This window comes from Kordiimonas laminariae (genome assembly GCF_023008165.1).
Lineage (GTDB): Bacteria > Pseudomonadota > Alphaproteobacteria > Sphingomonadales > Kordiimonadaceae > Kordiimonas > Kordiimonas laminariae.
Window position 1 is genome coordinate 1 of the sequence record NZ_JAKQZA010000009.1, and the last position, 57,671, is coordinate 57,671.

The 57,671-nt window shown below is 45.4% G+C and carries 46 protein-coding genes (1 of these 46 running past the window's edge); 26 read left to right on the forward strand and 20 right to left on the reverse strand.

Features of this window, described 5'->3' with window-relative positions; translation table 11 throughout:
- Positions 1-3,131 (forward strand): VCBS domain-containing protein (locus MF542_RS15550; protein ID WP_247021128.1); only part of this gene is annotated, 3,131 nt, incomplete at its 5' end.
- A gap of 428 nt (positions 3,132-3,559) precedes the next feature.
- On the opposite strand, the gene MF542_RS15555 is transcribed toward MF542_RS15550, so the two are convergent.
- The 9 genes from MF542_RS15555 to MF542_RS15595 form a co-directional block, all read right to left on the reverse strand.
- Positions 3,560-6,847: a S41 family peptidase gene (locus MF542_RS15555; protein WP_247021130.1), complete on the reverse strand. Its 3,288-nt coding sequence runs from the start codon at positions 6,845-6,847 to the stop codon at positions 3,560-3,562.
- 361 nt (positions 6,848-7,208) lie between these two features.
- Complete coding sequence (locus tag MF542_RS15560) at positions 7,209-8,102, reverse strand: TolB-like translocation protein (protein ID WP_247021132.1); 894 nt, start codon at positions 8,100-8,102, stop codon at positions 7,209-7,211.
- Positions 8,103-8,112: 10 nt separating this feature from the next.
- Complete coding sequence (locus tag MF542_RS15565; protein ID WP_247021133.1) at positions 8,113-9,306, reverse strand: serine hydrolase domain-containing protein; 1,194 nt, start codon at positions 9,304-9,306, stop codon at positions 8,113-8,115.
- Between the two features lie 77 nt (positions 9,307-9,383).
- Positions 9,384-10,253 carry a hypothetical protein gene (locus tag MF542_RS15570; RefSeq protein ID WP_247021135.1) on the reverse strand — a complete coding sequence of 290 codons (870 nt, stop codon included), beginning with the start codon at positions 10,251-10,253 and terminating at the stop codon, positions 9,384-9,386.
- A gap of 24 nt (positions 10,254-10,277) precedes the next feature.
- Complete coding sequence (locus MF542_RS15575; RefSeq protein WP_247021137.1) at positions 10,278-11,126, reverse strand: alpha/beta hydrolase; 849 nt, start codon at positions 11,124-11,126, stop codon at positions 10,278-10,280.
- A 142-nt stretch (positions 11,127-11,268) separates the two neighbouring features.
- Positions 11,269-11,991 carry a CPBP family intramembrane glutamic endopeptidase gene (locus tag MF542_RS15580; protein WP_247021139.1) on the reverse strand — a complete coding sequence of 241 codons (723 nt, stop codon included), beginning with the start codon at positions 11,989-11,991 and terminating at the stop codon, positions 11,269-11,271.
- Between the two features lie 42 nt (positions 11,992-12,033).
- Positions 12,034-12,531 carry a MarR family winged helix-turn-helix transcriptional regulator gene (locus MF542_RS17845; RefSeq protein WP_343264946.1) on the reverse strand — a complete coding sequence of 166 codons (498 nt, stop codon included), beginning with the start codon at positions 12,529-12,531 and terminating at the stop codon, positions 12,034-12,036.
- 95 nt (positions 12,532-12,626) lie between these two features.
- A complete protein-coding gene (locus MF542_RS15590) occupies positions 12,627-13,289 on the reverse strand; it encodes a ChrR family anti-sigma-E factor (RefSeq protein WP_247021143.1) in 663 nt (220 codons plus the stop codon).
- Positions 13,289-13,993 (reverse strand): sigma-70 family RNA polymerase sigma factor, encoded by a 705-nt coding sequence (locus MF542_RS15595; RefSeq protein ID WP_247021145.1) that lies wholly within the window; start codon positions 13,991-13,993, stop codon positions 13,289-13,291. The genes MF542_RS15590 and MF542_RS15595 overlap by 1 nt, the downstream gene beginning before the upstream one ends.
- A 133-nt stretch (positions 13,994-14,126) precedes the next feature.
- Here MF542_RS15595 and MF542_RS15600 point away from each other — a divergent pair, with 133 nt between their 5' ends.
- From MF542_RS15600 to MF542_RS15620, 5 genes are read left to right on the forward strand one after another with little or no spacing between them, the layout of a single operon-like run.
- Positions 14,127-15,494: an NAD(P)/FAD-dependent oxidoreductase gene (locus MF542_RS15600; protein WP_247021147.1), complete on the forward strand. Its 1,368-nt coding sequence runs from the start codon at positions 14,127-14,129 to the stop codon at positions 15,492-15,494.
- The gene (locus MF542_RS15605; RefSeq protein ID WP_247021148.1) at positions 15,494-16,282 is read left to right on the forward strand and encodes a DUF1365 domain-containing protein; all 789 of its coding nucleotides are present in this window, start codon (positions 15,494-15,496) and stop codon (positions 16,280-16,282) included. The genes MF542_RS15600 and MF542_RS15605 overlap by 1 nt, the downstream gene beginning before the upstream one ends.
- 14 nt (positions 16,283-16,296) lie before the next feature.
- Positions 16,297-17,514, forward strand: a complete 1,218-nt coding sequence (locus MF542_RS15610; protein ID WP_247021151.1) for an SAM-dependent methyltransferase — start codon at positions 16,297-16,299, stop codon at positions 17,512-17,514.
- Between the two features lie 4 nt (positions 17,515-17,518).
- The gene (locus MF542_RS15615) at positions 17,519-18,796 is read left to right on the forward strand and encodes an MFS transporter (RefSeq protein ID WP_247021153.1); all 1,278 of its coding nucleotides are present in this window, start codon (positions 17,519-17,521) and stop codon (positions 18,794-18,796) included.
- A 41-nt stretch (positions 18,797-18,837) separates the two neighbouring features.
- Positions 18,838-19,437, forward strand: a complete 600-nt coding sequence (locus MF542_RS15620; protein ID WP_281501740.1) for a DUF3833 domain-containing protein — start codon at positions 18,838-18,840, stop codon at positions 19,435-19,437.
- Here the strand turns inward: MF542_RS15620 and MF542_RS15625 are convergent.
- Together MF542_RS15625 and MF542_RS15630 are read right to left on the reverse strand one after the other, a co-directional pair.
- Positions 19,378-20,124 (reverse strand): SDR family NAD(P)-dependent oxidoreductase, encoded by a 747-nt coding sequence (locus tag MF542_RS15625; protein ID WP_247021157.1) that lies wholly within the window; start codon positions 20,122-20,124, stop codon positions 19,378-19,380. The two genes, MF542_RS15620 and MF542_RS15625, sit on opposite strands and share 60 nt — an antisense overlap.
- Positions 20,121-20,798, reverse strand: a complete 678-nt coding sequence (locus tag MF542_RS15630; protein ID WP_247021159.1) for a DUF6134 family protein — start codon at positions 20,796-20,798, stop codon at positions 20,121-20,123. The genes MF542_RS15625 and MF542_RS15630 overlap by 4 nt, the downstream gene beginning before the upstream one ends.
- A gap of 304 nt (positions 20,799-21,102) precedes the next feature.
- On the opposite strand from MF542_RS15630, the gene MF542_RS15635 reads away from it, so the two are divergent.
- The 4 genes from MF542_RS15635 to MF542_RS15650 all read left to right on the forward strand — a co-directional run bounded on the left by MF542_RS15635 (position 21,103) and on the right by MF542_RS15650 (position 26,877).
- The gene (locus tag MF542_RS15635; RefSeq protein ID WP_247021161.1) at positions 21,103-23,880 is read left to right on the forward strand and encodes a bifunctional aconitate hydratase 2/2-methylisocitrate dehydratase; all 2,778 of its coding nucleotides are present in this window, start codon (positions 21,103-21,105) and stop codon (positions 23,878-23,880) included.
- A gap of 357 nt (positions 23,881-24,237) precedes the next feature.
- A complete protein-coding gene (locus MF542_RS15640) occupies positions 24,238-24,849 on the forward strand; it encodes a cytochrome P460 family protein (protein ID WP_247021163.1) in 612 nt (203 codons plus the stop codon).
- A gap of 132 nt (positions 24,850-24,981) precedes the next feature.
- Entirely contained in the window at positions 24,982-25,866 is an 885-nt protein-coding gene (locus MF542_RS15645) for a cytochrome P460 family protein (protein WP_281501744.1), read from the forward strand.
- 108 nt (positions 25,867-25,974) lie between these two features.
- Positions 25,975-26,877 (forward strand): LysR family transcriptional regulator, encoded by a 903-nt coding sequence (locus tag MF542_RS15650; protein WP_247021167.1) that lies wholly within the window; start codon positions 25,975-25,977, stop codon positions 26,875-26,877.
- Positions 26,878-26,879: 2 nt separating this feature from the next.
- Here MF542_RS15650 and MF542_RS15655 read toward each other — a convergent pair whose 3' ends face one another.
- Positions 26,880-27,818 (reverse strand): hydrogen peroxide-inducible genes activator, encoded by a 939-nt coding sequence (locus tag MF542_RS15655; protein ID WP_247021169.1) that lies wholly within the window; start codon positions 27,816-27,818, stop codon positions 26,880-26,882.
- Between the two features lie 162 nt (positions 27,819-27,980).
- Between MF542_RS15655 and MF542_RS15660 the strand changes: the two genes are divergently transcribed.
- Together MF542_RS15660 and MF542_RS15665 are read left to right on the forward strand one after the other, a co-directional pair.
- Positions 27,981-28,619 carry a carbonic anhydrase gene (locus MF542_RS15660; protein ID WP_247021171.1) on the forward strand — a complete coding sequence of 213 codons (639 nt, stop codon included), beginning with the start codon at positions 27,981-27,983 and terminating at the stop codon, positions 28,617-28,619.
- A 22-nt stretch (positions 28,620-28,641) separates the two neighbouring features.
- The gene (locus MF542_RS15665; protein ID WP_247021173.1) at positions 28,642-30,291 is read left to right on the forward strand and encodes a SulP family inorganic anion transporter; all 1,650 of its coding nucleotides are present in this window, start codon (positions 28,642-28,644) and stop codon (positions 30,289-30,291) included.
- 59 nt (positions 30,292-30,350) lie between these two features.
- On the opposite strand, the gene MF542_RS15670 is transcribed toward MF542_RS15665, so the two are convergent.
- Positions 30,351-31,811, reverse strand: a complete 1,461-nt coding sequence (locus MF542_RS15670; RefSeq protein WP_247021175.1) for an ATP-grasp domain-containing protein — start codon at positions 31,809-31,811, stop codon at positions 30,351-30,353.
- 707 nt (positions 31,812-32,518) lie between these two features.
- Here MF542_RS15670 and MF542_RS15675 point away from each other — a divergent pair.
- Positions 32,519-33,763, forward strand: coding sequence for an outer membrane beta-barrel protein (locus tag MF542_RS15675; protein ID WP_247021176.1), 1,245 nt, complete (start codon positions 32,519-32,521; stop codon positions 33,761-33,763).
- Between the two features lie 38 nt (positions 33,764-33,801).
- Here the strand turns inward: MF542_RS15675 and MF542_RS15680 are convergent, their stop codons facing one another.
- Together MF542_RS15680 and MF542_RS15685 are read right to left on the reverse strand one after the other, a co-directional pair.
- Positions 33,802-35,865, reverse strand: a complete 2,064-nt coding sequence (locus MF542_RS15680) for a phytase (RefSeq protein ID WP_247021178.1) — start codon at positions 35,863-35,865, stop codon at positions 33,802-33,804.
- A 166-nt stretch (positions 35,866-36,031) separates the two neighbouring features.
- Positions 36,032-36,739, reverse strand: coding sequence for a DUF481 domain-containing protein (locus MF542_RS15685; protein ID WP_247021180.1), 708 nt, complete (start codon positions 36,737-36,739; stop codon positions 36,032-36,034).
- Positions 36,740-37,167: 428 nt separating this feature from the next.
- On the opposite strand from MF542_RS15685, the gene MF542_RS15690 reads away from it, so the two are divergent.
- The 5 genes from MF542_RS15690 (at position 37,168) to egtD (ending at position 41,729) form a co-directional block, all read left to right on the forward strand.
- A complete protein-coding gene (locus MF542_RS15690; protein ID WP_247021182.1) occupies positions 37,168-37,707 on the forward strand; it encodes a PAS domain-containing protein in 540 nt (179 codons plus the stop codon).
- Positions 37,700-38,932: a methyl-accepting chemotaxis protein gene (locus MF542_RS17710; protein WP_281501741.1), complete on the forward strand. Its 1,233-nt coding sequence runs from the start codon at positions 37,700-37,702 to the stop codon at positions 38,930-38,932. Before MF542_RS15690 ends, MF542_RS17710 begins: the two co-directional genes overlap by 8 nt.
- Before the next feature lie 146 nt (positions 38,933-39,078).
- Positions 39,079-39,474 carry a DUF427 domain-containing protein gene (locus MF542_RS15700; RefSeq protein WP_247021184.1) on the forward strand — a complete coding sequence of 132 codons (396 nt, stop codon included), beginning with the start codon at positions 39,079-39,081 and terminating at the stop codon, positions 39,472-39,474.
- A 23-nt stretch (positions 39,475-39,497) separates the two neighbouring features.
- Positions 39,498-40,775, forward strand: a complete 1,278-nt coding sequence (gene egtB / locus MF542_RS15705) for an ergothioneine biosynthesis protein EgtB (RefSeq protein ID WP_247021186.1) — start codon at positions 39,498-39,500, stop codon at positions 40,773-40,775.
- Positions 40,776-41,729 (forward strand): L-histidine N(alpha)-methyltransferase, encoded by a 954-nt coding sequence (gene egtD / locus MF542_RS15710; protein ID WP_247021188.1) that lies wholly within the window; start codon positions 40,776-40,778, stop codon positions 41,727-41,729. It begins immediately after the preceding gene.
- A 52-nt stretch (positions 41,730-41,781) separates the two neighbouring features.
- Here egtD and MF542_RS15715 read toward each other — a convergent pair whose 3' ends face one another.
- Both MF542_RS15715 and MF542_RS15720 read right to left on the reverse strand, forming a co-directional pair.
- Positions 41,782-42,876 (reverse strand): acyl-CoA dehydrogenase family protein, encoded by a 1,095-nt coding sequence (locus MF542_RS15715; RefSeq protein WP_247021190.1) that lies wholly within the window; start codon positions 42,874-42,876, stop codon positions 41,782-41,784.
- 29 nt (positions 42,877-42,905) lie between these two features.
- Positions 42,906-44,105 (reverse strand): acyl-CoA dehydrogenase family protein, encoded by a 1,200-nt coding sequence (locus MF542_RS15720; protein WP_247021192.1) that lies wholly within the window; start codon positions 44,103-44,105, stop codon positions 42,906-42,908.
- Positions 44,106-44,325: 220 nt separating this feature from the next.
- Between MF542_RS15720 and MF542_RS15725 the strand changes: the two genes are divergently transcribed.
- Both MF542_RS15725 and MF542_RS15730 read left to right on the forward strand, forming a co-directional pair.
- Positions 44,326-44,784 carry a (2Fe-2S)-binding protein gene (locus MF542_RS15725; protein WP_247021194.1) on the forward strand — a complete coding sequence of 153 codons (459 nt, stop codon included), beginning with the start codon at positions 44,326-44,328 and terminating at the stop codon, positions 44,782-44,784.
- Positions 44,777-47,020, forward strand: a complete 2,244-nt coding sequence (locus MF542_RS15730; RefSeq protein ID WP_247021196.1) for a xanthine dehydrogenase family protein molybdopterin-binding subunit — start codon at positions 44,777-44,779, stop codon at positions 47,018-47,020. Before MF542_RS15725 ends, MF542_RS15730 begins: the two co-directional genes overlap by 8 nt.
- 89 nt (positions 47,021-47,109) lie before the next feature.
- On the opposite strand, the gene MF542_RS15735 is transcribed toward MF542_RS15730, so the two are convergent.
- Positions 47,110-49,197, reverse strand: coding sequence for a TonB-dependent hemoglobin/transferrin/lactoferrin family receptor (locus tag MF542_RS15735; protein ID WP_247021198.1), 2,088 nt, complete (start codon positions 49,195-49,197; stop codon positions 47,110-47,112).
- 176 nt (positions 49,198-49,373) lie between these two features.
- Positions 49,374-50,522, reverse strand: coding sequence for an acyl-CoA dehydrogenase family protein (locus MF542_RS15740; protein ID WP_247021200.1), 1,149 nt, complete (start codon positions 50,520-50,522; stop codon positions 49,374-49,376).
- A 112-nt stretch (positions 50,523-50,634) separates the two neighbouring features.
- On the opposite strand from MF542_RS15740, the gene pcaF reads away from it, so the two are divergent.
- From pcaF to MF542_RS15770, 6 genes are all read left to right on the forward strand, one after another.
- The gene (gene pcaF, locus MF542_RS15745; protein ID WP_247021202.1) at positions 50,635-51,840 is read left to right on the forward strand and encodes a 3-oxoadipyl-CoA thiolase; all 1,206 of its coding nucleotides are present in this window, start codon (positions 50,635-50,637) and stop codon (positions 51,838-51,840) included.
- Positions 51,841-51,877: 37 nt separating this feature from the next.
- Positions 51,878-52,444, forward strand: coding sequence for a TetR/AcrR family transcriptional regulator (locus MF542_RS15750; protein ID WP_247021204.1), 567 nt, complete (start codon positions 51,878-51,880; stop codon positions 52,442-52,444).
- A gap of 126 nt (positions 52,445-52,570) precedes the next feature.
- On the forward strand, positions 52,571-53,032 hold the full coding sequence (locus MF542_RS15755; RefSeq protein WP_247021206.1) for a YHS domain-containing (seleno)protein: 462 nt from the start codon (positions 52,571-52,573) through the stop codon (positions 53,030-53,032).
- A 156-nt stretch (positions 53,033-53,188) separates the two neighbouring features.
- Positions 53,189-54,346, forward strand: coding sequence for a glycosyltransferase family protein (locus tag MF542_RS15760; RefSeq protein WP_247021208.1), 1,158 nt, complete (start codon positions 53,189-53,191; stop codon positions 54,344-54,346).
- A gap of 110 nt (positions 54,347-54,456) precedes the next feature.
- Positions 54,457-56,553 carry a 3-hydroxyacyl-CoA dehydrogenase NAD-binding domain-containing protein gene (locus tag MF542_RS15765; RefSeq protein ID WP_247021209.1) on the forward strand — a complete coding sequence of 699 codons (2,097 nt, stop codon included), beginning with the start codon at positions 54,457-54,459 and terminating at the stop codon, positions 56,551-56,553.
- A gap of 17 nt (positions 56,554-56,570) precedes the next feature.
- Positions 56,571-57,356 carry an SDR family NAD(P)-dependent oxidoreductase gene (locus tag MF542_RS15770; protein WP_247021211.1) on the forward strand — a complete coding sequence of 262 codons (786 nt, stop codon included), beginning with the start codon at positions 56,571-56,573 and terminating at the stop codon, positions 57,354-57,356.
- Positions 57,357-57,466: 110 nt separating this feature from the next.
- On the opposite strand, the gene MF542_RS15775 is transcribed toward MF542_RS15770, so the two are convergent.
- On the reverse strand, positions 57,467-57,671 hold the end of the coding sequence (locus MF542_RS15775) for a TonB-dependent receptor (RefSeq protein WP_247021213.1). The gene runs 1,976 nt beyond the window's last position; the window shows 205 of its 2,181 coding nt (coding positions 1,977-2,181); its start codon lies beyond the right edge, outside the window; its stop codon occupies positions 57,467-57,469.

A 57,671-nucleotide genomic window follows, 5' to 3' on the forward strand; every position in this document is an offset into this window, starting at 1 on the left:
TTGATGCAGATGTTAATGTTGCCGGTGATGTTGTTGTTAGTTATCAGTCAGATACAGGTGATGGTAATGGCTTTGATATACAGCTAAGAGTGTTGTCGTTTAACGCTGCTCCTGAAATCATTAATACTGGTATTCCGTTGAATCTGGATTCTACGGAAGAAGATACATCGATAGTCCTGACTCCCGACGTTTTCATAGCTGGGGTGACAGACCCTGATGGCGACGATCTTTCCGTGACATCAGTGTCAATTGATCCGGCCTTTGGCAGTATTACCGATAATGGCGATGGTACTTTTACATATACACCGTCCGCAGATTTTCACGGGGATGATATTGACCTCACTTTTACCGTGGAAGATGGTAACGGCGGTACAGTAACCGGTGAAGCAACGATAGATGTTACATCAGTGACTGATGCTGTTGAGGATACTGCGACGACTGATGAGAATACAGCCGTGAGTGTGAATGTTCTGGATAATGATACCTTCTCTGGTACAACAACGCTTTCCTCAGCTACTCTTCAGGACCCATCACAAGGAACACTCAGTTTTGATGCTGATGGTACTGTGAGTTTCACGCCAGCAGGTGAGCTTGCTGCCGATGAAAGTATCACAGTTGTAGTTGATACGGTAATTGCCAATGGTGGGGCTGACGAAACATCAACTGTGACTATCACAGTGAACGGGTTTAATGATGTCGCTGTTATTGGTGGAGACCAGACGGGAGCAGTGACAGAGGATGATGATCCTGATAGTGACGGTCTTCTTGAGGTCAGCGGCCAGCTTACTGTTTCTGATGTAGATGGAACGGCTGAAGAAAGCTTTGTGTCGGGTACATTCTCGGGAGCATATGGCGAGTTAAGCCTTGATGCTGCAGGTAACTGGATCTATGTGGCTAATAATGCCCAATCTACTATCCAGAACTTGGATGACGGGGAAAGTCTTACAGATATCATTGCCGTAAGCTCAGTTGATGGAACACAGCAGGATATCTCAGTAACAATTGCGGGTGTAGATGACCCGAACCAAAATCCCACGGCAAACAATGTGTCGGTTGCAACCGATGAAGATGGTGCAGTTAGTGGTAATCTAAGTGCCTCGGATCCAGATGGAGACCCTCTAATCTATTCGCTTGTAGGTGGGGCATCTGTTGGAAGCCTAAATATTGCTAATGATGGCAGTTTCACTTTTGATCCAGGAAATGATCTTCAACAGTTTAGCCATGGGGCAACTGCTACGGTGAGTTTCACTTACCAAGTGAGTGATGGGCGTGGTGGTGTTGATCAGGCTACACTGTCTATCAGGGTTACTGGCGTTAATGATGCCGCTATTATTAGTGGAGACCAGACGGGAGAGGTCACTGAAGATAGTGATCCTGATGGTGATGGCCTTCTGGAGACCGGTGGACAACTGACTATTTCAGATATAGATGGAGACAATGAAGAAAGCTTTACACTGGGTACATTCTCGGGAACATATGGTAGCCTTAGTCTTGATGCTGCTGGTAACTGGAGTTATGCAGCCAGCAATGGTCAATCTGCTATCCAGAACCTGGATAGCGGTGAAAGCCTCACCGACTCTATTAGCGTAAGATCAGTTGATGGAACCCAGCAAACCATTAACGTGACGATTGCTGGTGTGGATGAACCTATTCTACCGCCGCCTGCACCTGGAACACCTGATTTGCTCGCTTCTTCAGACAGAGGGGTTAGTTCCAGCGATAACATCACTAACGATGCTACTCCTACTTTTAGTATCAATGTATCAGGCCAGGAAGTTGGTACCGTGATTGAACTGAGAGAAGGAAGTACCGTGCTTGCTAGTCGGGCGTTGACCTTAGGGGATGTTGCAAATGGTTCGATTAACCTCACTAGTAGTGGGCTGACCGGGAATAACATCAATGGTATTGATCACCAGATCAGAGCTGTTGCCAGTGATAACGGGCTATCTACAAGTTCAGGCTCTATTACGGTGACAGTCGATACGGTCGCACCAGTGGTGACGATAGACGATAGTATATCCGGTATAGCAGATGGCTCCGTAACCTTTACCTTTAGCTTCAACGAGCAAGAGTTTGGGTTTGCTTCGAATGATGTATCTGTATCTGGAGGAGCGACAAGTGGTTTTGATGGGGCTAGCGTTGTTGTGACACCCCCAGTGGATGCTTCAGGTGTTATCAGCGTGTCGGTCGCTAACGGTAGCTTTACTGATAGGGCTGGTAATGGAGGTGTTGGTGATGCTCATAACCAAGGCTTTAATACAGAGTTACCAAATAATGCACCGACACTCGTAAACCTTGATGTGACGACCGAGGCTTTGAGGGGAGGTCGCACAGTTAGTGACGTGACGATTGCCAGAATTGACGCGAATGATCTGGATGGTGATTTTCTACTGTTCACACTTAATAATGTTTTTACCACTCCTTCCGAAACCAATACGTCATTTACTTTTGTTCAGCTTGATGATGACTCCGCTGTCATCAGGGCATCAGGTGAACCAGTAACTGCTGGCTTCTATAGTATTGAATATACAGTTTCAGATGGAAATGGTGGTTCCTTTGATGGAAGTATTGACTTCCAGGTTCAGGGCGAGATTTTTGACGGTGGTTTTTTCCCTATTGTTCTTGATCTCGATGGAGACGGTATTGAACTTATAGATAATCATTCATTCGATGTAGACGGTGATGGTGAGCTGGAGCTTACAGGCTTTGTTGGCCCGGATGACGGCTTACTTGCGCTTGACCGAGATGGTAACGGTATCATTGATAGAGGAGCTGAAATTTCCTTCATTGATGACTTGCCAGGAGCTGAAACAGATCTGGAGGGGCTCCGTGCCTTTGATACTAATGGAGACGGTATTCTCGACAGCAGCGATGATCAGTTTGATGAATTCCTTGTCTTCCAGGATCTTAATGATGACGGCATTGGTGAGGCAGATGAACTCTCTGGTTTGACTGAATTAGGTATTACATCAATTGATCTTACCGGTACACCAACGGGTGAGGTGCTTGATACGTCTATTGCTACCGGTGCAATATTGAACACCACAACCTTTACCAGAGCAGATGGTACTGTTGGGGAGGTGGGAGACGTTGTGTTTGCTACTTTTGATCTGACGATTGAGCTGCTTTAACTCTATGGGTTCAACTCGCAAGGCAGCAGTACAATGTGTGGCGCCTGTAAGCGGTAGTTCATGCTCACAAGGCAAATTTAAGGGCCGTTCATCATTAGGTGGGCGGCTCTTAAACTTCGTTACGACGAGAAAGGACATAGTCCTAAGGAAGCTGTCTCTACGAGGGGAACCAAATAAATCCCACCCGTTCAGGCAAAAAAAACTGCTGGCCCAAAGCACCAGCACAAGCGATAGCAAATGATGGTATGAACGTTCATCACAAAGAACGAAGCTAAACGGCGACGGAAGACAAGGCCTCACGAGGCCAGAATAATCTTAAATATTATCAGGCTCTTAATAGTTATATACCGTAGCTGTTGAGGGAATTTTAGTATGAAGTCGGCATAAGCAGGGCCGTTTTTAGCCCTGCTTAAGTGAATGTTTCCTATTTACTTGCCAAAGTAATTTGGGAATTGAGGTGTTTTAGGCTCTTTGGCTGGATTTTTCTTAAGCTCGCTGAGGAGATACTCAACAGTAGCCTCAAGCTGTGGGTCTCGACCTTTACGCCATAAAGCAGGATCCCATTCAACTTCTACATCAGGGCCAGTTCCATAGTTTTCTATTTCCCATTCGCCCTCGTTACCGAAGATTGCAAAGTCCGGCGCTCTAACGGTACCACCGTCCATCAAAGGAGGAAGGCCTTGTGCAGCGACAAGCCCGCCCCAGGTACGTTTGCCAAATAGCTTACCCGCACCACTCTTCTTGAAGAACCACGGCATGGCATCTCCACCTGAACCAGCCATCTCATTGATGATCATGGCCTTTGGGCCGTATATAGCGCCAGCAGGCACTGGAACATTGATATCACCATGACGGTAGAACATGTTTGCGAGCCGTTCTTTTTTGAATACTTGGGTTACATAATCAGCGAGCAAGCCACCACCATTGAAGCGTTCATCTAAAACCGCGCCTTTTTTATCGGTTTGCGCATAGAAATAGCGGTTAAAGCTTCTAAAACCCGGCCCTGCGGTGTTTGGCATATATATATAAGCAAGCTTGCCGCCACTGAGTTCGCCAACTTTTCTACGGTTTCCTTCCACCCAATCTATGTTTCTGATGCCTCTTTCATTGTTAATTGGTTTTACCGTGATTTCACGCGCATCAGTGCCATCGGGATTCGGGCTGATTTTAACGCGGGTTTGCTTGCCGCTTGTTGCTTCAAAAGCGTGGAAGATATTTTGCTCAGATGTGAGGTCACGGCCATTAACAGCCAGAATATAATCGCCAACTTTTACATTGAGGCCTGGTTCATTCAGTGGTGCCACCAGACGAGGTGACCAGTTTTCGCCGTTATAAATTTTGGTGATACGGTACCTGCCATTTTCAATTTCATAGTCAGCACCGAGAAGTCCGCCAGCGACACGGGCTGCTCGAACCTGATCACCACCACCAATAAACATATGGCCGATGGTAAGTTGGCCCAGCATCTCTGTGAATAGATAGCTTAAATCACTTCTATGGCGCACATTATCTAAATACGGTTTGTAAGTAGATACAGCCCAATCCAGATCTAGGCCATGCAGGTTTTTATCATAGAAGAAGTCTCTTTCGCCGCGCCAAACTTCATGGAACATTTGTTTCCATTCAACTTCTGGCTCAACAAACACTTCCATTTGCGATGTTTTGATAGGTTTCCCTGGTTTTGCAAGGGCGGCTGTTGCGACAATACTCCAATTTGATCTACCTCGGCGAACAAGTGCCTTTTTACCGTTGCTTGATACATCAAACGATGTAAGGCCACCTGTAACCTTGCTGAACTTTTTGCTTTTTCCATCAAATTTATAGAGAGAAAGTGTAGGTGGGCCAGCTCTGCCTGTATTGGATTCAAGCGCAAATACCTCACCTTTTGCACCAGAGACTAAGCCAACCCATGTTGTATCAGCTGCGGGCAGGGCAATAATGCGGTTTTGAATGTCTTCCAGATCAATTTTTAAAGCCTTTTTGGGCTTTTCTTTTGGTTTGTCAGCCTCTTTTTCATCGCCCTTATCTGCAGATTTTTCAGCCTTCGGTTTTTCTTCTTTCTTTACGGCTGGCTCATCATCACTTTCGGCAGTCAATGGTGATTTAGTATCTTTTGATAGTACTGCCGCGTAAACCGACCGTGTTGTTTGGCGACCAAGGCCAGACATATCAGCAAAGCTGATTGTTTCACCAATATTGGTGCTGGCTGTGAAGTAAAGATACTTACCGTTTTTATCAAACGTTGGGTGGCGTGCATCCGACATACCGTCAGTAATCTGGTGTGTTTCCCCACTATCAAGCGAATAGACAAAAATCGCCCGTAGAAGGTTCGGTAATTGTTTGGAATATGTGATCCAGTCGCTTTCCGGTGCCCAGCTAGGCGCCATTGTATCAGAGCTGGAGATAATATTTTTATCTACTTTCACAGCCTCAGGCGCATCCGCAGATATATCGACATACCAAAGGATATTCCCGTGATCAGTCAATGTTATTTTTTTACTGTCAGGTGACCAGATAGGAGAACGGTAGAACATAGGCGGAAGCTTGATGATACGCTCGTCTTTCTCACCTTTTTGATCACGGATATGAAGGGCATATTCACCTGTTGCTTCAGATAAGTAAGCAATTGATTGCCCATCAGGGGACCAAGCGGGATCGCGTTCCATCGCACCTGTGGTGCGGGTTATGTTCCGTACGTCGCCTTTTTTCTCAGGCACCGTTAATATTTCACCGCGTGCTTCAAAAACAGCCCGTTTACCAGACGGTGAAATATGGGCGTTTGCTATGCGATTACCAACATTCGTATATCGTGGGCGCACTGCGGTAACATCAGCGTTTAGCGTGATATCAACCTTGCTTGCTTTGCCTGTTTTTGTATCGAATAAATGGATGGTACCAAACTGTTCAAAAGCAATGATGCCGTCAGGGCCCACGCTGGCAGATTTGATATCCATCCCCTTTTGGGTAAGGGCCTGTTTAACGGATTTACGCTTTGTATCGTAAACAAACAGCCTGAAATCACCCAGTTTGCTATCTCGGTCAGAGATGAAATATACCTTGTCACCTACCCACATAGGGTTTTTGTCAACGCTTGCTTCACTTGGTACTTTTTCGGTGGAAGAGTCTGCTAATTTAGCAATCCAGATTTTATCTTGCTGGCCGCCGCGATAGCGTTTCCATGCTTGTTGCCACTGGCTGAGTGGCTCATAAGCGAGATAGTCTGAATTTGGTGAGAAAGAGCCTTTTTCTGCACTTGGTAGCGGTAGTTGTGCCGGTAGCTCGACATTCTCTGCTGATACAGTGAACAGCCTAACAAAATTGGCGTAGCTATTTCTGCCTGAGCTGAAAAGCACATCTTTACCGTCGCGTGACCAGCCACGAATAACATCGGCACCAGGGTGATATGTTAACCGCTTAGGTGTGCCCCCATTAGTATCAATCACATATACATCGGTGTTGCCGTCGTATTCGCCTGTAAAGGCTACTTTGGAACCATCAGGAGAGAAAAACGGTGTGCTTTCAATGCCAACACCAGTTGTGAGCCGTTCTGCTTCACCGCCTGTGCGGTTAACGCGCCACAAATCTCCAGCATAGGAAAACACGATATGGTCTTTGCTAACCGTTGGTTCTCTATAGAGCGTATGGCTATCTGCCAGTGCGCTTGTGCTGATGGCAGTTACCGTTAACAGACCCATTAAGGCCTTTTTATAATTCATGCGTCTCACCCCGTTTTTTCTTTGTTTGAAATATTCTAGATAAACCATAGAAGTTGGTGCGCTAAAGGCAAACTATCTGTCGGCATTGCATGATTAAATTTACAGAAAGTGATCTGTTCGGGCTTCATGTACCCTACGGTTCAGATTAGGGTGTTTTCTATCTAAAGAACACCAAGTTGAAGACAAGCCATACCAAAAGTAGATATACGACATAGCGCATTAAAAGAATTATCAATGATTTAAGCGGGACAATGATTGCACATAGCCGGAAAGCTATAAAGATACAGTGTAACACATATTTTGAAAGAAGTGCTGACCCCCATTAAGGAAGCCAGTTTTTAGCTGATACTTAGAATGAGCACTATTCCACGGGCTTTAAATCTTTGATGAATGAAGCATCAATCCAATATAGATCGGATTGACGTTCACCGCTGCCATCTGTGCGCAATACCATTCGGTTAAAGAAAAGATATTTTCCATCAGGTGTGATGCGCGGACCACCTTCTTCGGCTTCAGTGTTTACTGTTCCCCCCAAATTAATAGCTTTGCCCCAGGAGCCGTCCTTTTCTCGGAAACTTATATAAAGATCGCTGCTTCCGAAGCCGCTTTCCCTTTCGCCGTCCCACATTATATAGCTCTCGTCAGGTGCAATGAATGGGTGTGCATTCCATGTACCGGTGTTGATTGTTTTAGGTAGAGGCTTTGGATCTTCCCATTTTCCGTTGGCGCGCCTTGAATAGCGGAGTATGCCATCGCCTTCACTGCTGCCTCTTTCATCAAGAACCAAGGTTCCCTTTCGGGAAGCTGTTAAACCCATGATTTGAATTTCTTCAAAGGCTGGGCCCAGGCTTTTCATTCCTGACCAACCGTTTGCCGTGCGCTCTTGGTATTTGGCATCATAATGTAACGTTTTGCCATCTGGAGAGTGGAAAGGTCTCTGCACATCTTTGGGTACGACTACCATTTTCCAGCCATTGCCTACGCGTTTAAATGTAACATTTACTGGCTCAGGTGCTTTATTGGTATGTCGCCAGCGGCCGACATAAAACTCATTCATATCAGGTGAAAAGCTACCAGCATCTCCCCACTTTTCCGTATTAACAATACCGGGTGCAAAGGGCTTAGCTGTGGAACCTGGCGGTGTTTGCCCGAGGTATGGGCCTTTCAGTTTGGATACTTCATCTCCCGCACTGCTGCTGTTTGCGATCGCCGCTGTTGAAGCCATGAGGAGAGTTGCTGTGAACAATAATTTCATGATCTCTTCCTTATTTAATAAATGCGGGAACAACGATATTTTCTATCTGAGCCATGATTTGATCTTCTCTATCATGGCCTGTGATCACGATGGTGAGATCAAGCTCATCAATTACGATGATACGCTGTCCACCACCGCCCCAGGCGAAGGTGGCGTTGTAACTTTTCCCTTCGACTGTAAGAGGGGTTTGGTAGAAAAAGTATCCGTAGCGATAGGTATCTGGTATCCAGTCCTCGGTTGGTTTCACAAGGCCGCTCGTTGCTTTCTCTAAATACTGTGCCGGAATAAATTGTTCTTGGTTCAATTTACCATCGTTAAGCATAATACTGCCGAATTTTAACATGTCCCGTGATGCCATGCTTACGCGCCAGCCTGCTTCAGGCAAACCACTGATGTGATCCTTCCATTGGTAGTTCTTAATGCCTAATTTATCGAGAACTTCGGTTTTAATGAATTCTTGTGCTGAACCCGGCACAACTGCATCAATGACCGACATCACCAACATCGGATTGAAATTACCGTAATTATAAACCTGAGTGTCTTTTGTGATTGGAGCGCTGTGTTCTAAAAGGGACTGCACGAGACCTTGGCCCTGAAGCGGCTCAGGAGTTTTCTCGGTTTCAGTCCATTCTTCGCGATTTATACTCAGCCCTCCATGCATGGTGAGTGCTTTATGAAGCGTAATTTTTTCAGCACCTTCCGTCAGCTTTGTACGGTCCACATTCTTTAGGAAACTGATGAGAGGCTTGTCCAAATCTGCCATAGTCAGATACCCGAGTTGCATAGCGCGCCCGAGGATCAGGCTTGTGTATCCTTTAGTAGCTGATGCCTGACCGTGAGTAAGATTTATACGTCCGCGGCGAAAGTAGCTTTCAAAAACCAACTTGTCTTTATGGGTGATAAGCAAACTGTCGTAGTTGCCGTATGTGCTTTCGCCCAGTTCTTTGGCAAACTGTATCAGAGCAGCTTTCTTCTCAGCATCAATGGTTAATTTTCCAACGGGAAAACTGTCGTCCCTCAGGGCAGGAGATGTGTTTATGAAGGCTTTTTCAAGGAGAGGTATATCTCTGAATGAGAGATTGGCTTCAGCCGGGCTAGCCTCTGCTGAGTTTCTGTTTTGGTCATCAGCTATTACTGCAAAGCTACTGAAGCTGCTTAATAGAGCGACAGCCAATATACGTTTAACGTGCGAATTGATGGTCATTTAACTATCCTGCTTTTGAAAGTTTATGATAAGGCCTGATGAGCTTCGAAGGTGCTCGTTATGCTCTCGTAACAATTCTATTTTTTCGGCCTTAGTTTTTCGATTACCTTGGCATCAACCCAGAAAGTATCTGTGTTATCAGGGCCCACATTGCGATTGAAAAACAGGTATTTCCCATCGGGTGTTACTTGAGCAGCGAACTCAGAAGAACCTGTGTTAATTTCCTCGCCGAATTTGATTGCTTCACCCCATAATCCGTCTTCTTGCTTGAAGCTGATGAACAGATCAGCGTTGCGCTCGGCGTTATTTCTCTGTCCATCCCAGATAACGTAGCTTTCATCAGACGCAATAAATGGGTGTGCATTCCACTGGCCTGTGTTGATTTCCTTCGGGAAGGGAATTGGTGCCTCACGCTTGCCGTCGATAATCCGTGAATAACGAAGCATGCCGTCGCCTTCTCTCGTGGCTTCATCTATTGCAATAGTGCCTGCGTCGGAGGCGGTAACTCGCATAATGCGGATATCTTCGAAATCAGGACCTAAACGTTTGGCGTCAGACCAATTATCTCCGATGCGCTCTTTATAACTCCGCCCGAAAAACATGGTGTTGCCATCAGTAGATAGGGTAGGCGTACCGCTTCTTGGCGATATAACGCGTTCATGCCATTTGTTGTTTAGCTGTTCGTAAACAACAAACTCTTGCTTGGGGTCTGTGTCAGCATTCACTTCACGTACCCAATATAGTTCCTTCATGTTTGGCGCGAATACAACGCCGTATTCCCAGCCTTCCGTGGAAATAATACCCGGTGCAAAGGTTTTTGGTGTTAAACTGGGCGGTGTCTGCCCCAGGTAAGGGCCTTCAAGGGTAGGCTTGTTTTCATCAGGATTACTTGCGTTCACCGCGAAAGACATGAGTAGCAGTGCCGTAGAGGCTGATAGATATTTCATCTGATTTTCTCTTTATTCGGGAAGCTATTTGTTCGTGAGCTCTGACAGCCATTTTATGCTGCGCGTAAAAGTTTCCGGCACAGCAGTGCCGTGATTTGAAGCTTTGATGATTTCAAGGCCAGTGAGGCGTATGCCGTTATTGCCACTGCGATTTAAAACCGACACCAGTTCTTTGGTAGTGGATATACTGTCTGCCTCTTCCAGTTCGCCAATGGAAACAAATACATTTGCGTCTATTTTTGCTTTATCTGAAACCTTTTGAGTAGCTATCTCGTCAATGATCTTCAAACTACGCTGCCCAAGGGCTGGGCTGCCGAGAATATAGTGGTTGAAGGTATCAGGTGCTGCAAAAAGCATATAAGCGCCAAATGCCCCGCCCAGGGAATACCCCAAGTAAGCTCTTTGTCCTTCAGCCGTCCGGTATGTACCTTCCACATAAGGGATGACATTTTTCCGTATGAGTGAAAGGTGTGCTTCTCCCTGACCATAGTTGTTTTTGGCCTGTCGTTCAGGGTCGCTTGATGGATAAAGGGTGTAATCTCTGAACCTGCTCTGGTGGGCTACAGAGTCACCTGCGTTTTGTTGCCATGAAATGCCAACCAAAATTACATCAGGCATCAGGTATTCGGTGGTGCCAGACAGTAAATCCATATGCCAAACAGCATCTGTTGTGTAGATTACCGGGTATTGTTTATCGTGGGTTTCCTCATAGTTTTCCGGTAGTTTAATATAGAGTTCATACTGTTTTTGGGAATTGCCAGCAGTAATGGGAACAACTTGTGTTCTAGGCATTGCGTAAGGCGTGGTTTCGTCTGCTCCTGCATACGTGAGCGGCGGCAAAAGCAGTAAAGCTGCTATCGCGATCTTTTTCATTATAATCCCCCTGATTTAGAACAATAAGTTCGCTGTCAGAGGGATTTCGGCGGATCGGGCATGATTGTACAAGCGAAGTGCGGTAAACCGTTCACCTAAACAGATAAAATGTTAAGTTATAACAAAACTGTTTAGCTTAAGATTAGCCTGTTACACCGAAATAGAGCAAAGTAAGGCCAATTGAGTTGCTGATGCCGTGAGATAAAATGAGCGGCCATAAGTTTCTTTTAAAAACGAGATACAGCAGGCCAGATATAAAGCCAATTACACCAGTTGCCACCCAACCCGCTGCACCTTGGTAGTAATAATGCTGCTGTCCGAACAGCATAGCTTGTGCGGAAATTGCTAAAAAAGTCGTGGCCGGAATTTTTGAAAATAACATTTCAAAACGTACAAACAGTATTTTTCTGAATAGTATTTCTTCAGTAAGACCACCGATAACCCATGCGGTTATCAACCAGAAAAGATATACTGGAAAGTTCCCTGGTAGGTTTGCAAACCGGCCCTGAAATCTTTCATCAATAGCTTGTATTGCTTCACTAGGTGTTCCAATGAAACTTACGGCGAGAGATTGTGCGAGAATACCTACTGCGATTGTTACTACAAGAGCGATTACGGTGAGCGTAGCTAGGCGTTTCCAGCTAATGACTTCGTCGTTTCCATTGAGGGACCACGAAACATTCGATTGCTTTAAACACCATGTAGCAATGCCTAGAGTAAAGAGGAGAGATATAGGACCCGCGTAACTCCAAAGAGGCTCAATTTCTAGAAGGAGAGATTTCACCACAAGAAGCGTACCGATAATGAAAATACAGTCACGTAGCGCTGTCCATATCTGTTGATTAGTTTGAGTAGATGCTGTCATGATTATTTCCCTGATGGATATATTTTTGTTTGCTGGTTCGCGTTAACCGGAGTTGCGAATAGAGCGCATTCGGTCGCGGAGCGAAGATTTATTTAGAGCGTCGGTTGTTTCCTGAGCGATTGATGTCAGGTCGTATCCGAGTTCCTGAAATAGGGTTGTAAAAAGTTGTTCCGCATCTTTTAGGAATATTTGTAGTTTACGGAATTGATCCTGCCCTTTGGAAGTAAGTTGTATGACCTTGCGCCTGCCGTCGCTGGGGTCATTTACCCTTTCAGCAATATTGAGTTTTATTAGTAGTTCGATACGCTGTGTAACCAGTTGGTGCGGTTGCTCAAGTATATTTCCTATGTCAGCAGCTGACATGCCTCCACGCTCACCAATTAGCAGTACAGTGGAAGTAGCTCTAGCAGGAAAGACTATTCCAGCGTCTTCAAGTATGACCTCGCCTTGATCGGAAATTAGGTCAGCCAACCGATTTAATTGATTGGCAATGAAAGCTCGCTGTAGAGCGTGACTGTCTATGTAATTTCTTAACGTCATCTTGGTTCCTATTTATACAATTTATTGTACAATAAATTGTATAAATAGGAATTGTCAACCTTTAGGGAACTTGATCAGTCTATGAAAGGGTGTGGTTATAGTCCGATAAAAGGCTGCATCATCCGACCCATAAGGCTTTGGATACGGATAGGCGCTTCTGTTACAACAAGACAGATACAGTCCTCACCTTCATTGATCATCGGTTGGTGATCACGAATATCTTGGTCTGCTATTTCAAGATCTCCGGGCATGAAATCGTGCCCATCTACATTATAGCTACCTCTTAGAATAAGAGTTAGTTCTAAACCATTATGATCATGCTGAGGGATTTTTGTACCGCCTCTGGCTCTCAGCAGCCATAGTTTTTCCCCTTTTGGACCTGTGGCCAGTTTTACCTGTTTCATGCCGGGACCCATAATGCGCCATTTTAAATCGTCCAGATTATCATCAAGATAATCTCGTAGGCATTCTGGCAAATCAGTGTCGGTATTTTTTTTCGAACGCATTTGGAGATTGTTGATTGCTTCGGGGAAGCTCTCCAGTTTTGCCATTGTATCTTCTAGCAGAGTTGGAGAAATATCTGCTTTGTCACCAGAGCAAATGATTTCACCACCTATCTCCTCAGCGATATCTATCCTTTTTTGGAGAGCTGGGTGATAATGAGCATGCGAAGCTACTATAAGGGCATGTGCATCAGGTAAGGCGCCTGCCGCATAAGAAACCAACCATTCATCTGAAATAAGGCCATGAGCGTTCATTACCTATCTCCTAACTCTCTACGAAGCGTGTTAAACGCCATTCTTATTCTTGATTTAACAGTACCCAGAGGAATAGATAAACGCTCAGATATTTGAGAGTGTGAAAGTTCTTCAAAGAAGGAAAGTTCAATCACCTGTCTCTGCGCTGCATTTAAATTTACAAGTGCCTTGCCAATCAGGTTTACATCTTGAGCCACTTCAAGTGGCTTATCAGTGCGATCTGTAGCTACTAGATGAGCCATATGATCATCGGCATTTACTTCAGGATACTTTTTCTTGCGCTTTAAATCTATCATGCGGTTCCGGGCTACACGGAATATCCACGTGGAAAACTTAGCCTTTGTTGGATTGAAAAGCGCAGCTTTTTGCCAAAACGTAATCATAGCTTCTTGAGAGATTTCTTCTGCTACTGTGTCTGGGAGACCATGCTTTAGAAGATATGATTTCAAGCGCGGAGCGAAATGAGAAAACAGCTCTGCAAAAGCAGTTTTATCTTTGTTTTCAGCTACACAGCGGGCCAACTCTTCGAAGCTAACGACCGAATTATTATCCAGAGGGGTAATAGGGATCACCTTGCGACTGATTAAATCATCTCTCGTATCATGATGACCTGAAGAGAGATGCCCTGTCAAGAAAGGGGGTGTGTCTTGACAAGGCACCTCTACTCGCGAGGAAACAGGAGGTATGATTGCGTTTTGTTTCATGCAGTGGATTACGTGAGAGATCAGTTTTTGGATCACATAAAATGAAAGAATGATCTAACTAATTCATTCGCCCGTAACGATTTGAAAGAACGAGGGGAAAACCTCCTAGAAGATCGAACGGGAAATTTATTCGATGGAATCTGAACAATCTCATGAAACACAGAAGGGTGTCGGGAATAGAATTGCTGTTGTTGGATCCGGTATTTCCGGGCTTTCAGCAGCTTGGCACCTAGCTAGATCGCATGATGTAACCCTGTATGAAGCAAACGATTACCTAGGAGGGCACACGCATACTGTTGAGATAACAGTGGACGGCGTGAAATTTCCTGTAGATACAGGTTTTATAGTTTTTAACCCGCAGAATTACCCCAACCTTACAGCTTTTTTTGACCATCTTGGCATTGAGACACGAGAGACAGACATGTCTTTTTCAGCTTCTATTGATGATGGTAATTTTGAATATGCTGGAGGGGACGGAGGCGGGCTGCTAGCTCAGCCGAGTAATGTTTTACTCCCTAAATTTTGGTCGATGATATCGGGAATTCTAAAGTTTTACCGACGATCTGATAGGTATGCCGAAGACAGTGCTTTTAATGATCTAACCCTAGGCGAGTTACTCGAAAGAGAAAAATACTCCAAGGCGTTCATTGAAGGGCATTTAGCCCCTATGGGAGCGGCTATATGGTCAAGTGATAATAGTAATATTTTAAAGTATCCCGCTAAGTCTTTCCTGAAGTTTTTTAATAATCACGGCTTAACCCGGATTACTAACCGACCAGTCTGGCGAACAGTTGTGAACGGTAGCGTTTCATATGTAAGGGCCATTGAAAAGAAACTTTCAGGTATCAGTGATATTCGGCTGAACGCAGGTGTTGAAAAGGTTACATCGGAAGGCGGAAAGGTATGTGTGTTTTCTCAGGGAAAGTCAGAGATATTTGATCAGGTAGTTCTGGCCTGCCATTCTGATCAGGCTCGCAACCTTTTGAAGGGCTTTGATCATTTTCAAGATTTGTTGAGACCTCTTCGTTATTCAGAAAATACTGTTGTTCTTCATAGTGATTTATCGTTAATGCCGAAGCGCAAAAAAGCTTGGGCAAGCTGGAATTACATCGGAAGAACAGGAGCTCACACTCAAAGGCCTGCAATCTCTTACTGGATGAACCAATTACAAGATCTACCTGTTAAAACCCCTGTTATTGTAACTCTGAATCCAGACAGGCCAATCGATCCTGATTTAACTTATGGGACATTTGAATATGACCACCCAGTGTTTGATCAAGCTGCTCTGGCGGCAAAGGGTGATGTCTGGTCTTCGCAAGGACACGATAATATATGGCTTGCCGGAGCATATCTCGGTGATGGTTTCCATGAAGATGGTATCCAATCTGGTTTGGCGGTGGCCGAAATGATCAGTGGTTGTAGAAGGCCTTGGTCTTGTAAGGATCAAAATAAACGAATTGGCCTTCCCAATCTAATCCCTTTGCATGAAGAGGCGACCTAATGGCTAGCTTATTCGAAGAAGGGCTTTTCCTTGGTCATGTCTGGCATAAAAGACGGCATGTTAAAAAACATGCTTTTCGGTATCCGATTTTTTATTTGATGGTGGATGTAGATCAGCTTGATAAAAAAGAAACAGTGTCAAAGATATTATCTTATAATCGGACTAATATTCTATCAGTCTGGAAGCAGGATTATGGGCACGAAAGCAATGTTGGTTTAAAAGAGCAGTTGTTGAAAGAGAGTGAAAAATTAACGCTACGAAAGCCCATCGACAAAATTTATATGTTAACAATGCCTCGGGTGTTTGGTTACAGTTTTAACCCGATAACGACCTATTATTGCTTGAGTAACTGTGAAGAGCTTGTTGCGATTTTTTACGAGGTTCACAATACGTTTGGCGAACGCATTACATATGGCAGTGCAGTCTCACTTAATGATCGGTCGGGATTGGTAAGCCCACACAGCGCAGATAAAGAGCTTCATGTTTCGCCTTTTTTTCAGGTGGAAGGGTCATACAAATTCCATCAAAAGCTCTCTCTAAGTTCTCTCTCTTTTGGTATTCAGTATATAAAGGCAGGGACGTGTCTTCTGACAGCTCATTTACAAGCTGATAGAAAAAAAATCTCTGCGGCCAATCTGTTTAAAGCCTTAATCCGTATACCTTTCGTGACGCTCAAAACCACAATCGCCATTCATTATGAGGCGGCGAAGATTTGGTTCAAAGGCATTCCTTTTTTCAAAAAGCCAAGTGCGCCTGATAAGCAATATTCTCTGGCTGAAGATAGTTAAACGCAGAGGCTTTTATGGATGGATCACTCGTAAATCACACCGCTGAGCAAAAACTTGAATGGCGAGAAAGATTCTTCGCGTCGATACTTTCTAAAATCCATACAGGTCAGCTGGAAGTAATATTTCCTTCTGGTGCGATGATCACCTTTGTAGGTGTATCTAATGATCCTACTTTTTCAAAGGTAGCTCAAATGCACATTCATTCCTGGTCAGCAATTAACAGAGCAATGAGTAGTGGTGCTTTGGGGTTAGGGGAAGGCTTTACAGAGGGCGAGTGGTCTTCTGACGATCTGACGTACCTTTTGAGTTTACTTGCAGTGAATATGGAAGCTCTGGAAAGTAAATTACCGTCCTTTAAAGGTGTTAAATTTCTTAACAAACTAAGGCACTTATTGAACCGAAACACCAAAGCCGGTAGCCGAAGAAATATCTCTTATCACTATGATTTAGGGAATGATTTTTACAAACTTTGGCTTGATAAAACCATGTCGTATTCTGCGGCCATTTTCAAAGATGATCAACAATCCCTTGAGGCAGCACAGAAAGAAAAATATGCGAGACTGGCGAGAGAGTTAAACATACAGTCAGGTGATAGAGTTCTTGAAATAGGCTGTGGTTGGGGTGGTTTTGCTGAATATGCGGTTTCTGAAATTGGCTGTGAAATTGATTGTATAACTTTGTCAAAGGAGCAGCTTGCGTTTGCTGAACAGCGCTTGGCTAATGCGCCGGGCGGTGAAAACGCTTCCTTCTCTCTTACGGACTACAGAGATGTACAAGGGCAATACGACAAAATTGTATCAATTGAGATGTTGGAAGCAGTAGGCGAAGCTTTCTGGCCACAGTATTTCGAGAAGATAAAGTCACTCCTGCAACCGGATGGTAAGGCTGGTATTCAGGTAATAACCATCGATGATCAGCGCTTTGAAACATATAGAAAAGGCGCTGACTTTATTCAGAAACACATTTTCCCGGGCGGCATGTTACCTTCAGATAAAGTATTTAAAACACAAACTGGTAGTGCGCAAATGAAAGTGCACGATGAGTTTGATTTTGGTCTTGACTATGCCCGTACTCTTGCATGCTGGCGAGACAGTTTTTTAGAGCAGCTACCTGCAGTAAAAGGGCAAGGGTTTGATGATCGTTTTGTCAGGATGTGGCTCTTTTATCTCGCTTATTGTGAAGCTGGTTTTTTACAAAACACAATAAGTGTTAAGCAATACGTCATTGGCTGAGCCAATGAAAAGGCAAAAGTATGGTTTCTTAACACTGGTCGCGTATGGGTCTCCGGCGTTTGTAACTTCCTTTCCATTGGTTCCGTTCGCAGTGTATCTCCCGGCCTATTATGCTGAAGATAAGCAGTTGGGTTACATTGCGGTGGGGATTGCTCTTTTTCTGTCTCGATTGATTGATGTTATAAGCGATCCAATTGTTGGATATTTGAGTGATCGCTTCAGTCTGTTAAATAAACGCAGGCAAGGTTGGATGGTTTTTGGAGCGACGATTGCTGCTCTCGCACTTTTCTATATTACACGCCCACCAGAGGTTATTTCTGTAATTTATCTAGGGGCCTGGTCTGCAATTTTATATATTGGTTGGACAATGGTGATGGTGCCTTACATGGCGCTTGCTGCGGATTTAGCGAAAAGTTATGCAGAAAATACACGGTATGTAATGTTCCGAGAAGTGTTCTCACTTTTGGGAACCTTGTTTGCGATTTCCTTACCATTCCTTATGGAAGGTGCAGCACTTGAAAACATAACTACTATTGCGTTTCCTGTTGGTTTGATAGCCTTTTTAGGCGTGTGGTACTTAGTACCAACTCCCAAGTTTGATGCAGCGAATAGCAGTGTTTCCTATGAGGATATAAAAAATATTCTTCAGGTACCTTTTACCAGACGTTTGTGTTTGGTTTGGTTTTTAACCGCTACGGCAAGTGCTGTACCTGCAGCACTGTTTCCAGTCTATGTGACAGAAGTTTTGGAAGGAAGTGATACTGAGCAGGCGTTTGTGATTTTTATCTATTTTATAGCTGCGGTACTAGGTATGCCATTCTTTTTCCGGGTTGCTAAAACATACCTGAAACATAAGGTTATGGCCGTTGGTATGTTGGCCGTGAGTATCATATTCCCAACTGCTATTTTCATGTCCCCAGGCGATGTTACCGGTTTTGCTATTGTTTGCTTTCTTACAGGTTTTGCTCTTGCTGCTGAGTTACTTCTTGGCCCTTCAATGTTGGCTGATGCATCTGAGCTTTATAGCAAGAAATATGGCTCGCGGTTTGCTGCGCTACACTTTGCTATTTGGGGCGTGATATCAAAAATCGCCTTTGCTGTTGCCATTCTGTTGGCATTTGGTGTGCTTGAGGTTTTGAGTTCTTTTCTATATGGTTCAGCATATGCCTTTGCTGTCGCATGTCTGTATGCGGGGCTTCCTACCTTGATAAAATTACCTACCGTTAGGCTGCTTGATACGGCTCCATTTACCATAAAAGATCGTGATCTAGTACAACGCTAAAGTCGTAGAAAAACCAATGAAAACAAGTGGGAGCACGCAATATGCGCGGTCTTCGTATTTTCGGGCTAACAAGCCTAATTCTTTGGTTATCTGCGTGTGGGGCAAACATGAATGTGCAAGATTTTAAAAGCAACCAACCAGATTTTGTACTCGAGGAGTATTTCCAGGGTAGCACTAAAGCCGTCGGATTATTTGAAGATAGATTTGGGAATGTCCGGACCCAATTTACTGTGGATATTACAGGAAACTGGGATGGGAAAACCCTAACCTTAAAAGAAGATTTTCAATATCTCGATGGTTCGACCGAATTCCGCCAATGGGACATTCAAAAAACCGGACCAGCGACATACTCGGGTACTACACAACAAACAATCGGTGTTGCAGAAGGGATGATTTCAGGGAATGCCTTCAATTGGAAATATAAATTCAATTTGAAAGTGGGCGATAGCATCTGGAAAGTAAAGTTCGATGATTGGATGTTTTTGCAGCCAGATGGCACACTTTTAAACAAAGCGACGGTTTACCGCTGGGGATTTAAGATTGGTACTGTGTTCCTTACTTTTACAAAGGAAGAAGCACAGTTAGCGCACTATCTTTCTAGCTACAGCGAAGTAAGCCCAATTCGGCAAAATATTCAATAATTTCATGATTAGTGCAAACGGAGTAGGGAAGGCGATTTCAAAAGCCTTCTTCTCCAGCCCATTGATAATTGTTTCTACTGCATCTTCTACATGCATCAGGAATGGCATTGAAAAATCATTTTGATCAGTAAGTGGCGTTTTGACAAAACCTGGATTGATTAGTTTAAGGTCAATATCATCGGATTTAAGGTCTTCTTTAAGAGATTCTGAAAAAGCTATCAATGCAGCCTTTGAAGCCGAATAAGCGCTCGCGTTCGGAAGACCCCGATAACCGGCCACACTTGCAACGATGGCAATTTGACCAGCCTTATTTTCGCGCATCGTTGGCAGGATAGTTTCCATACAATTCAGTACACCCATATAGTTCACATCCATAATTTTTCCGTGTTCTTCGGCGTTTAACGTTGCTGCAGGTGTCGGGAAATAAGTACCGGCGTTCAGGATAACTTTGTCGGGGGTGCCAAGATGTTGAACCAGCCAAACATAGGCTTGTTCTATATCCGATTGATTTGTGACATCAGCGGAGAAGATATACAGGGAACCTTTTAAATTCTCTGCGTCTTTTTCAAGCTGTTTTAGTTTGTTCGCAGAACGGGCTGTTGCGAAAACGCTCGCCCCGTTTTCGCAGTATTTTAAGGCGAGGGATCTTCCAATACCCGTGCTGGCTCCTGTAATCCAAATAATCATGATACTTTAATCCTTGGGGTGTTTCTACAGTCCACACACCTAAATTCTATTTTACTACCGTCTGAGTGTTTGAAGGTCATACCTATCCAATTTTTATCATCGTCATAGCGGGTGTTAATATTGAGTTCGCCGACGATTGAATATTCAATGAATTCTTTGCTCCATATGCGATCAGCGACAGAGATTTTGTTTAATTCACCAGTTATCGTGTTGAATAGGCTGGGTTGCATAACCGCGGATGAATTCCAGTGATTAGTTGTGTAAAACGCATAAGGAATATTGATAGCATTTTCGAGGGTTTCGCCATTTGTGCTTTCATCAACAGCACTGGTCGCTGATTTTTTGCCGTTGTCGTTTACACGTGTATTAACGGACTTGAGTTTACCATCCACCCATGTTTCATGAGATTGATATGTGTATTTGTAAGCGGTGATAAAAAGAAACTTAACCTTCATTTGTGTTTCAGCAAATACGGATAGTTCGGCACCATTTTGTTTGAAACAAATCATGTGTGAGCCGATTTTCTTGTTTTTACGGTAGACATCATATGTATTTACAGGTGAAGTGCTCTTACAAGTTTCGGCTTTAAGATGGTTGTCACTTGCTAAAAGATTGGTTGAGGGTGAAAGGGCTAGACAAAAGGTCAGAACGCTCAACGGCCTAATATAGCTCACGAATTATTTCCTTTTAGCAAATCACGTTTTTACAGTTATTTTCTTTACGCTGGTAATGTTGAACGGTTCACAAAACATTTCTTCTGTTTGATGTTGTTTTCGTTAGGTCACTCTCATTTTGTGACGGGAACGGTGATATTCCTGTGTTTTATGGTTGCTACCCTTGACAGGAAACAGATTGAACTATCTTGCAACTCAGCGACTGTTGAAATACTATGCGCGCAAACCGCTTATATCCGGTTCGTCAGGCCCCTCTGCGAGCCGAGTTTCAAGTTCCACTCAATACTTGTTTGTCAGGATAGCCATGAGTTTGTACACAGAATACCTTGATGAGATCGAAACCAGAAAATTACAGGGCCTAAATCCAAAGCCGATTGAAGACGCTGCCCTAGTAAATGAACTTATCTCTCAGATTAAAGATACTTCAAATGAACACAGAAAAGCTTCCCTTGAGTTTTTCATCTATAACACTCTGCCGGGTACAACGAGCGCGGCTGGTGCAAAAGCGGCATTCCTGAAAGAGCTTATTCTTGGTGATGCTACTGTTGAAGAAATTTCAACAGAGTTTGCGTTTGAGCTTCTTTCACACATGAAAGGTGGCCCATCTGTTGAAGTTCTGCTTGATCTGGCGCTGGGTGCTGATGCAGCTATTGCGGCACAAGCTGCAGATGTTTTGAAAACTCAGGTTTTCCTTTATGAAGCTGACACAGACCGCCTGGCAGCAGCTCACGCCGAAGGTAATGCAGTTGCGAAAGATATTCTGGAAAGCTATGCGAAAGCGGAATTTTTTACAAAGCTTCCTGATATCGAAGAAGAAATTAAGGTTGTTACTTATATTACCGCGGAAGGCGATGTTTCTACTGACCTTCTTTCCCCAGGTAATCAGGCACACTCACGTTCTGACCGTGAACTACACGGTAAGTGCATGATTTCTGAAGCAGCGCAGGTTGAAATTCAGGAACTTCAAAAACAACACCCAGATGCACGCGTAATGCTTGTTGCGGAAAAAGGTACAATGGGTGTGGGTTCATCTCGTATGTCGGGTGTAAACAACGTTGCACTTTGGACTGGTAAGAAGGCAAGCCCATATGTTCCGTTTGTAAACATTGCTCCAATTGTTGGCGGTACAAACGGTATTTCCCCAATCTTCCTGACAACAGTTGGTGTGACAGGCGGTATTGGTATTGATCTGAAAAACTGGGTGAAGAAGCAAGATGCAGATGGCAATACTGTTCTAGACGGTAATGGTGATCCGGTTCTTGAGCAAACGTATTCTGTTGATAACGGTACAGTTCTAACCATCAATACCAAAACGCAGAAGCTATATAATGAAGCTGGTGAAGAGCTTGTTGATATTTCTTCTTCGCTTACACCGCAGAAGGTTGAGTTTATCAAAGCTGGCGGTTCTTACGCGATTGTATTCGGTAAGAAACTACAGAGCTTTGCGGCGACAACACTGGATGTTGATATGCCAGCTGTGTTCGCAGCATCTAAAGAAATTTCAAATGAAGGCCAAGGCCTGACAGCGGTTGAGAAAATCTTCAACAGAAACGCTGTTGGCGTATCTTCAGACGCTGATCTGCATGCAGGTTCAGATGTGCGTGTGAAGGTGAATATTGTTGGTTCACAGGATACAACAGGCCTGATGACATCGCAGGAACTGGAAGCGATGGCGGCGACAGTTATTTCGCCGAAAGTTGATGGTGCTTACCAATCTGGTTGTCACACTGCTTCTGTTTGGGATGTGAAAGCACAGCGCAACATTCCAAAGCTCATGAGCTTCATGAATAAATTTGGCCTTATCACAGCACGTGACCCTAAAGGCGAATATCACGCGATGACAGACGTGATCCACAAAGTACTGAATGACATTACAGTGGATGATTGGTCTGTCATTATTGGTGGCGATAGCCACACACGTATGTCTAAAGGCGTGGCATTCGGTGCAGATTCGGGCACAGTAGCTCTTGCGCTTGCGACAGGTGAAGCAACAATGCCGATCCCTGAATCTGTGAAGGTTACTTTCAAAGGTACTATGCCAGATTACATGGATTTCCGGGATGTTGTGCATGCAACACAAGCGCAGATGTTGAAGAAGTTCGGCGAAAACGTATTCCAGGGCCGTGTGATCGAAGTACACATTGGCACGCTACTAGCTGACCAAGCCTTCACCTTTACTGACTGGACAGCGGAAATGAAAGCGAAAGCGTCTATCTGTATTTCAGAAGATGCAACACTTATTGAATCGCTTGAAATTGCTAAAAGCCGTATTCAAATCATGATTGATAAAGGCATGGAAAATGAGGCGAAAACGCTTCAGGGCCTTATCGATATTGCAGACAACCGTATTGAAGAGATCAAGTCCGGTAGCCGCCCAGCACTAACACCAGATGCAGATGCGAAATACTTTGCTGAGGTTACTGTAGATCTGGATGAAGTTGCAGAACCAATGATCGCTGACCCTGATGTAAACAATGCAGATGTATCGAAGCGTTACACACACGATACAATCCGCCCGGTTTCATACTATGGCGGCGATAAGAAGGTTGATCTTGGCTTCGTTGGTTCTTGTATGGTGCATAAGGGCGATATGAAAATTATTGCGCAGATGCTGAAGAACCTAGAGAAAGAGGGCGAAGTTAAATTTAGCGCGCCGCTTGTGGTTGCTCCTCCAACCTACAACATCGTTGATGAGCTGAAGGAAGAGGGCGACTGGGCTGTTCTTCAGAAGTATGCTGGTTTTGAATTCGATGATGATGCACCAAAGAATAACGCACGTACCGAATATGAAAACATTCTCTACCTGGAACGTCCTGGCTGTAACCTATGTATGGGTAACCAGGAAAAAGCTGCCAAGGGTGATACTGTGATGGCTACTTCTACACGCCTGTTCCAAGGCCGTGTGGTGGAAGATTCTGAAGAGAAGAAAGGTGAATCCCTTCTTGCTTCAACGCCTGTTGTAGTGCTTTCAACTATCCTTGGCCGTACGCCAAACATGGATGAATATAAAGCTGCGGTGGACGGTATTAACCTTACCAAGTTCGCACCACCACTTGCGAAACCAGCTCTACGTCATAACTAAATAGAGTTGCCGTAAGGCGCCTAAATTTATAAAGCCTCAACCTATTGGGTTGGGGCTTTTTTGTTGGCTATAAAAACACATATTCTTTTTACATATTACTTTCTCAGTTGACCAAAAGAGCATGTAGAGTGGCGTCAAGTCTACTCCAAGAATAAACACTATACACTTTTGGTATAGCCTTTTTCACGATCGTGTTATTCAAAAAATACTAATTATTATAACAGCTTAATTAAAATTATAGCTGAGGTTGAGCAACAAAAACTCTGTTCTGGCCTATATGGACTTCGTCGTCCTTTTCTCCGAAATTATTAAAGCTGTTTAAAAGAACATGCCGTGAATTTTAGGAAAGGGGTAAGGATGAAACCGTTTTTAAAAACCGTAGGTACGGTAGTTACGATTGCCGCTGTTATGGGGAGTGGTCTTTATGCCTACTCCGATACGCTTCCAAAAGATAGTTTGGCCAAGTTTGCTGATACAGGCGAAGTTTATGCCCCGAAGAATTGGCGTGAGTGGGTTTATGTTGGAACACCACTTACCCCAAATGCGCTGAATGGTGGTGAGGCACCATTTCCTGAATTTCACAATGTATATGTGGAACCTAAAGCTTTTGCTTATTACCAAAAGCACGGTGCGTGGCCAGAAGGTACGCAGATTGCCAAAGAACTCACCATGATCCGTAAAAGTGAAAATGGTAACTTTGAAGATGGTTCCTCTCAGGAAGTAAGCGGCAGAGGATATTTTCAAGGTGAGTTTACAGGCCTTGAGCTAACCGTAAAAGATAATAAGCGATTTAAGGATGAGCCGGGTGGATGGGCTTATTTTAGCTTCGGCCACCATGCGCCACCTTATGCAGAAAAAGCAAAAGCATTTCCAACAGACAGCTGTAATGCCTGTCATGAAGCAAGCGCAGCGGATGATTGGGTGTTTACCCAATATTATCCGGTTCTGCGTGACGTGAAAAAGAAATAACTACGTGTCCCTGACAAAAGGAGAAAAACCGTGAGAATGAAGTCTGTCAGACTGATTTCGATGATTGGGTTTGGTTGCGTTTTTGCGTTAGCCGGATTGGCACATTCCTATGGGACCTCTCAAACCACATCGATGCCTTCCAATCACACGGCTACCCCTACATTTTCTCCCTTTGTCGACCATAAGGGGAACATCAGTTTCCCTTATGGTTTTAAATCATGGCAGCACCTTGGAAGCTGGGCAGTGATTGGAGAAGAACGAGGCGAAAGTTCTCTTCATAATGTCTATGCCTCTGAAGGTGCTGCTGAAGCTTACATTGCCACAGGCAAATTTCCTGATGGTACGGTGTTGGTTAAGGATGTTGTCTCGGCTTCGAATGCTGAACATACCACTGGCAATGCTTATTGGGCCGAAAAAAACGCTGTACGATTTGTGATGATCAAAGATAGTGTTGGAAGGTTTTCCAATAATGCCCTTTGGGGCGATGGTTGGGGGTGGGCTCTGTTTCAAGGTAATGATACTAAAAATCAGGTAGCAACTGGCTACCGTGATGACTGCCTTGGATGTCATGTTCCTGCAAAACAGAATGATTGGGTTTATGTGTATGGCTACCCGGCACTTGGTGAAAGTGTGAAAAACTTCTCGCCGCTTGCTAAAAAGGAAATGGATGCAATGACGGGGGCCATGTCTCGAGCAAAAGAAAGTGCAGAGCGATTAGCTCTGGGTGAGAGAATTTTCGGGCAGTGCAAGGCTTGCCACTCAACGGTTAAAGGTAAGCATAAAGTTGGCCCATCTTTAGCTGGGCTTGCAGGCAGAAAGGCAGGATCTGCTGAAGGCTACCGTTATTCGAAAGCGATGAAAGCAGCAGATTTCAGTTGGGATGAAAATACACTTGATATGCATCTAAGAGATGTAAGTGGATTTGTTCCTGGGAATAAAATGGCGGTGCTATTCAGGCGTAATATTTCCGAAGCGCCTACGCGGCGGGTATTGATTGAGTACCTGCTTACATTATGACGCTAATTCTATTGAAGCAGACGCGGTGAGAATAAAATCCAGCGTTTATCTGAACAAGATGAAATGATATATTTGCAAAGGGGGAACCAGTTGCGAGGGCAAATTTGTATGGATGTTGAGCAAGTCAGAACTTTTTTAGTGTTGGCACAAGAGCTGAACTTTTCTCGGGCCGCTGAGATATTAAATGTGAGCCAACCGACAGTTAGCAGAACTATTGGCTCCATTGAATCCCAATTAGGTGGCCTTTTGTTTAGGAGGGAACGAGGGAACTCGCACCTTACTGAACTTGGTAAATTGGTACTGCCGTATTTTGAAGAGATTGAAACCAATGCAGGGAATTTGGTTGAAGTCGCTCGAAAATATAAGGCGCTGGAAAAAACACCGGTGTCTGTTGGGCTTATGTGTACGATTGGGCCAGAACGGTTGATCTCTCTTATCGCAAAGATCAGAGAGTTATTTGCTGGTGTTGAAGTTTCAATCACTAACGGGAATGCACGCGCACTACAGGAAATGCTGAATGACGGCAAGCTAGACCTTGCTATCTGCGGGCGTCCTAAAGGCTTTGACGAACGTTTCCACGCTGTGCCGCTTTATCAAGAAAAGGTTATGGCCGTTCTTCATCAAGAGCATCCTCTCGCAGCACGAAGTTTTGTAGATCTGGACGATCTGGATGGCTTGCCCTGTATCGAACGTACTGGATGTGAGTTTTCTGTGCAGGAAGGAAATTTCCTTCTGGAGAAGGATATTCATCTGGACCGGATATTCTCTAGTGATAGAGATGATTGGATTCAGTCAATGATAAGGGACGGCATTGGCATGTCTTTGATGGCTGAATCCGCTGTATTCCTACCTGATCTGGCTGTTAGGCCTATTCCTGGATTACCTTTTACCCGTGAAATTCAGATGGTGACTGTGCGGGGCAGGATGCATTCAGCTGGTATTGGTGCCGTATTGCAAGCTGCAAGGCAAGCCTTCCAGGTACAGCGTCAAACCTTCACACCTCCTGAGTAGTTTTAAGGTTGGGATACTTCCAGATAATCGTTCAATTTAGTGCTACAAAGAGACCTGATAAAGGACGCAAGTTCTTTATATAGGTTTCGTTGCGCTGCGCTTGGACGCCAAGCCAGAACAACTTCTCGGTCTGTTGGAGATTCATTCAGCTTCAAAACCGATACATCGCTTCTTGGATCAATCTCAGACCGTACATAAAGCGAAGGGAGGAAGGCTAGCCCGATACCTGTACCAATCATCTGCCGTACTGTATCAAGACTTGTACCTTCGTAATCGCGCATGATTCGTGCGCCATATTTATTCGCCAGAGCTTGCATTTGTTCGAACAAACGGTGTCTTTCTTCAATAGCAAGCAGCCTTTCGTTAGCGATATCGCCTGCTCGGACTATCTTTCGTTGAACCAATTCATGGTCTGGGGCTGCACATAACTTAAAGGGTTCCCTAAACAAAGGTTCAGCGGTAAGCCCCGTGACCTCCATTGGTAGTGTGGTGAGAATCAGGTCAAATCGGCCGTCAAGTAAACCGTTTTCAAGATCTCGTGGGGGTTCTTCGCGCACATATAAGCGAAGCGTTGGGTAAGCTGCGTGAATATCTGGAATCACATCTGGCAGGAAATATGGGCCCAAAGTTGGTGGTACGCCTAGGCGGTGAATACCTGCGCCGCTATCCAGTGAAAAGCGCGCAACATCGCGGATAGACTTAACTTCATCAAGCAGCGCCTCGATATGAGGTAGCATGGAGCGAGCTGCAGCTGTAGGTAGGGCCCCCGTTCTGGAGCGCTCAAGCAGTGTTAGGCCGAGGTTTTCTTCGAGTGCTGCAATCTGTGCGGTGATAGTAGGTTGTGATACCCCTAACGTGAGCGCAGCTTGCCGAAAACTCTTCGTCATCACAACACAGTGTAGGTATTTCAACTGTTTGATGGTGGGTTGACCAACGTTCATCGCTTTTGGGCCTTAAGTTTAGGTGATAGTATTTGTCTATCGTATATTCGCTAAAATAGCTAATTGTTTTTACATCGCCCTCAACCTAAATACCGAAAATGGTATGAAGTAACATTTTATAAATGGGCCAAAGAACCCTAGTTGTAAAATTATGAGGTAGACATGGAAAAGATTGTAGACGGCGTTTTGAAGTTTAAAAACGAAGTTTTCCCAGAACATAATGGACTGTTTAGTGAGTTAGCGACAGGCCAAAGCCCTGAAGTATTGATGGTAACATGTGCGGATAGCCGGATTGATCCTGCTATGATTACGCAAACAAATCCTGGCGATCTTTTCATTTGTCGTAATGCAGGGAATATTGTTCCGGCATACGCTGCGGGTGGTGAAAGCAATACAGCATCAATTGAATATGCGGTGGCAGCTCTTGGCATTAAAGAGATTGTTGTGTGTGGCCATACTGATTGTGGTGCTATGAAAGGCGCAATGAACACTGAGGCGCTTACAGCACTTCCACATGTATGTGGCTGGCTTACGCACTCTGATGCAGCGGTTAAAGTTGCGAAGGCAAACAAGCCTGACGCTGAAAACCCAGAACTTCTTCGCGAAGTGATTGAACAAAACGTTGTTCTGCAGCTTCAACATTTGAAAACACACCCATATGTAGCTGAAGCTATGGCTGCTGGTAAACTCCGCCTGCACGGTTGGGTTTATGATATCGGTGAAGGTTCTATCTACGCTCACAACGAAAATTCAGGCTCTTTCGAGCTTCTATCGCAGCAAGCTGCGGTGGCTGCTGAATAAGCATTGCGCAAAGGATTAAACGATGAGTTTTATCAATACATCTAATCTGCGCGGCGATGTTATGGGCGGTCTAACCGCCGGTATCGTTGCGCTTCCTCTTGCTCTCGCCTTTGGTGAGGCATCAGGCGCTGGACCAATTGCAGGTCTTTACGGCGCTATTATTGTTGGTTTCTTAGCTGCTCTATTTGGTGGTACTGGTAGCCAGATTTCTGGCCCAACAGGCCCGATGGTTGTTGTATTCGCTGGTGTTTACGCAACACTTGGCGGTAACCCAGCGCTTGTGTTCTCCGCGGTGGTACTCGCTGGTTTGCTCCAGATTGCTTTTGGTATTATGAAGGTGGGGCAACTTATCCGCTTAGTCCCATATCCAGTGGTATCTGGGTTTATGAGTGGTATTGGTGTGATTATTATCGCATTGCAAACCTCACGCTTGTTTGGTCATGAACCTGAAACCAGTGGCACGATTGGCGCTCTTGAAGCAATTCCTGGTGCCGTTGCTGATCCAAATATGATTGCCCTTGCAATTGGCGTGATCACTTTGGCTATTGTTTTCACATGGCCGAAGAACCTTGGGAAATTTGTTCCAGCACCGCTTGCTGCGCTGGTTATTGCAACTATCATCAGCGTTCTGTTCTCTGGCGCACCAATTCTTGGTGATGTACCAACGGGCCTTCCGTCTTTCATCCTGCCTGCGTTCGAGCGTGAATCTATCCTAATCGTTCTTGAAGCAGCTTTCCTTCTGGCTCTTCTTGGCGCGATCGACAGTCTTCTAACGTCTCTTGTTGCAGATAACATGACCCGTACTCGCCACAACTCAGATCAAGAACTTATTGGTCAGGGTATTGGTAACTCTGTTGCTGGTCTGTTCGGTGGTGTACCGGGTGCTGGTGCAACAATGCGTACAGTGATTAACATCCGTTCCGGTGGTCAGTTCAAAATCTCAGGCATGGTTCATGGTTTGATCCTGCTTGCGGTTGCCCTTGTTCTTGCGCCGTTTGCTTCGCTTATTCCGCATGCTGCTCTTGCTGGTATCCTGATTAAAGTTGGTAACGATATTATCGACTGGAGCTACCTGAAACGTGCACACCGCGGCCCACGCTGGGACCTTATCCTTATGGCTCTCGTACTTGGCCTGACAGTGTTTGTAGACCTTATCACGGCTGTTGCTGTGGGTGTTGTTCTTGCGGCTCTTGCTTTCATCAAACAGCTTTCGGAAGAACAGCTTAAGCGCCTGAATGTTACAGAGCGCGAAATTGAAAGTGATGAAGAACGTGCGCTACTTGCGAGCTCAAATGGTGCAGTAACACTGTTTGACTTCGGTGGCCCATTAAGCTTTGGTGCTGCTGCTGATCTTGGTCACCATGTGCGTGAGAAAGCCAACGGGAACGCTAAGGTTCTTATCCTTGATTTTGAACGTGTGCCTTTCCTTGATCTATCGGCAGCGAAAGCAGTGGAAACAATTGTGGAAGACGCATCTGCTCTTGGAAAAACACTGTTCGTTTCTGGTGTTAATGAAGATGTAGATAAAGTGTTGCACGGCCTTGAGGTTGCTCCACTTATCCCTGATGAGAACTGGTTCAAAGATCGCCGTTTAGCGCTTACACAAGCGGTAGCTACTGTGGAAAAGATAAAAGCTGACCTGCCTGAAAGTGCAGCTACAGCTACGAGCTAATTAAATCTTTCACTTAGCCTTAAAGGCCTCGGCAATGCCGGGGCCTTTTTTTATGGGCGTTAGACGGCCGTTTTTTCAACCAGTTTGCGTTCTACCATACGGCCAAAGGCATCTTTGATCGCCTGCATATGAGGCACCATATAGTGGAAGGTTTTAGCGTGATCAAAGCTGTGGCGCATTGCGGGGTTAAGTTCAAAGATAAGAATGTCACCATTAGGCATCAGCGTGAGGTCTAAACCCCAGAAATCAAGCTGCACAATATCTTGGAGAGCTTTAATACGGTTATAGATTTCCTCGCCAATAACTGAAGGTGGGTTGTTTAGAAACTTTTGTTCCCGTTCCAACATCCAGTCATAAGATTTCATGAAAGTTTTTCGGTTGCTACCGTGAACATTCCAAACCTGATCTGTGTGATAAACAACAGGGTAAAGCGTGCCATCAATACAGAAGAAACGGATTTTGGAGTAATGCCCTTCATCAGATTTGTTTTCTATATATTCAATGGCGTAAAGCGTGGCATCTTCTTGAAGGGCTAATAGATAAGCTTCAAGGGCACCTTTATCTTGAAGAAGCTCTGTTGAGACAGCAGTATGTGTACCTGTTTGGCGAATAATGAAGGGAAAGCTATAGCCAAGTGCCAGAATAGTTTCGGCAATTTGGGCTACATCTTTTTTAATATCGCTTTTTCTGACATCAATACGTTCTGTTTTTGCAAATCTTACACCAGGGACTTCATTCAAGCGTCTGTAGTTGCTGTCCCGGGTCGTTTCTTTGACCATATGGGGAGCGTTGATAACAGGGATACTTGGGTGTTCCTCAAGAAAGGTTTCTAGTGTTTCCAGAGAGCGCAGCTCTAAATCTGGGTCGGCAATATCATTCAGTATCAAGTTAAAGGGCCTTGACGGAGCGGTTTTATCCTTCAGGATGTTTTCATCCAGGATGGTATAATGATTGGTATCATATTTTTGATCCTCCAGAAGATGATCAAGCATATAATGTCCACCTTTACGCACGCGCTTAAAATCGCCGTTGTTACGCCTGCCAATAACATATCTGGTGTTCTCATACCCGTAGGTGATTAGAAGCTTTCCTGCAGGCTTTTCAAGGCCAGACGCAGGGATAAAGTTTTCGCCGCACCGTCTGAGAAAACTTTTCATATACCACTGAGCTGGTTTGATGCCGTCGTTCTTTTCTATAAGAGCCGCGATCGTTGCATGAGAATTGTGATCTTCTGGGTAAGTTTCCAAAATATGCTGACAGGTTTGTTCTAGTATCTCAAATTCGCCTTGAGCAAGGAGTGCAGAACAAAACTGATGCCATACATGCAGCGGCTTTTCTGTAAGATCTGCCGCCAATTCAAACTGTCTACACGCCAAAGCCGTTTGCCTTGTTTGTGATAACAGCTCCCCGTATTTAATCAGCACGGCAACCAATGTCTCCTGCGCGATGCCGGGTTTTGCTTCAAAGCCTATATCAGCTAGTTCATGTTGGATATAAAGCTCAGTAACCTTCTTATCCAATGGCGATGCCGTAGGAGTGGTTTTTTTTAAGAATTTTGAAAACATAAGGCCAGTTAAATTTGCTGCGTTCGCTGAATGGTGCGCGCCGACCATACATTAGTCAAGGGTAGGGGGGACTAGAAAATAAAAAAGCTCGCTACCGGAATTGAAAATGGCGTGGGGGACAACGTAATCGGTAGCGAGCTGAAAGTATGGAACTCAGAACATAATTTAGGGAGGTAGCGAAAGACCAAGCGGTGGCGCAGTTGGTGTGGTGGGGGATGGCTGCTTTCCCTGGTGGGTGGGATTTCACTGCTTGATCTTTCACTATGGCTAATTGTTTATATTCTCTTTCTTTATTCTCCGGTGTTGAGAAGCCAACTGAAACCTTGGAATACGGCCCTACGGTTGGTTTCAGTTGACTCTCTACTCAAGTATAGTGCCCATCGCACTCTGCTGATTGTTCACTTTATACTCTGCAAAAGGTGTGCAAGTGTGCCATTTTTGAGTGTATTTTTATAACCATATGTATTTATTGTGTTTTTAGTATAAGTTTCGCATTTGTTGAAAAAATGCTACTTTTGCGAAATGCAATCAGGTGTCGCAATATGCAGCAATAGTTGCATTTTGGGATACTCTAAGAGGTTCACGCTTTCTTTATCATCAATGATTAGAAGAAATTATTGCTGGTTGTTAAGAATTGAGAAAAATAATGCTCGGTGGGAACAATGAAACGCGAAATTTCTTCAAGATACCTTTCTTTGGTCACTCTATGCGTTGTCGGGGGCACAGTTTCTGTGCAAGCGCAAAGTGATATTGACGCAAGTTTACATGGGTTGGTAAATGCCAGACTTTCTTTTGCAGATAGTGAGAGATCAATTTTCGATGGTGGCTTCGGTAAACTCCGGTATGGCGGGGATGGTGAAAACGGTAACGAACGTTTCCGAATAGCTGAAATCGCTTTAGTCGGTCGCCTTAAGTTTGGAGATGGCTTTACACTTCACGGTCATATTCAACATAACCCTGACCAATCGTCAGAAGTTGATATTGTAGAAGTTTACCTTCGCTATAAGCCCGTTCAGTTGAGGCAGTGGCAATATAGCGTACGCGCAGGGGCTTTCTTTCCTCCGGTGAGTTTTGAAAATGAAGGTTTGGCTTGGGGTAATAAATATACCATCACCAATTCTGCGGCGAATACATGGATTGCAGAAGAAATCAGGCCAATTGGTGCAGAATTTACGGCAGAATATAAGGGGGAAACCCTTAATGCTGAGATACAGGCAACTATCTTCGGCGGCAACGATAGAGCGGGTGACGCTCTAGGCTTCCGTGGCTTTACCTTGAATGATAGCAAGATCGGGCTTTTAGGTGATCTGCCAATTGCGGATATTGAAGGTGTGCGATCAGACAGAGTTAATCGCCCATTTGTGGAAACTGATGCCAGACCTGGCTTTGCACTTGGCGTGAACCTGACTAGGCCCGGTCTTGGTGAGATTCGTTTGTACGGTTATGATAACAGGGCAAATAGCCGACAGGTAGGCTCGGAAGGGCGTTTGTGGGAAGCACGCTTTATCAATATAACTGCGAAGCCAGAACTGCCTGATGACTGGACAATTATTGGGCAGTTCCAGTTTGGTGAAACCAAGGTACAGCCGACAGAGGATGAAGGCTCCTTCTTTGGTACGAATTTTACAACAGGCTCTTTACTTGTAGCGAAAGAATTTGGTCGTGTTCAGCTCGCTAGTCGGATTGAATTTTTTGATCAGAATGATCCATCAACCATTGCAACTACGCCACCACTTGCAGAAGATGGTTGGGCATTGACCACTGCGATTAAATATCGCGCGTCGAAGCATCATATTGTTTCCGCAGAATACCTTTATACCAGCTCTGATCGTGCAGGTGGTTTTGAGAATACACCAATCAGCCAGCGGGAAAACTTGTTGCAGATTAACTATCAATTCCGTTTTTAAATAAAAAAGCCCGGCTGATAAATGGCAGGGCTTTTCTTTTATCGGCGAGGTGACCAACCTGAGTCTAACTCAAGATTCAGGGCTTCAGCGATTTTTTTAAAATCAACCAGTTTGAAATTTTGCTTTTCAGCAGGCATCACATTCCGACCATCTTGTGCGATGAACAGGCCATGTGGGAATGCTTCGCCAAGAGGCGTACTGATAACATCAAGACCGTCTGTCTCAGACGATCCATCAATTCCTGAAACTATATCGCCAATAACGCTGTAGCTGCCGCGATATGTGTAGGGCGCCTTACGATCAAACACTGCATAGCTGTTGTTACCCTGACTGGATTGAATGAGATATCCATCCCCATTTGTGCCGTAATAGATAGAGACGCCTTCTAGGTCATCCTTTAAGGCTTTGTTGCTTGCGATACTGGTGGCTTCAGTGCGGGCATCGCCTGCGTCTGGTTCCGCCCCGTAAGCCCATAGAGCAACATCTTCTTCGGCTTGGAAGAGGATACCATTATCATCGTCAGCTACACAGCCTTCGGCGGTTGAGCCAACGTTAAATTCGCGCACCTGTTTTGTAGCAATCTTTCCATTTTCTGAAGCTTCGAGCTCCCACTGACGCACCATGCCTTCTTTTTCATTGATAAATACATAGGTTTTGCCAGTTTCTGTACTTTGATACATGCAAAGCCCGTATGGGTCTTCCATCCGCGTTGGTTGAGGGCCATCCGCTATATCTGATAGCATACCAGTTTCTTCATTCATTCGGTATAGAGCAATCGAGCGATTTGTGCGGTTGCTGGCAGCTAAAATAGTTGCTTTTTCACCATTCAAATCAAAGCCGTAGCGAATGTCTACGTTGTTCATTTTACCGTCTGCCAGGTACTGGTGTACTTTTCCGTCCAGTGTGTAGCTATAAAGGCCACCTTGCTTGTTTGTACCTATAACGAGGCTGAGAGCAGGATTGCTTGGATGCACCCAAATGGCGGGGTCATCAGCGGCATCACCGCCGTGCTCAACCGGAGCAGTTTCTACATTGGCTGTTACAGTAGCAATATTGCTGGTGGCGGAGATTGGGTTTTGGATGAGTTCTGTTTTCTTAGAAAAGGCTGAATGGATATCACTTAGTTTAGCGAACTTAAAGTTTGTACGATCTTCTCCGTTATCATCATCAGCCACAACGAGAGTATCAAGGAAGGTAGAGGCAAACAGACCCTGAGCTGCTTCCACGGCATCAACCGTTTCTGTACTCGTTAGTGCAATAGCACCTAGGAAATTATGATCATTATTGATGTCATAGGCATTGAGGGTGTTATCTACCACATTGGAGGCAAGGAGAATAGCAGTACCATCGTCAGGCCGTGAAAGGGCCAGGCCAGCCACTTCTTCTGAAAGATTGCCAAATTTCACCACATCTACAAAACTTGGGGCGGTAGAACCTTCAGGTGTTGCATCAAATGCCCAGATTCCAATTTCTTCTTCTGCAACGTATAGAGTTTCTGTCATTGGATCGATGACACAGAATTTAGGCTCTGTGCTTACCTTCAGGGTGCGAACTAAGGTGCCTGTGAGGACATCATATTTCTGTTTTGCAAGCTGCCAGTGTTCAATGAAACCATCTTCACCAAGGGTATAGACATAGCTATTACCGTCTTTGGTGCTTTTGTAGGAGCAGATATTCTCTATTCGCCTGTTGCTTTCGATGGTACTGAAATTGGTGGGCTTCAGGTTGCCTGCTTGTGGATTGACATCATACGTGTGAACCCTGTTGTACTGGCCGTCCAAGCTGATGATAAGGTCTCGGCCTTCTTCATAACCTTTGATAATGTCTATCGCGGTATAGGCACGACCACTGGCCCGAAACTTACGTTTTCCGTTTGCTTCGTACATTTCAATGGCATCATCAACAGCCGCAAACATGAGGGATTGTTTAGGTTGCTCACTATTTTCCCAAAGAACAGCCGACAGGGCGGTACCAGCAGACGGTGTGCTTTCACCTGAAACTGGAATACTGATGACATCGGTTGTTTCTTCTTTTGGCGCTTCAGGTGTGCACGCTGCGATAAGTGCACAGAAAGCTACAGACATAAATAATTTAGAAGACATGCTAATTCCCACATATAGCAACAGCGTATCACGCATCATTGGTTTGACAGTGACATTAAGGAATTATGTTTCAATTATATTGCAGAGCATAATGTTTCTTGCTTTTTGCATAAAAAAAGCCCGCACAAAAGGTGTGCAGGCTTTAATGATCTTTTTGTATCTTTTCCTAGAAACCGTAGCTTAGGCCTGCGCGGAAAATAGTATCTGTTTTCCGGCGATCTGCTGGGGCGTCATTATCATAGCGAATATCGTAGGATAGCTTGCTGGATAGTGCTTTGGTAATTTTAAACTGAATTGCAGATTTGTTTTCAATCAGTGTACGACCACCAAGGTTGATCTCGGTGATGTTTTTGAAAGTTGTTGTATCTGTGATTTTCCAGTTCAGTGTACTGCGGCCAAGAGCTGCATAATCTGTTACGTAATCTTCGCCAGAAAGGTTCAGTGTAAAGATAACACTTGGTGCAGCTTCTAGAGTAAGGTCAAAGTTTTTCTCGGTGATGGCTTTGTAACCCAGACCGGCATTAGCTGAAAAACGCTGACGGAATGAACCAAACTTGTCATTGTCATAAGCAACGGTTGCTGTGAAAAATAGCTTTTCTGAGAAATCATACGCAAGGTTATAGTCTGCACCAAAACGCTCGCGGTCTGTTTCACCACTGCTTTTGTTGAAATCATAATAACCGCCAACTGTGTGACGGAAAAGGCCTGATGCATATGTTGCCTTACCTGACAGACCAAAGGAAGTCTGCGATGTGTTACCGGATGTAACGAGAGCATTAACATCTGCATTGCCTGCCCAGCCTTCTGAATCCTGAGCTAGAGCCACTGGGGAAAGGGCTGTGCTTAGAAGTGCTGCTGCAAAAATTGTCTTCATTGTCTTGTTCCGCTTCATATTCGCATGAAAAGTTGCAACTAGGTAGCGAGGGAGCAGATAAAAGGAAAGACTAAAGAAACCGCCATTTTAAACGGTGTTGAATTTTTTTTCTAAAATCGCCGATTAGCGCCAAAAGTGTGGCTTTCTCACAATAGTGAGAGCTATTCACATAGTTTTCGGTAAGGAGCAATGGGCGGCGGAGACAGGTTTAATCAAGAATGCGGCGCCGTGTCGCAGCGCATAAGGTAACCAACTGGTAAGGTTATGTTTTCTGAAGTAATCGTGCTTTTATACAACCTTGAATTATATAGTAATTTCAATGCGTAAACATAAAATTAACCCTTCAGGGCCTATTCTCTCAACCGCTCGATATATGCACGGCGTATTGTGCATGAAATAGTAGGTACAAAGTTCTGTGGGGAACGTAAATGACAAAGCGTAATATTGTTCCGACAGGCGAGGAAATCGCCTTCGGTGAACACGAAATTATTGTCTCAAAAACAGATACAAAAGGGCGTATCCTCTACGCAAACGATGTTTTCTGTAAAGTTGCTGAAATGCAGACAAACGATGTAATCGGCCAACCGCATAGCATTATCCGCCATCCAGATATGCCGCGCGCAGTTTTTAAACTTCTCTGGGATAAAATCGCAGCAGGCGAAGAGGTGTTTGCTTATGTGAAGAATATGTCTTTCACGGGTAAATATTATTGGGTTTTTGCTCATGTAACACCAAGCTTTGATCATGCGGGCCGTATCTCTGGATATCATTCAAATCGCAGGAAGCCTAAGCCCGTGGCCCTGGAAGCGATTAAACCAATTTATAAGGCGCTTCTTGATGAAGAAAAACGTCATAAAAACCGAACTGATGGATTGGCTGCCAGCTATAAACTCTTAGAAGATACTTTGGCGCACGCTGGTCAGACATACAGTGAATTCGTTTGGGGTGCAGGAGGTGCACATGTTTAATTTCTTTAAAGCAAATACGCCTGAACCTGTGAATGACGGCATGGCAAAGCGCTTGGAAGCGGCTGAGGCTGAACTTGCCCTATATAAAAAGGCTTTTGCCACGGTTTCAGAAGTTGCAGTATCCGCGGGTAAAGGGAATTTCGAAGCCCGTATCATTGATTGGGATGAATATGGTGATTTATCTCCGGCTCTGAATGATATTAACCATATGCTTGATATGTCTGATGCTTTCGTGCGTGAAGCAGGTGCTGCGCTTGAACATGCAGTTGACGGGAAATATTACCGTCAATTTTTGCCGCAAGGCATGATGGGGGCTTTTGGTCGTGGAGCTGAAATTATCAATCAAGCCCGCGAAAATATGATGATTGCCGAGCAAACAGATGCAAACCGCAAAAATGAACTTGCGAAGAGCTTTGAAGAAGCAATCCTTACTGTTGTGGAAACTATTCAAGCTGCTGTTTCTCAAACTCGATCTGCTGCGGATGCCTTGCTTGCAAGTGCTCAGGATACCCAAGATCGTTCAGCAAGTGTTTCTGGTGCCGCAAGCGAAGCTGCGATGAATGTTCAAACTGTAGCATCTGCAGTGGAAGAAATGTCTGCTTCTGTGAATGAAGTAGCACGCCAGGTCGGCACATCGTCCGAGCAGGCCTCCACAGCGCATCAGGAAGCAACTTCTGCTTCCGGTACAATTAATGAACTAAGGGAATCTTCAGAGACAATTGGTAAGGTTGTAAGCCTGATCAATGATATCGCTGAACAAACGAACTTGCTTGCGCTTAATGCAACGATTGAAGCTGCCCGTGCGGGTGAAGCTGGTAAAGGTTTCGCGGTGGTTGCCAGTGAGGTGAAATCTCTGGCTCAGCAAACAGCAGCTGCAACTGGTGAAATTGGCCAGCAAGTTCAATCTATTCAGGAACGTACGCTCACTGCCGTTAATGCTGTAGAGGGGATTAGTAAATCAATAACCTCACTGAATGATATTTCTGGTATGATTGCGTCTGCGACTAGTGAACAGTCCAGTGCTACTATGGAAATCAGCCAGAATGTTCAGGAAGCTTATCAAAGCACACAGCTTGTATCTACAGATATCCAGAATGTACGTGAAACTTCTGAAAGCACGATCAATTATGCCAATGATCTCTCTGGCGCTGCAATGAGTTTAGATGAAAGTACCAGGCTACTGCGAGAGCAGGCGGATAGTTTTATGAAAGCTATTCTGAAATAACGGAGACATAGCTAGAAATTATTAAAGGTCAGTTCTTAACAGAGCTGGCCTTTTTTGTTTCATTTATGCATTGGCGTACTGCAAAAATAGAACGCGCAATTCGGCGCAAACTATCTAGGTTTAAAGAGCACTCGAAAGGAGGCTCTATGCCTGTAAAACACAACAATGAAACAGTGAATGGTCCCGGGTATGCGAAGAACCCGGATCATCAGGTTAATTGCGAAAATGTAACTATTGATATCAAAGTATCAGCGGCCGGAGTTTTGCTTTCACGGGCTCAGAATGCTATCCTGCTGACAGAAACTGGCTATAGCCCCCAATACTATGTGCCTCGCTCTGCAATAAACTTTGATGCTCTTAAGGAGATATCATTGTCGACATATTGTCCCTTCAAAGGACAGGCGCGTTACTGGGCTATAAAAGATGATGAGGAGGATACTCCGGTTTTATGGGGGTATGATGATCCTTATTTGGAAGTAAAGCAGCTTTCAGCATGTGCCGCTTTTTATACTGACCGTGTCGAGTTCAGAGTAACTGAATAATTTAGATAGGGGAGGGAGCTGGCGTGCAATTACCATCGCAGTTGAACCAGATTTCCAGAGATACCAGACCACTTTTACAACACTATCATGATATTCGAATAGTTTCTGAAAGTTATATTGCGCCACTTTCTGATGCGGATGCCACTGTACAGTCAATGGAAGATGCAAGCCCTGCTAAATGGCATATGGGGCATGTTACGTGGTTTTTTGAAACAGTTATCTTAAGGGAATATTCAAAAGGATATCAGCCTTTCGAGGATACCTTTCATTATTTGTTTAATAGCTATTATGAGGCTCTGGGTGCCAGGCAGCCAAGGCCGCTAAGAGGTATGCTTACACGACCGAGCCTTGAGAAGGTGATGGTATACCGATCTTATGTTGATGAACATATGAAACGGTTTCTTGAAACAGATCAAAGTGTTGAAATCGCTGGCCTTGTTGAACTTGGTTTAAACCATGAACAGCAACATCAAGAGTTGCTCTTAACTGATATCCTTCATCTGTTTGCCCAAAACCCGCTTAAACCTGCTTACAAAGAACCAGAACCACTTGCATATGACAAAGATATGGAACTTGCTTCAGGTTGGACAGGCTTCGATGGTGGCGTTCTTAAATTTGGTGCTTCCGACGAAGGATTTGCGTTTGACTGTGAACGGCCTGTTCACAAAGCACTTGTAAATCCGTTCAAATTAGCAAATGGGCCTGTTACTAACCGCCAGTGGTTAGAGTTTGTTCAGGATGGTGGGTACCATAACCCGCTTCTTTGGCTTTCTGATGGGTGGGCAAAATGTCAGGCCGAGGATTGGACAGCGCCGCTCTACTGGGAAAAACGCGATAGTGAATGGTGGGTGATGACACTGCGCGGGATGCAGCATGTGGATCTCGATGCTCCCGTTTGTCATATCTCTTATTATGAAGCAGATGCATTTGCCACTTGGGCTGACAAGAGATTACCTTTTGAGCACGAGTTAGAGTTGGCCGCACATGAAGCTGATATCAAAGGAAACTTTGCATCCTCAGGAAGATTACGGTCAGCACCCGTGAAGCATACAGGCAGTATTGCGGGGCTGTATGGTGATGTCTGGGAATGGACCGGCACCAGTTTCAGCCCATATCCCAAATTTAAAGCCGAAAGCGGCGTTGTTGGTGAATATAATGGTAAGTTTATGAGTGGCCAACAAGTGCTCAGGGGCGGTAGCTGTGCAACATCAGAGGGGCATATGCGACCTACCTACCGAAATTTTTGGCACCCTGAAAAGCGGTGGCAGTTTACCGGCCTGCGACTGGCGGAGGACGTATAAATGGATGATTTGAAATTCGTTGAAACTCAAACCGCTGTTAGTGGTGGTGAGGAGTTTATGCAGTCCGTTCTGACAGGGCTTGGAAAGCCACAGAAAACGCTTGAGTGCAAGTTCCTGTATGATGAAAGAGGCTCAGAGCTTTTTGATGCTATTTGCGATTTGCCGGAATACTATCCAACCCGTACCGAGATAGGTATCTTTGAGGAAATTTTGCCGAAAATAGCGGCGTTTCTTGGCGAAAGTGCAGAAGTGATCGAGCTTGGCAGTGGCGCTGGGCGGAAGACAAGGATGCTGCTTGATGCCTTGAACGTACCTAGTCTTTACGTACCCGTAGATATCTCTGAAGAGTTTGTGCTGGAAGTGGCGGAAGGTCTGCAGGCAAGGTATCCGAATTTGAAGGTGAAGCCGAGCATTGCTGATTTCATGGCAGGCTTTGATGTGCCCACTAAAGTATCTAGGCGCATGCTGTTTTTCCCGGGGTCCACCATCGGTAATCTTACCCCCAGTGACGCTGAAGAGTTTTTGGGGAAGCTCAAGGAAAATACAGAAGCTGATTGTTTTTTGATTGGTGTAGACCTGAAAAAGAGCAGGGCGGTTCTGGAAGCTGCCTATGATGATGCTCAAGGTGTGACTGCTGAATTCAATCTCAATTTACTACACCGAGCTAACCGCGAGCTGAAGGCTGATTTTGATGTGGGTGCTTTCAGACACCATGCTGTTTATAATGAAGCAGAAGGCAGCGTTGAAATGCATTTGGTTAGCCTTAAAAGCCAGACAGTGCAGATTGGGAACTGTAGATTTATCTTTGATGAAGGTGAAACTATCCACACCGAGAACAGTTATAAATATACGGTTGATGAATTTTCGAAACTTGTTGAACGAGCAGGCTGGGGCCTTGAAAGCTGTTGGACAGATAAAGAAGATAAGTTTGCAGTGATGATGCTGGAAGCCTAATAAAAAGCCCGCTCAGTGAAGCGGGCTTTTCTCTGTTATGAAGCTCTAAAACTTAGAGATCAGCGAAACGGTTCAGGTGATAATCTGTATCACCATATACTGTTTCATTCACGATCATGCGTTTTACATAAGCGCCAAGAGCGTATTCGTCCGTCATGCCGATGCCGCCATGCATTTGAATGCACTCCTGGCCGAATGTACGTGACGCTGCACCCACTTTTGCTTTAGCGGCGGATACTGATTTCTTACGTGTTTCAGCATCTTCGTTGCGTGCTTCCACAGCTGCTTCCATAGCAATAGATTTAACTTGTTCAAGCTCAACAAGAAGGTCCACCATACGGTGTGCAAGAACCTGGAAGCTACCGATTGGACGGCCAAACTGTGTACGCGTACGAAGGTACTCCTGTGTTAGTGTGCTCGATTCCTGCATTGCACCAAGCGTATCCGCTGTAAGCGCTGCTGCACCTCGGTCAACTGCTGCTTCAATAATATCAGCTGCACCGCCAGCTTCTCCAAGAAGTGTGCCTTCAGCACCTTCAAGGATGATATCAGCCGCACCGCGACCATCCAGAAGTTGATAAGAACGAAGTGAAACGCCATTAGCTTTCGGATCAACAAGGAAGAGGCTAGGGCCACCAGCGTCCGCTGAAACAATAAGTTTATCAGCAGAATCTGCGCCCATCACCACGCATTTGCGGCCGGAAAGCTTCCATATACCACCTGCTTCTGTAGCTTTGGTGTTTGATGCCAGAGCATCGTGGCGCTCGCCCGGCTCGTAGAAGCCCGCAGCAATTTGAACTTCTCCCGTAGCAATTTGTGGCAGAAGCTCTTCAGACACTGTGCTTGTCGCTTCAACAATGTAAGCGGAAACAACGGCGCTGCTAACATATGGCTCTGTAACTAACCGGCGGCCAAGTTCTGTACAAACTGCCATTACATCAACATTGTTGCCGTCAAACCCACCAGCTGCTTCTGGGAGTGGCATCGCCATAACACCAAGCTCTGCAAGCTGGTTCCAGTTCTCAGGAACATGGGAAACCTTGTCCGCGATTTGTGAGCGGTAGTCTTCGAACGTGTAGCTTTTCGCCAGTGAACGCTCAAGCGACTGCACCAGCATTTTCTGTTCTTCAGAAAAATCAAAATTCATAATCTTACCCTTTAACAGTGCTGGTTAGTCTAAAAGCCTAGAACCATCTTGGAGATGATACCGCGCTGAATTTCATTGGAACCACCAAAGATGCTGATCTTGCGAGTGTTCAGATAGCGTGGTGCCGAGATAGCGTTTTCAAGTGAACCGATCATCTCATCGTTCCAACCTTCTGTTTCCAGTTCTGGCTGGAATGGCAGAGCGTATAGGCCAGACGCTTCCATCTTAAGCTCATAAAGGCGCTGTGCTACTTCACTGCCGCGAATTTTCAACATGGAGGAAACAGGTCCCGGGTCCATCCCGCGTTCGGTTTCAACAAGCATGCGTTTGTTGGTGATATCAAGCGCCCGCAGCTCAATCTCAACTTCAGCCAGTTTGGTTTTGAAGTTTTGGTCTTCAATCAGCGGTTTGCCGTTTTTCTTTTCAGCGGCCGCGAGGCGTTTGAGGCCATATAGCTGTTCCTTAGAACCGCCAATGCCCGCAATACCAATACGCTCGTTCTGGAGAAGGAACTTGGCGTATGTCCAACCTTTGTTTTCTTCACCAACCAGATATTCAGCCGGTACTTTTACATTATCGAAGAAAACCTCGTTCACTTCGTGACTACCATCAAGTGTGATGATCGGGCGTACCTCAATGCCCGGAAGATCCATTGGCATCAGAATGAAGCTGATACCCATCTGAGGCTTTGGTGCATTGGTATCGGTGCGTACCAGGCAGAAAATCCAGTCAGCATGCTGACCAAGAGTTGTCCAAGTTTTCTGGCCGTTTACGATGTAATGGTCACCTTCACGAACTGCAGATGTTTTAAGGCTCGCAAGGTCAGAACCAGAGCCTGGCTCAGAGAAGCCCTGACACCACCAGTCAGACCCATCAATAATACCGGGTAGGAACTTTTCTTTCAGGTGATCATTACCAAAAGCGATAAGAACAGGGCCAAGCATAGATACGCTGAATGGAAGAACTTTTGGCGCACCAAATGAATGGCATTCTTCATCAAAGATGGCATATTCAACAGGGGACCAACCCGTGCCGCCGTGCTTTTCAGGCCAAAGCGGAACCGACCAGCCTTTTTCAGCCAGAATGCCGTGCCAGCGTGTGAACATTTCAGCTGTCAGGTGACCCGCGCCTTTAGAGGCGTCACGGATATCATCAGGTAGTTTTTCCTTCAGGAAGGATCTTACTTCATCCCGGAACGCTGTTTGTTCCGTAGTAAGTTGTAATTCCATGATTATCTCCAAGTGGTAATAGTGTTTGACCCTAATGTAGGTGGGTTCCCTGACTTGTCCAATATATTTAATGCATGGGATTAAAATCTTTTCTGGTGCTGCTTCCATGCTTTTTGAGGGTTTACCTACCTGATACAAGTTACCTTGGGTAATTTATGTTGAATAATCAAAAGGTGAGTGCCATATTAGGTTCAGTTACCCTTGGCCAGCAGAGGAAAACATGGCGACATTCAATTTGAACGGTAAGGCTGTTACCGTAAACGAAGAAGGCGAAATGCCGCTTCTTTGGGCGATTAGAGATCATCTTAAATTAACCGGTACTAAGTTTGGATGCGGTGTAGGCGCATGCGGCGCCTGTACGGTGCATATAGATGGCGTGGCGACACGAAGCTGTGTCACAGCGATTGAAGATATCGAAGGCGCTGATATTCAGACTATTGAAAGCCTGGAAAAAGACGGTGCACCAAGTTCCGTTCAAGCCGCATGGATTGCTGAACAAGTGCCTCAGTGTGGATACTGTCAATCTGGTATGATTATGGCTGCAACCGCACTACTCAGTGAAAACCCCAATCCCTCTGATGAAGATATTGATGAAGCAATGACCAATATCTGCCGCTGCGGAACGTATCCGCGTATTAAAAAAGCGATCAAACGAGCAGCGGAGATGAGCAATGGGTAAGTTTACCAGAAGAGCTTTTATGGTTGGTGGTGCTGCTGTTGGTGGTACGCTGGCTCTTGGTGTGGGTTTCCTCTCTACTATTGATACATCAGGTTATGATGCCGTTATCGCTGATGATGGCTCCTTTGCTCTGAATGCTTGGGTAACGATCAAGAAAGATGGCACCATACAGTTTGCTGTCCCGAGGCTTGAGATGGGGCAGGGTGTTTTCACATCCCTCCCCATGCTTCTTGCAGAAGAATTGGAAGTTGATCTTTCCGCTGATAATGTTTCCGTGGTGCACCCTCAGGAAAATCTGCCTGTTTATGCCAATTTTGCTATGATGTTGAGGAAGCATCCTGAGCAGTTTTCTGGTGCTGGGGATTGGCTGGGCAAGAAGATGTTTGGTCTTATGGGACTCGCGGGTACAGGCGGTAGTACAAGTATTGTAGATGCATACACGCCGCTCAGGAAAGCAGGAGCAATTGCCCGTGAGATGCTGATCAGCGCAGCCGCGAAACAGTGGGGTATCGCTAAATCCGATTGTTTTGCTGAAAATGGCCAAGTAGTAAGCCGGCTCTCTGGCGATAAACTATCATACGGTGAGCTTGCTGAAGCAGTTTCCAAGGAAACACCTGATGAGAATGTACGCCTGAAACCAAAGAAAGATTTCAAGCTGGTTGGCAAGCCGCAAAAGCGTGTGGATATCCCAAGTAAGGTAAACGGCACAGCCAAGTTCGGTGTAGACGTTGTAACTGACGATATGCTGTTTGGCACTGTTATGCAGAGCCCTGTGTTTGGTGGCGTGGTTAAATCAATTAATGATACTGAAGCTTTAAAGCTCAAAGGCGTGAAGAAGGTCGTGAACCTTGGTGATGCCGTTGGGGTGATCGCGGACAGTTACTATAAAGCCAAAAAAGCGCTCGATTATCTGGATGTGGAATTCGATGATAGCGCGGTTACTAAGCTGAATAGTGACGATGTGAGCCGTATGCTTAAGGAAGCCATTGAAACGGGTGAAGAGCATGAATTTGTTCACGAAGGAGATGTTGAAGCCGCATCAAATGGCCAGGAAACTATTGAAGCGTATTATGAAGTACCGTATCTCGCCCACGCGACGATGGAACCCATAAATGCAACAGCATGTGTAGATGGTGATAAGGTGGAAATCTGGTCTGGTAACCAGATGCCAGCCAATATGGAAAGTGTTCCAAAGGATGTCGTGAATGCCAAGACTGTGACACCGCATATTATGTATGCAGGTGGTGGTTTTGGTCGCCGCGTTGAAAAAGATGCTGAAACCTATGCCGTGAAAATGGCAGCTGCCATGCCCGGCATACCTGTGAAAGTTATCTACTCGCGCGAAGAAGATATGCAGCATGATGTATACCGTCCGGCCGCCGCGGCCCGGTTGAAGGCCGTGCTAGGCAGCGACGGTTATCCCGACGTGCTGGATACCAAGGTTGGCTTGCAGCCAATTATGCCAAGCTTCAGTAAACGAAATCTGCCGTTTGAAATTGCAGGGCTTTCTGAAGCTAGCAACATGGAAGGCTTACAGCATAGTAAGTATGAGGTTCCAAACCGTAGGCTGAAAAACAGTATTATTGAAACCAATGTACCTGTTGGTTTCTGGCGCAGTGTTTCTCACACACATAATGCATTTTTCCTTGAAGGCTTTGTTGATGAACTTGCTCATAAAGCGGGGCATGATCCATTCGAATATCGTCAGCACCTTCTTAAAGGACATAAGCGGTTATCGGCTCTCCTTGCGGAACTAAAGAAACAGGCTGATTGGGCTAAACCTGTACCCAAAGGCAAGGGGCGCGGTATCGCGGTCCATGAAAGCTTCCTTAGCTATGTAGGGGAAGTATTTGATATCTCGCTTTCAGATGACGGCGAAGTGACCGTGGATAAAGTTACTTGTGTGGTTGATTGCGGCAGTGTGGTGAACCCGGATACCGTGAAAGCGCAGATGGAAAGCGGGATTATCTTTGGCCTGTCAGCAGCGCTGTTTGGTGAAATTACCCTTGATGGTGGTGCGGTAGAGCAGACCAATTTCACAGATTATGAAATGGTGAAGATGCGCCATGCGCCGGAAATTAGTGTGACAATCATGGAAAATGATGAACTCCCCGGTGGTGTTGGTGAACCGGGAACTCCGCCGGTGTATCCAGCCCTTGCCAATGCGATTTTTGCAGCAGGCGGTAAACGCATCAGAAGTATGCCAATTACCAAGTATGGATATTCATCTATCTAAAGTAAAAAAAGAGGCCACCTCGATGGAGGTGGCCTCAGGCTCAGTTCTGATAACCCGAACAGGCGGGAAGATATTATCCTTTGCGAGGATTAGAAGGAACCTGTCCAGCTCACCAAAGCTTTAAAGTTGCGACCGGGTTCTGAAACGCCGGCGAATACACGTTCGAAGTTTGTATCGAATAGGTTGTTTACACCCAAATCAACGCGAAGCCCTTTGAGAGCGCCTTCTTTGGGTTGCCATACATAGTAGAGATCAACCGTTTCGTATGAATCCCGGATTTGGTCTTCATCATTCACTTCTGAATGTTCTCCAGCAAGCTGAGCACGCATGCCGAAGCGGCTGTCAATTTCAGGAAGTTTGAAGCCTGTGTTGATATCGAAGCGAGTAGGGGTAAGTGTGCCTACAAAATCACCGGTGATAGAGTTAGTGCCGTCGATTGAGCTGTAGCCAGCAGTTAAAAAATAACGTGCGGTATCATAGGTAAGTTCAATCTCAACGCCGCTCAGGTCTGCCGCAACAGTATTTACGTTTTGGCTGGTGCCCGAAGTACACGGGCCTGGTATTGTTGGAACAAAACACTGCGGTGAGAATGTTACATCCACTGACAGATCAATCAGATTTGTGACATCCGAAGTGAAGTATGTACCCTTAACAGCAAAGCTATCGCCTTCAAGGAAGGCATCATTGAAGGATAAGCCCGCGCCGAATTCCCATGTTTTGGACCTTTCTGGTTGCAGATCCTGATTTTCGATAAAGAAATTAGGGGCTGTTACAAATGGCCCAAGCGGAATTTGGAAATGGATGCCATCAGCAAAAATTTCATTGAACGAAGGCGCTCGGAAGCTTTCGGAATAGCTTGAGAAGATCATCATCCATTCGGTTGGATGGTATGCCAGAGCTACTTTTGGTGACCATGCACTATCGTCTGTTTCAAAAGAACTATCATCCGCGGAATTTTTGAAGTTGTCATAGCGAATAGCAGGTATGAAATTCAAACGGCCGAGTTCTGTTTGTACTGTGACTTCTGCCTGGATGAAACTGCCGAATGTTTTGGCGTCTGCATCAGGAACACCACCGCGAGTGCCATCCGTTGACATATTGTCTGTGCCAGTTTGGTCGTCAATATAATATTCAAGGCCGTATGTTAGGGCGAATTCAATGTTTTGGCCGCGGTTCCATACAGAACGGTTTTCAGCAACAAGACCAAATGTTTCTACATCACGTGTTACAACTCGGTCACTATCCACTTCGTCCTCATTCACAGAAACATCGTTTTTGAAAACAGTAATTTTGGCGTCGATCAGATCATTGTCTGATGGATTGAAAACGAGACCAGCGCGGTAAGTATTGCTTGTTGTATTTTTGTCGACAAGGTCACCAACATTGGCACCTTGGCCGTTGTTTGGCTCCAGGCTGTCACCATTGAAAGAAAGCCATGAGAAATCAAGCTTCAGATCATCTGTGAAGCGGTAAGATGCTTTGATAAGGCCTGATGCAAGCTCGTCATCAGATTGCAGGCTGGCGCCGCTACCCAGATCAATATCAGTTGAATCACGGTAAGTGAGGCTACCTACAGCATCAAACTTTCCGTCTTCAGAACGACCAAATAGTGAAACGCCTTTTGTCCATTCATTGTTCACACCCTGAAAGCCACCTTTTAGGCGGTAACCAAGGGTAGAATCTTCATCCAGTAAATCGGCCGCGTCTATGGTCTGGAATGCAATAACACCGCCAAGACCACCAGAGCCATATAGAGCAGAGCCTCCACCGCGAACAACTTCCGCGGTTTTCAGAAGATCGGGTTCAATAAAGAAGCGACCGTCATGGCCTGAAATGAAGCTTTGGCGAACACCATCAAATAGGATGATTACACCTTCGCCAGAGATGCCGCGAATGGAAGGTGTTTGCGCATTACGGCGAGGGCCACCATCAAAGAAGATACCCGGAGTGTTCTCGAACAGGTCAGAGATTGATGAGGCAACTAGATCGTCGATTTCATCTTTGGTGATAACGGATACAGAACCAGGGTGCTCGAAAGCGCTTGTTGCTGAACGTGTTGCCGTTACCGTAATTTCTTCAGGAAGGTCTGCTTCAGCTTCTGTCGCTGCAGCTGTACCTGTGAGGGCAATAAGCGAACATCCTGCCGCCAGCCATGAATATTTCCCCAACACAGTCATGTGCAATCTCCGTTGCTTTGATAATAATAGTGATAATGATTCGCAATTGATTTACGGGAATGCGTTGCGATTGGCAAGGTATTTAATAATGATTATTAGAATCGTTATTAATTTTAATGCTGTTGTGGCTAAAATAGTTTGGAATAAGCCGAGAACTTAAGGCATGTAAGTATATGTTAATAGGAGGAAATTACATCTTTTGCGATGATGAGCTGCTGAATTTGGCTGGTGCCTTCGTAAATCCGGAACAGGCGAGCATCTCTATAGAGTTGCTCAATACCATATTCTGAAATATAGCCTGCACCGCCCAGTATTTGAACAGCCCTGTCAGCAATGCGGCCCACGGCCTCTGAAGCAAAAAGTTTTGTGCAGGAAGCTCTGCGCTTGGTGTTTTCACCTCTGTCTTTGGCTTTTGCTACATCACGGATCATGCATTTGGCAGCATAAATTTCTGTCTCGCTATCAGCGATCATCGCCTGAATAAGTTGGAAGTTAGCTATAGGTTCGCCAAACTGTTCGCGCTCTTTAGCGTAAGTAACTGCATCCCGAAGAATCCGTTCAGCAAGACCTGTGCATACGGCGGAAATATGGATACGGCCTTTATCCAAAACTTTCATAGCTGTTTTAAAGCCAACATTTTCTTTACCACCAATGAGGTTTTCCGCAGGTATTCGGCAGTTTTCAAAGATCACGTCTGCGACTGGCGCACCTTGCTGGCCCATTTTCTTTTCAGGCTTGCCTACAGAAACACCGGGTGTATCGGCCTCTACAAGGAAGGCGGAAACCCCTCTGCCGTCTGTAGTGGTTTTATCTGTGCGTGCCATAACAGTAAAGAGGCCGGCGGTCGGGGCGTTGGTTATATAACGCTTGGTACCGTTTAATATATAGTGGTTACCATCCTTTGTAGCCGTTGTTTTCAGTGATCCCGCATCTGAACCTGATGAGGCTTCAGTCAAGCAGAAGGACCCTACCAATTCACCGCTTGCCAAACGAGGTAAGTATTTTCGCCTTTGTTCATCTGTACCGTCTATGAGGATAGCTTGAGAGCCAATACCTACATTGGTGCCAAAAGCGGAGCGGAAGGCAGGGGCAGCTTGGCCGATGCACATGGCGATCTCAACTTCATCTGCCAGACAAAGGCCCAAGCCACCATATTCTTCCGGAATGGAAATACCGTATAAGCCGAGCTCTCGCATTTCTGAGAGAATACCCTGGTTCATCTCACCAGTTTCTGCCATAGCGCGTTCAGCGGGGATCAATCGTTCTTTTACAAACCGATCAAGTGTTTCGAGAAGTTGCGTTCTTGTTTCTTGATCTAATGCCATGGCTTTCTCTCCCTTATGAAGGAAGTATTTCTTAAATTGGATGAGGCAAGGCTGGATAATATACATATTTGCAATAAGTTATCTTCTAAACCTAAGGGGAAGGGAGTTGGCTATGAAACATGCATTCATCTGTGACGGTATCCGCACACCAATCGGGCGCTATGGCGGTGGCCTCGCACATGTGCGTACGGATGACCTGGCAGCCCATCCTCTTAAAGCTCTTCAGGAACGGAATGTAGGTGTGGACTGGGCTGCAGTGGACGATATGTTTTATGGTTGTGCCAACCAAGCTGGAGAAGATAACAGGAATGTAGGCCGTATGGCTGCTCTCCTTGCAGGAATACCTGAGGCGGTGCCTGCTGTGACTGTGAACAGGCTTTGCGGTTCTGGGCTTGAAGCTGTTGCGCAAGCGGGCAGGGCCATATCAACCGGTGAAGCAAGGCTTACCATTGCTGGCGGCGTTGAAAGTATGTCGAGGGCACCGTTTGTCATGGCGAAAGCATCGAGTGGTTTCTCCCGCAACGCTGAAATGTACGATACCACAATTGGCTGGCGCTTTGTGAACAGGAAACTGGATAAGGAATACGGTACCGATAGTATGCCAGAGACCGCTGAAAACTTGGCGGCAGAGATGGATATCAGTCGGCTAGATCAGGATGCTTTTGCCTACCGTTCGCAAATGAAAGCAGCTAGAGCGCAGAAAGCCGGAAGGTTTGAACGGGAGATTGCTTCAGTTTCTATTCCTCAGCGCAAAGGCGAGCCTCAGGTAGTTTCTATAGATGAGCATCCTCGGCCTTCAACATCTCTTGAGGGTTTGGCAAAGCTGGGGACACCTTTTAAAGAAAACGGTACAGTGACTGCGGGAAATGCTTCTGGCACTAACGACGGGGCAGCTGCTCTTATTATTGCTGATGAAGAGACTGCTATGAAGCATGGCCTTACACCAAAAGCACGTATTGTGGGTACAGCAGTAGCAGGTGTGCCGCCCAGAACCATGGGGTATGGCCCCGTACCAGCGACTGAGAAGCTGTTAAGCCGTCTTGGCATGAAACTTAGTGATATAGATATTATTGAACTGAATGAGGCGTTTGCCGCGCAGTCGCTCGCATGTATGCGTGGTTTAGGTATCGCTGATGATGCCGATTATGTGAATCCGAACGGAGGTGCAATAGCACTTGGGCATCCGCTTGGTATGTCGGGTTCCCGGCTTGCTCTTACGCTTACACATGAACTTCAGGCGAAAGACGCTCACTATGGCCTCGCAACGATGTGTATTGGTGTAGGCCAAGGAATTGCTATGGTGATAGAGCGCGTGTAGGATATGCGTTCGGCAAGGAATGTTAAGTGAGTTGAAGTTGGAACAATCACCAAAAGAGAAATTAATAGAAACAGCGACAGTCTTATTTTCAGAGTATGGATTCCACGCAACTGGAATAAACCGTATTCTTGAAGAATCCGGGATTGCTAAGAAAACGCTCTATCACCATTTTTCTTCGAAAGATGAATTGATTGTTGAAGTTCTACAGCGGTATGACCATTTAGCCCGACAGAAGTTCAAGACAATGGTGGAAGAAAGGGCGGCTTTTCCACTTGAACGTATCTTCGCATTTTTCGACGTTCTTGAAGATTGGTACGAAGATAAAAATTTCTTTGGCTGCTTTTTTACAAATGCTGTGGGTGAATATTCCGCGATTGAATCTGAGATTCGCGCCGCTTGCCAAAACTATAAAAAGGAAATGCGCTATTATTTAAGGGAGCTTTGTTTCCTTGCGGGCTTGCCTGACCCTGAAAAATTAGGGGACCAACTCTTTATGTTGTTTGAGGGCGCAACGGTGATTGCGCAGGTGGCAGGCGATAGTAAATCAGCCATTTTGGCCAAGCAAACAGCAACGCAGCTAATCGAACAAGCACAGCAATCCTGATTGATGACGGTCTCCTCACAGCGACGTTATCGCGAGTTGATTTGAAAAGAGACAAGGTTGTCTCCATCTTGTTGGCAAGGGTAGACAAGGTGGTCTACCGCTTTGGGAAAATCAGGAGACATCCAAATGAAACTTCTAAGTAATTTTGTAAAAAGCATTGCTGCTTTGTTCGTATTCGTAGGTGCTGCTACTTCTGCAGCTAACGCTGACACTTCTACTTCACTAGTAGGCGTTCAAGGTTATGACCTTGTATCTTACCAGTCTGGTAAGCCTGTACGCGGTGCTGGCACTAACACTGTTGAAGTAGACGGTGTTGTTTACCAGTTTGCTACAAAAGAAAACCTAAAGAAATTCAAAGCTAACCCAGCGAAATACCTACCAGCTTACGGTGGCTACTGTGCATTTGGTGTTTCTAAAGGTAAAAAATTCATCGGCGATCCAAACGTATGGAAAGTTGTTGACGGTACACTTTACCTAAACCTGAACAAAGACGTTCAGCGCATCTGGGAAGAAGATGTTCCAGGTAACATCACAGAAGCAAACGGTCAGTGGAAATCAATTGCTAACGTTCCAGCAGCTGATCTTTAATATCCAACTAACCTAACCCCCAAGGTTTAGTTGAACCGAGCGGAAGCCCTCACCAATTTGGTGAGGGCTTCTTTTTATTAGGCGTATCAAATAGCTATTTTAAATGGCAGATCATGACCCTATGATGGACAAGGATAAACTGCTGGTAGAAGCTAAATGAAGTCTATTTTCTTTTTTGATTTTCTTAGTACAGACAACATGCATCTGCCATTTAATTCAGGATATCTGAAGACCTTAAGAAACGCTTTTCCTGATGATGAAATTATTTTTTGTGCACAGCGTGGGCATGTTGAAAATATTCAGGAATATCTTGCTGATGAAGATGCAATCACTTTGCGAGTATGTGATGGATTTGATCACAGAGCCCGCGTGAATCAGTACCCTGTTACAAGTGCTTTTTCAGCATATAGGTATGTGAAAGATGTTAGGCGCTTTATCAAAGGTAAAAACTTAAGATTACTTTCTATTGGCGGAGTTGAAGCTGCCTTGTTGAGAACTTTTAAGCGGTTTGGTTCGTCGCTTACTAAGGCTCCACTGCATTATATCTTACATGGTCAATTAGGTGGCACATTTGCTTGGAGATCCAGAAATCCTTTACATAGATGGTTTGATTTTCGTGCAGAATTTATGCGAGGTCTGCCCGAGAACCAAAAATGGGTCGCCCTTGAAAAAGGTATAGAAGATGCTGTCATATCTCTGGTCCCTTCACTAAAGGGGCAGATCATAACTTTGCCGCACCCATTGATAAATTACCCAGTAAGTGAAAATGAGGTGCTGAAAGCCGAGCGGCCTATACGATTTGCCTACATAGGTGTTTGTAGTAAATTGAAGGGCTTTGAAGCCTTTCGCGATTTAGCCTTGCGTTTAACAGACGAAAATAGAGAGTTTTGGGTTATTGGCTCTAAAGGAAAAGCATACGCTGATGATGATTTTAGTATGTTTAAACAAGAGCCTGCTGATGATTTTCTTGAAGCGGATCAATTTTACCGAATGCTCAAACAGGTGGATGTAATTGTGTTGCCGTTTGAAGAGGGGTATAATTATATATCGAGCGGCAGCATGCTTGATGCCGTTTCCTTTTTAAAGCCTGTTATGACGGTTAAAAGCTCTAACTATAGGCACATGTTAGCGGATTATGGTGAGTTTGGCCCCCTTGTGAGTGATTTATCTCAAATAGAGGAGGCCGTGGCGGGCCTGACATTTGAAGGCTATCAGCAAAAATGTGATTCCTGGATTGATGTACTGGAGCGTATCAGAGATGAGCGCAGACCCGAATGGTTAGCACAAGGTTACCGCAAAACTTTGGCTCCTTAAGACCTTACTGTAACATTTTGTCTATTTGCATTTGGCAAGTGCGGCTAATGCCCTACCTATTTATCTGATAAGATTTTCAGGATCGAATGAGATAAAGGGGAGGGTTTTTTATGTCAGTTGTTTCCAGAAGTGATAACGGCAATATTGCGGTTCTTTCTATTAATAATCCGCCCGTTAATGCTTTGTCGCATGCTGTGCGTGAGGGACTGCAAAATCACATGCGGGATTTGGCCGCGGATGATACTATTGAAGCGATTGTTGTTGCTTGTGAGGGCAGCACTTTCATCGCTGGGGCTGACATCCGTGAATTTGGCAGTCCGCCTAAAGCACCACATCTTGGTGAAGTGGTTGATCAAATCGAAGCAATGGAAAAACCTGTTGTCGCGGCAATCCACGGGACTGCCTTGGGCGGTGGGCTCGAGGTGGCGCTTAGCTGCCATTACCGTGTCGCACTTTCATCTGCTAAGATAGGGCTACCAGAAGTGAAACTTGGTATTTTGCCGGGTGCTGGTGGAACTCAGCGTTTGCCGCGTATTGCAGGCGTTGATAATGCGCTGAATGCTATTGTAAGTGGTCAGCACTTTCCTGCCAAAGTTGCGGCTAAGTGGGGCGCTATTGATGATGTGGTTGAGGATGGTCTTGTTGAAGCAGCAATTTCTTATGCTGAAAGCAAAATCGCCGATGGTCCGCGCCGTACTGGTGATATCGAAATTGACGACAGCAAATATGATGCTGATTATTTTGTAGGGTTCCGTAAATCCATTGCACGCCAAACACGGGGCTATTTTGCGCCAGAACGCTGTATTCAGTGTGTAGAAGCTGCTGTATCCATGCCGCTGGCTGAAGGACTGAAACGAGAGCGTGAACTGTTTATGGAGTGCATGAGCAATCCGCAAGCACGTGCGCTGCAGCATATGTTCTTTGCAGAGCGACAAGTGAGCCGTATTCCGGATATTGATAAATCCACGCCACGTCGCGAAATTAAAAAGGTTGGTATCATTGGTGCCGGAACCATGGGTGGCGGTATCGCCATGAATTTTGTGAATGTGGGTATTCCGGTAACCATTCTTGAAGTACAGCAGGACGCACTTGATCGTGGTCTTGGTGTAGTACGCGGTAACTACGAGCGCAGTGCGAAAAAAGGCAAACTTACACCAGAGCAGGTGGAAGACCGCATGGGACTGTTCAGCGGAACGCTTTCTTATGATGATCTCTCTGACTGTGATCTGATCATTGAAGCTGTTTTCGAGAAGATGGAGATCAAGAAAGAAGTGTTTGCGAAGCTTGATGCTGTTGCGAAAGATGGTGCAATTCTCGCTTCTAACACTTCATACCTCAATATTGATGAAATGGCAGATAGTATCAGCCGCCCGGGTGATGTGATTGGCCTGCATTTCTTCTCTCCAGCTAACGTGATGCGTCTTTTGGAAATTGTACGCGGTGCGAAAACTGCGCCTGATGTGCTCGCCACATGTGTTGATCTGGCTAAGGCAATTCGTAAGGTTGGTGTCGTGGCAGGTGTTTGTCCTGGCTTTATTGGCAACCGCATGCTGGCGCCGTATGGCCGTGAAGCAAGCCTCAATGTAATTGAAGGCTGTGCCCCAGAGGAAGTAGATACGGCGATCTTTAATTTTGGTATGCCGATGGGGCCAATGACCATGTCAGATATGGCTGGTCTTGATATTGGTTATATGAACCGTCAAAGCATGGGCCGCGAAAACTATGAAACCAAAGCATATGACTGGACAGACCGTGTGGTGGAAAGCGGCCGTAAGGGATTGAAAGTTGGCGCAGGTGTTTATGATTATGATGAAGGTAGCCGTACACCGAAACCGTCAGCCGATGTGATGGCTATCATCGAAGAAGAAAGCGCTAAGCTCGGTATTGAGCGTAGTTCAAAATCTGCTGAAGAGATTGTAGAGCGTAGTTTCTTTGCCATGATCAATGAAGGTGCGAAGATCCTTGGCGAAGGTATGGCTTACCGTGCCAGTGATATTGATGTGGTTTATGCAAATGGATATGGCTTCCCGCCATATCGTGGTGGCCCGATGCACTATGCGGATAGCCTCGGCCTTGATTATGTTTACAAGCGCATTTGCGAATTCCGTGAAGAAAGTCCTCGCTGGTGGGAGCCGGCACCGCTTCTTGAGAAGCTTGCCGGTGAAGGCAAAAGCTTCGCAGATTTTGATAAAGAAAACGCAGCATAGAGTAAGGTTTAAAGAATATGTCTAATGATTTTCTAACAAATATGTTCAGCCTCGAAGGGCAAGTGGCACTTGTGGCTGGTGCCTCTTCTGGTATTGGAGCTGAATTCGCGTCAGCGCTCGCTAAAGCGGGGGCAAATGTTGTGCTTGGTGCACGCCGTACTGACCGTATCCAGAGACTTGCAGATGATATAGCAGCGGAAACTGGCCGTAAAACTCTGGCCGTTGCCCTTGATGTAACTAGTGGTGATAGTGTTCGTGCTGCATTTGATGCTGCGGAGGAAGCGATTGGTACTGTTACTATTATCTGCAACAACGCCGGTATCGGGCGCCCTAAATATGCGCTTGATGATACGGAAGAGGATTGGGATATCACAATGGAAACCAATCTGAAGGGGATGTGGCGTGTAGGCACGGAAGCCGCGCGCAGGATGCAAGCTGCTGGTAAAGGTGGCTCTATCATCAACACAGCTTCTGTGCTTGGCCTTATGGTTGGCCCACAGCAGCTTACGTATGCCACAAGCAAGGCTGGTGTAATTCAGATGACTAAGGTAATGGCGCTTGAGTGGCAACGCTTTGGCATTCGCGTGAATGCGCTTTGCCCGGGTTATTTTAAAACCGAAATCAATGATAAGTTCCTTGATAGTGATCTGGGGCAGCGTATGTTGAAAGCGACGCCAGCCAAGCGTCACGGCGAGTTAGCTGAATTGGTACCAAGCATGCTGATGTTTGCAAGCCCTACAAGCAGCTTTACCACTGGTGTTGCTCTTCCTGTGGATGGAGCACATACGCTGCGTATCGCATAGAATGCTTTAAAGTTTAAAGAAAAAGCCCAGCCATTCAGGCTGGGTTTTTTTTATAAAAAAACGGGAGCTACAAAGAGCCCCCGTCTTAAATTCTTTATTAAGCGCTTAGCTTAGAAGCGTGCACCGAAAGAAACACCAAACACTTGTGGTTCGTTTACGAAACCAGTGTTGTTGTTGAAGTCAATGATGCCTTTAAGGTTTGCTTCGTTTGTTACGTTGCGGCCAAATACAGCTACTTCATACTGACCGTCGTTCCAGCGGTAACCTGTACGTAGACCAAGCTCGAAGTTGCCGCTTGTGTTGAATTCTTCTGCT

What these genes read in the sequence shown, in the direction of transcription:
- MF542_RS15680 (WP_247021178.1), bottom strand. Translation starts at nt 35,865, where the DNA reads ATGTCTTCTAAATTATTTATGTCTGTAGCTTTCTGTGCACTTATCGCA.
- MF542_RS15620 (WP_281501740.1), top strand. Translation starts at nt 18,838, where the DNA reads ATGCGCGGTCTTCGTATTTTCGGGCTAACAAGCCTAATTCTTTGGTTA.
- MF542_RS17845 (WP_343264946.1), bottom strand. Translation starts at nt 12,531, where the DNA reads ATGACGTTAAGAAATTACATAGACAGTCACGCTCTACAGCGAGCTTTC.
- MF542_RS15765 (WP_247021209.1), top strand. Translation starts at nt 54,457, where the DNA reads ATGTCAGTTGTTTCCAGAAGTGATAACGGCAATATTGCGGTTCTTTCT.
- MF542_RS15555 (WP_247021130.1), bottom strand. Translation starts at nt 6,847, where the DNA reads ATGAATTATAAAAAGGCCTTAATGGGTCTGTTAACGGTAACTGCCATC.
- MF542_RS15725 (WP_247021194.1), top strand. Translation starts at nt 44,326, where the DNA reads ATGGCGACATTCAATTTGAACGGTAAGGCTGTTACCGTAAACGAAGAA.
- MF542_RS15755 (WP_247021206.1), top strand. Translation starts at nt 52,571, where the DNA reads ATGAAACTTCTAAGTAATTTTGTAAAAAGCATTGCTGCTTTGTTCGTA.
- MF542_RS15720 (WP_247021192.1), bottom strand. Translation starts at nt 44,105, where the DNA reads ATGGAATTACAACTTACTACGGAACAAACAGCGTTCCGGGATGAAGTA.
- MF542_RS15730 (WP_247021196.1), top strand. Translation starts at nt 44,777, where the DNA reads ATGGGTAAGTTTACCAGAAGAGCTTTTATGGTTGGTGGTGCTGCTGTT.
- MF542_RS15570 (WP_247021135.1), bottom strand. Translation starts at nt 10,253, where the DNA reads ATGAAATATCTATCAGCCTCTACGGCACTGCTACTCATGTCTTTCGCG.
- MF542_RS15590 (WP_247021143.1), bottom strand. Translation starts at nt 13,289, where the DNA reads ATGAACGCTCATGGCCTTATTTCAGATGAATGGTTGGTTTCTTATGCG.
- MF542_RS15560 (WP_247021132.1), bottom strand. Translation starts at nt 8,102, where the DNA reads ATGAAATTATTGTTCACAGCAACTCTCCTCATGGCTTCAACAGCGGCG.
- MF542_RS15690 (WP_247021182.1), top strand. Translation starts at nt 37,168, where the DNA reads ATGACAAAGCGTAATATTGTTCCGACAGGCGAGGAAATCGCCTTCGGT.
- MF542_RS15580 (WP_247021139.1), bottom strand. Translation starts at nt 11,991, where the DNA reads ATGACAGCATCTACTCAAACTAATCAACAGATATGGACAGCGCTACGT.
- MF542_RS15700 (WP_247021184.1), top strand. Translation starts at nt 39,079, where the DNA reads ATGCCTGTAAAACACAACAATGAAACAGTGAATGGTCCCGGGTATGCG.
- MF542_RS15735 (WP_247021198.1), bottom strand. Translation starts at nt 49,197, where the DNA reads ATGACTGTGTTGGGGAAATATTCATGGCTGGCGGCAGGATGTTCGCTT.
- MF542_RS15665 (WP_247021173.1), top strand. Translation starts at nt 28,642, where the DNA reads ATGAGTTTTATCAATACATCTAATCTGCGCGGCGATGTTATGGGCGGT.
- MF542_RS15565 (WP_247021133.1), bottom strand. Translation starts at nt 9,306, where the DNA reads ATGACCATCAATTCGCACGTTAAACGTATATTGGCTGTCGCTCTATTA.
- MF542_RS15655 (WP_247021169.1), bottom strand. Translation starts at nt 27,818, where the DNA reads ATGAACGTTGGTCAACCCACCATCAAACAGTTGAAATACCTACACTGT.
- MF542_RS15740 (WP_247021200.1), bottom strand. Translation starts at nt 50,522, where the DNA reads ATGGCATTAGATCAAGAAACAAGAACGCAACTTCTCGAAACACTTGAT.
- MF542_RS15650 (WP_247021167.1), top strand. Translation starts at nt 25,975, where the DNA reads ATGGATGTTGAGCAAGTCAGAACTTTTTTAGTGTTGGCACAAGAGCTG.
- MF542_RS15575 (WP_247021137.1), bottom strand. Translation starts at nt 11,126, where the DNA reads ATGAAAAAGATCGCGATAGCAGCTTTACTGCTTTTGCCGCCGCTCACG.
- MF542_RS15685 (WP_247021180.1), bottom strand. Translation starts at nt 36,739, where the DNA reads ATGAAGACAATTTTTGCAGCAGCACTTCTAAGCACAGCCCTTTCCCCA.
- MF542_RS15600 (WP_247021147.1), top strand. Translation starts at nt 14,127, where the DNA reads ATGGAATCTGAACAATCTCATGAAACACAGAAGGGTGTCGGGAATAGA.
- MF542_RS15615 (WP_247021153.1), top strand. Translation starts at nt 17,519, where the DNA reads ATGAAAAGGCAAAAGTATGGTTTCTTAACACTGGTCGCGTATGGGTCT.
- MF542_RS15645 (WP_281501744.1), top strand. Translation starts at nt 24,982, where the DNA reads ATGCCTTCCAATCACACGGCTACCCCTACATTTTCTCCCTTTGTCGAC.
- MF542_RS15715 (WP_247021190.1), bottom strand. Translation starts at nt 42,876, where the DNA reads ATGAATTTTGATTTTTCTGAAGAACAGAAAATGCTGGTGCAGTCGCTT.
- MF542_RS15595 (WP_247021145.1), bottom strand. Translation starts at nt 13,993, where the DNA reads ATGAAACAAAACGCAATCATACCTCCTGTTTCCTCGCGAGTAGAGGTG.
- MF542_RS15640 (WP_247021163.1), top strand. Translation starts at nt 24,238, where the DNA reads ATGAAACCGTTTTTAAAAACCGTAGGTACGGTAGTTACGATTGCCGCT.
- MF542_RS15635 (WP_247021161.1), top strand. Translation starts at nt 21,103, where the DNA reads ATGAGTTTGTACACAGAATACCTTGATGAGATCGAAACCAGAAAATTA.
- MF542_RS15605 (WP_247021148.1), top strand. Translation starts at nt 15,494, where the DNA reads ATGGCTAGCTTATTCGAAGAAGGGCTTTTCCTTGGTCATGTCTGGCAT.
- MF542_RS17710 (WP_281501741.1), top strand. Translation starts at nt 37,700, where the DNA reads ATGTTTAATTTCTTTAAAGCAAATACGCCTGAACCTGTGAATGACGGC.
- MF542_RS15760 (WP_247021208.1), top strand. Translation starts at nt 53,189, where the DNA reads ATGAAGTCTATTTTCTTTTTTGATTTTCTTAGTACAGACAACATGCAT.
- MF542_RS15610 (WP_247021151.1), top strand. Translation starts at nt 16,297, where the DNA reads ATGGATGGATCACTCGTAAATCACACCGCTGAGCAAAAACTTGAATGG.
- MF542_RS15675 (WP_247021176.1), top strand. Translation starts at nt 32,519, where the DNA reads ATGAAACGCGAAATTTCTTCAAGATACCTTTCTTTGGTCACTCTATGC.
- pcaF (WP_247021202.1), top strand. Translation starts at nt 50,635, where the DNA reads ATGAAACATGCATTCATCTGTGACGGTATCCGCACACCAATCGGGCGC.
- MF542_RS15625 (WP_247021157.1), bottom strand. Translation starts at nt 20,124, where the DNA reads ATGATTATTTGGATTACAGGAGCCAGCACGGGTATTGGAAGATCCCTC.
- egtD (WP_247021188.1), top strand. Translation starts at nt 40,776, where the DNA reads ATGGATGATTTGAAATTCGTTGAAACTCAAACCGCTGTTAGTGGTGGT.
- MF542_RS15660 (WP_247021171.1), top strand. Translation starts at nt 27,981, where the DNA reads ATGGAAAAGATTGTAGACGGCGTTTTGAAGTTTAAAAACGAAGTTTTC.
- MF542_RS15770 (WP_247021211.1), top strand. Translation starts at nt 56,571, where the DNA reads ATGTCTAATGATTTTCTAACAAATATGTTCAGCCTCGAAGGGCAAGTG.